Origin of the sequence: Cupriavidus sp. H18C1 (assembly GCF_049311595.1) — a bacterium.
GTDB classification, from domain to species: domain Bacteria; phylum Pseudomonadota; class Gammaproteobacteria; order Burkholderiales; family Burkholderiaceae; genus Cupriavidus; species Cupriavidus cauae.
Window position 1 is genome coordinate 115343 of the sequence record NZ_CP186008.1, and the last position, 56499, is coordinate 171841.

Annotated in this window: 46 protein-coding genes and 12 pseudogenes (2 of these 58 only partly in view); 25 read left to right on the forward strand and 33 right to left on the reverse strand. The window is 67.1% G+C overall.

Features of this window, described 5'->3' with window-relative positions:
* A protein-coding gene (gene guaA / locus OJJOAM_RS00520; RefSeq protein ID WP_422648537.1) for a glutamine-hydrolyzing GMP synthase crosses the window boundary here: on the forward strand, positions 1-1580 show its 3' portion. Its footprint begins 40 nt before the window's first position; 1580 of the gene's 1620 nt are visible here — the last part of the coding sequence; the start codon falls outside the window, past its left edge; it ends in the stop codon at positions 1578-1580.
* A 158-nt stretch (positions 1581-1738) separates the two neighbouring features.
* On the opposite strand, the gene OJJOAM_RS00525 is transcribed toward guaA, so the two are convergent.
* The 6 genes and pseudogenes from OJJOAM_RS00525 to OJJOAM_RS00550 all read right to left on the reverse strand — a co-directional run bounded on the left by OJJOAM_RS00525 (position 1739) and on the right by OJJOAM_RS00550 (position 7370).
* On the reverse strand, positions 1739-2725 hold the full coding sequence (locus OJJOAM_RS00525) for a Bug family tripartite tricarboxylate transporter substrate binding protein (protein ID WP_422648538.1): 987 nt from the start codon (positions 2723-2725) through the stop codon (positions 1739-1741).
* Positions 2726-2815: 90 nt separating this feature from the next.
* Positions 2816-3577: an enoyl-CoA hydratase-related protein gene (locus OJJOAM_RS00530; RefSeq protein ID WP_422648539.1), complete on the reverse strand. Its 762-nt coding sequence runs from the start codon at positions 3575-3577 to the stop codon at positions 2816-2818.
* Positions 3564-3686 carry a hypothetical protein gene (locus OJJOAM_RS00535; protein ID WP_422648540.1) on the reverse strand — a complete coding sequence of 41 codons (123 nt, stop codon included), beginning with the start codon at positions 3684-3686 and terminating at the stop codon, positions 3564-3566. The genes OJJOAM_RS00530 and OJJOAM_RS00535 overlap by 14 nt, the downstream gene beginning before the upstream one ends.
* Positions 3683-4901 (reverse strand): annotated as a pseudogene (locus OJJOAM_RS00540) (CaiB/BaiF CoA transferase family protein). Before OJJOAM_RS00540 ends, OJJOAM_RS00535 begins: the two are co-directional and overlap by 4 nt.
* 142 nt (positions 4902-5043) lie before the next feature.
* Complete coding sequence (locus OJJOAM_RS00545) at positions 5044-5865, reverse strand: LysR substrate-binding domain-containing protein (protein WP_422649632.1); 822 nt, start codon at positions 5863-5865, stop codon at positions 5044-5046.
* 124 nt (positions 5866-5989) lie between these two features.
* Positions 5990-7370, reverse strand: a pseudogene (locus OJJOAM_RS00550) (NAD-dependent succinate-semialdehyde dehydrogenase).
* Positions 7371-7625: 255 nt separating this feature from the next.
* On the opposite strand from OJJOAM_RS00550, the gene OJJOAM_RS00555 reads away from it, so the two are divergent.
* Complete coding sequence (locus OJJOAM_RS00555) at positions 7626-8534, forward strand: AraC family transcriptional regulator N-terminal domain-containing protein (protein ID WP_422648541.1); 909 nt, start codon at positions 7626-7628, stop codon at positions 8532-8534.
* Positions 8535-8692: 158 nt separating this feature from the next.
* Here the strand turns inward: OJJOAM_RS00555 and OJJOAM_RS00560 are convergent, their stop codons facing one another.
* The 3 genes from OJJOAM_RS00560 to OJJOAM_RS00570 all read right to left on the reverse strand — a co-directional run bounded on the left by OJJOAM_RS00560 (position 8693) and on the right by OJJOAM_RS00570 (position 11014).
* On the reverse strand, positions 8693-9196 hold the full coding sequence (locus OJJOAM_RS00560; protein ID WP_422648542.1) for a hypothetical protein: 504 nt from the start codon (positions 9194-9196) through the stop codon (positions 8693-8695).
* A 117-nt stretch (positions 9197-9313) separates the two neighbouring features.
* On the reverse strand, positions 9314-9901 hold the full coding sequence (locus OJJOAM_RS00565) for a TetR/AcrR family transcriptional regulator (RefSeq protein WP_422648543.1): 588 nt from the start codon (positions 9899-9901) through the stop codon (positions 9314-9316).
* A 171-nt stretch (positions 9902-10072) separates the two neighbouring features.
* Positions 10073-11014, reverse strand: a complete 942-nt coding sequence (locus OJJOAM_RS00570) for a LysR family transcriptional regulator (protein WP_422648544.1) — start codon at positions 11012-11014, stop codon at positions 10073-10075.
* A gap of 111 nt (positions 11015-11125) precedes the next feature.
* On the opposite strand from OJJOAM_RS00570, the gene OJJOAM_RS00575 reads away from it, so the two are divergent.
* Positions 11126-11446 (forward strand): nuclear transport factor 2 family protein, encoded by a 321-nt coding sequence (locus OJJOAM_RS00575; protein ID WP_422648545.1) that lies wholly within the window; start codon positions 11126-11128, stop codon positions 11444-11446.
* A gap of 72 nt (positions 11447-11518) precedes the next feature.
* On the opposite strand, the gene OJJOAM_RS00580 is transcribed toward OJJOAM_RS00575, so the two are convergent.
* Genes OJJOAM_RS00580 through OJJOAM_RS00590 form a run of 3 tightly spaced genes read right to left on the reverse strand, consistent with a single transcriptional unit; the run spans position 11519 to position 12716 of the window.
* Positions 11519-11716 carry a hypothetical protein gene (locus tag OJJOAM_RS00580; protein WP_422648546.1) on the reverse strand — a complete coding sequence of 66 codons (198 nt, stop codon included), beginning with the start codon at positions 11714-11716 and terminating at the stop codon, positions 11519-11521.
* Positions 11677-11928 carry a hypothetical protein gene (locus OJJOAM_RS00585; RefSeq protein ID WP_422648547.1) on the reverse strand — a complete coding sequence of 84 codons (252 nt, stop codon included), beginning with the start codon at positions 11926-11928 and terminating at the stop codon, positions 11677-11679. Before OJJOAM_RS00585 ends, OJJOAM_RS00580 begins: the two co-directional genes overlap by 40 nt.
* Positions 11925-12716, reverse strand: a complete 792-nt coding sequence (locus OJJOAM_RS00590; RefSeq protein ID WP_422648548.1) for a winged helix-turn-helix transcriptional regulator — start codon at positions 12714-12716, stop codon at positions 11925-11927. Before OJJOAM_RS00590 ends, OJJOAM_RS00585 begins: the two co-directional genes overlap by 4 nt.
* Before the next feature lie 267 nt (positions 12717-12983).
* Between OJJOAM_RS00590 and OJJOAM_RS00595 the strand changes: the two genes are divergently transcribed.
* Both OJJOAM_RS00595 and OJJOAM_RS00600 read left to right on the forward strand, forming a co-directional pair.
* Positions 12984-14177, forward strand: a complete 1194-nt coding sequence (locus tag OJJOAM_RS00595) for an MFS transporter (RefSeq protein ID WP_422648549.1) — start codon at positions 12984-12986, stop codon at positions 14175-14177.
* A gap of 101 nt (positions 14178-14278) precedes the next feature.
* Positions 14279-14548 carry a hypothetical protein gene (locus tag OJJOAM_RS00600; protein ID WP_422648550.1) on the forward strand — a complete coding sequence of 90 codons (270 nt, stop codon included), beginning with the start codon at positions 14279-14281 and terminating at the stop codon, positions 14546-14548.
* Between the two features lie 31 nt (positions 14549-14579).
* Here the strand turns inward: OJJOAM_RS00600 and OJJOAM_RS00605 are convergent, their stop codons facing one another.
* On the reverse strand, positions 14580-15197 hold the full coding sequence (locus OJJOAM_RS00605; RefSeq protein ID WP_422648551.1) for a LysE family translocator: 618 nt from the start codon (positions 15195-15197) through the stop codon (positions 14580-14582).
* A gap of 79 nt (positions 15198-15276) precedes the next feature.
* Between OJJOAM_RS00605 and OJJOAM_RS00610 the strand changes: the two genes are divergently transcribed.
* Positions 15277-16224 carry a LysR family transcriptional regulator gene (locus OJJOAM_RS00610; RefSeq protein WP_422649633.1) on the forward strand — a complete coding sequence of 316 codons (948 nt, stop codon included), beginning with the start codon at positions 15277-15279 and terminating at the stop codon, positions 16222-16224.
* 21 nt (positions 16225-16245) lie between these two features.
* On the opposite strand, the gene OJJOAM_RS00615 is transcribed toward OJJOAM_RS00610, so the two are convergent.
* The 7 genes and pseudogenes from OJJOAM_RS00615 to OJJOAM_RS00645 form a co-directional block, all read right to left on the reverse strand.
* Complete coding sequence (locus tag OJJOAM_RS00615; RefSeq protein ID WP_422648552.1) at positions 16246-17082, reverse strand: alpha/beta fold hydrolase; 837 nt, start codon at positions 17080-17082, stop codon at positions 16246-16248.
* Positions 17083-17113: 31 nt separating this feature from the next.
* Positions 17114-19261, reverse strand: a complete 2148-nt coding sequence (locus OJJOAM_RS00620) for an acetate--CoA ligase family protein (protein ID WP_422648553.1) — start codon at positions 19259-19261, stop codon at positions 17114-17116.
* A 50-nt stretch (positions 19262-19311) separates the two neighbouring features.
* Positions 19312-19701: an acyl-CoA dehydrogenase family protein gene (locus OJJOAM_RS00625; protein WP_422648554.1), complete on the reverse strand. Its 390-nt coding sequence runs from the start codon at positions 19699-19701 to the stop codon at positions 19312-19314.
* Positions 19702-19714: 13 nt separating this feature from the next.
* Positions 19715-20278, reverse strand: a pseudogene (locus OJJOAM_RS00630) (acyl-CoA dehydrogenase family protein); the annotation flags it as partial.
* Between the two features lie 88 nt (positions 20279-20366).
* Positions 20367-20477: pseudogene (locus OJJOAM_RS00635) on the reverse strand (hypothetical protein); the annotation flags it as partial.
* 152 nt (positions 20478-20629) lie between these two features.
* Positions 20630-21496, reverse strand: a complete 867-nt coding sequence (locus OJJOAM_RS00640) for a LysR substrate-binding domain-containing protein (RefSeq protein WP_422648555.1) — start codon at positions 21494-21496, stop codon at positions 20630-20632.
* Between the two features lie 108 nt (positions 21497-21604).
* The gene (locus tag OJJOAM_RS00645) at positions 21605-22930 is read right to left on the reverse strand and encodes an MmgE/PrpD family protein (protein WP_422648556.1); all 1326 of its coding nucleotides are present in this window, start codon (positions 22928-22930) and stop codon (positions 21605-21607) included.
* 329 nt (positions 22931-23259) lie between these two features.
* Between OJJOAM_RS00645 and OJJOAM_RS00650 the strand changes: the two genes are divergently transcribed.
* Both OJJOAM_RS00650 and OJJOAM_RS00655 read left to right on the forward strand, forming a co-directional pair.
* A complete protein-coding gene (locus tag OJJOAM_RS00650; protein WP_422648557.1) occupies positions 23260-24288 on the forward strand; it encodes a tripartite tricarboxylate transporter substrate binding protein in 1029 nt (342 codons plus the stop codon).
* Between the two features lie 53 nt (positions 24289-24341).
* Positions 24342-24776, forward strand: a complete 435-nt coding sequence (locus tag OJJOAM_RS00655) for a nuclear transport factor 2 family protein (RefSeq protein WP_422648558.1) — start codon at positions 24342-24344, stop codon at positions 24774-24776.
* Here the strand turns inward: OJJOAM_RS00655 and OJJOAM_RS00660 are convergent.
* The 7 genes and pseudogenes from OJJOAM_RS00660 to OJJOAM_RS00690 all read right to left on the reverse strand — a co-directional run.
* On the reverse strand, positions 24771-25469 hold the full coding sequence (locus tag OJJOAM_RS00660) for an FMN-dependent NADH-azoreductase (protein ID WP_422648559.1): 699 nt from the start codon (positions 25467-25469) through the stop codon (positions 24771-24773). The two genes, OJJOAM_RS00655 and OJJOAM_RS00660, sit on opposite strands and share 6 nt — an antisense overlap.
* Positions 25470-25497: 28 nt before the next feature.
* A complete protein-coding gene (locus tag OJJOAM_RS00665; protein ID WP_422648560.1) occupies positions 25498-25821 on the reverse strand; it encodes a DMT family transporter in 324 nt (107 codons plus the stop codon).
* Positions 25822-25824: 3 nt separating this feature from the next.
* Positions 25825-26506, reverse strand: a pseudogene (locus OJJOAM_RS00670) (glutathione S-transferase family protein).
* Positions 26507-26810: 304 nt separating this feature from the next.
* Complete coding sequence (locus OJJOAM_RS00675; RefSeq protein ID WP_422648561.1) at positions 26811-27272, reverse strand: MarR family winged helix-turn-helix transcriptional regulator; 462 nt, start codon at positions 27270-27272, stop codon at positions 26811-26813.
* A gap of 96 nt (positions 27273-27368) precedes the next feature.
* Entirely contained in the window at positions 27369-29597 is a 2229-nt protein-coding gene (locus tag OJJOAM_RS00680) for a TonB-dependent receptor (RefSeq protein ID WP_422648562.1), read from the reverse strand.
* 123 nt (positions 29598-29720) lie between these two features.
* Positions 29721-30390 (reverse strand): annotated as a pseudogene (locus OJJOAM_RS00685) (substrate-binding domain-containing protein).
* Between the two features lie 105 nt (positions 30391-30495).
* Positions 30496-30633: pseudogene (locus OJJOAM_RS00690) on the reverse strand (helix-turn-helix domain-containing protein); the annotation flags it as partial.
* A gap of 446 nt (positions 30634-31079) precedes the next feature.
* On the opposite strand from OJJOAM_RS00690, the pseudogene OJJOAM_RS00695 reads away from it, so the two are divergent.
* Positions 31080-32054, forward strand: a pseudogene (locus OJJOAM_RS00695) (MFS transporter); the annotation flags it as partial.
* Positions 32055-32352: 298 nt separating this feature from the next.
* On the opposite strand, the gene OJJOAM_RS00700 reads toward OJJOAM_RS00695, so the two are convergent.
* The 3 genes and pseudogenes from OJJOAM_RS00700 to OJJOAM_RS00710 all read right to left on the reverse strand — a co-directional run bounded on the left by OJJOAM_RS00700 (position 32353) and on the right by OJJOAM_RS00710 (position 34736).
* Positions 32353-33399 (reverse strand): nucleotidyl transferase AbiEii/AbiGii toxin family protein, encoded by a 1047-nt coding sequence (locus tag OJJOAM_RS00700; protein ID WP_422648563.1) that lies wholly within the window; start codon positions 33397-33399, stop codon positions 32353-32355.
* Between the two features lie 6 nt (positions 33400-33405).
* Positions 33406-34000 (reverse strand): annotated as a pseudogene (locus OJJOAM_RS00705) (DUF6088 family protein).
* Between the two features lie 106 nt (positions 34001-34106).
* Positions 34107-34736, reverse strand: a complete 630-nt coding sequence (locus OJJOAM_RS00710; RefSeq protein ID WP_226108903.1) for a TetR/AcrR family transcriptional regulator — start codon at positions 34734-34736, stop codon at positions 34107-34109.
* A gap of 197 nt (positions 34737-34933) precedes the next feature.
* On the opposite strand from OJJOAM_RS00710, the gene OJJOAM_RS00715 reads away from it, so the two are divergent.
* The 6 genes from OJJOAM_RS00715 to OJJOAM_RS00740 all read left to right on the forward strand — a co-directional run bounded on the left by OJJOAM_RS00715 (position 34934) and on the right by OJJOAM_RS00740 (position 41369).
* Positions 34934-35677, forward strand: a complete 744-nt coding sequence (locus OJJOAM_RS00715) for an SDR family NAD(P)-dependent oxidoreductase (protein WP_422648564.1) — start codon at positions 34934-34936, stop codon at positions 35675-35677.
* Positions 35678-36051: 374 nt separating this feature from the next.
* Entirely contained in the window at positions 36052-36954 is a 903-nt protein-coding gene (locus OJJOAM_RS00720; RefSeq protein WP_006578676.1) for an amidohydrolase family protein, read from the forward strand.
* A 153-nt stretch (positions 36955-37107) separates the two neighbouring features.
* On the forward strand, positions 37108-38022 hold the full coding sequence (locus OJJOAM_RS00725) for an amidohydrolase family protein (RefSeq protein ID WP_006578677.1): 915 nt from the start codon (positions 37108-37110) through the stop codon (positions 38020-38022).
* Between the two features lie 214 nt (positions 38023-38236).
* A complete protein-coding gene (locus OJJOAM_RS00730; protein ID WP_422649634.1) occupies positions 38237-39580 on the forward strand; it encodes a UbiD family decarboxylase in 1344 nt (447 codons plus the stop codon).
* The gene (locus OJJOAM_RS00735; RefSeq protein ID WP_422648565.1) at positions 39577-40200 is read left to right on the forward strand and encodes a UbiX family flavin prenyltransferase; all 624 of its coding nucleotides are present in this window, start codon (positions 39577-39579) and stop codon (positions 40198-40200) included. Before OJJOAM_RS00730 ends, OJJOAM_RS00735 begins: the two co-directional genes overlap by 4 nt.
* Positions 40197-41369, forward strand: a complete 1173-nt coding sequence (locus tag OJJOAM_RS00740; protein ID WP_422648566.1) for a CobW family GTP-binding protein — start codon at positions 40197-40199, stop codon at positions 41367-41369. Before OJJOAM_RS00735 ends, OJJOAM_RS00740 begins: the two co-directional genes overlap by 4 nt.
* A 264-nt stretch (positions 41370-41633) precedes the next feature.
* Here OJJOAM_RS00740 and OJJOAM_RS00745 read toward each other — a convergent pair whose 3' ends face one another.
* Entirely contained in the window at positions 41634-42701 is a 1068-nt protein-coding gene (locus OJJOAM_RS00745) for an AraC family transcriptional regulator (protein WP_422648567.1), read from the reverse strand.
* Positions 42702-43013: 312 nt separating this feature from the next.
* Here OJJOAM_RS00745 and OJJOAM_RS00750 point away from each other — a divergent pair, with 312 nt between their 5' ends.
* Both OJJOAM_RS00750 and OJJOAM_RS00755 read left to right on the forward strand, forming a co-directional pair.
* On the forward strand, positions 43014-44360 hold the full coding sequence (locus tag OJJOAM_RS00750) for a nucleobase:cation symporter-2 family protein (RefSeq protein WP_422648568.1): 1347 nt from the start codon (positions 43014-43016) through the stop codon (positions 44358-44360).
* Between the two features lie 83 nt (positions 44361-44443).
* Positions 44444-45788, forward strand: a pseudogene (locus tag OJJOAM_RS00755) (amidohydrolase family protein).
* 472 nt (positions 45789-46260) lie between these two features.
* Here OJJOAM_RS00755 and OJJOAM_RS00760 read toward each other — a convergent pair.
* Positions 46261-46584: a hypothetical protein gene (locus OJJOAM_RS00760; RefSeq protein WP_422648569.1), complete on the reverse strand. Its 324-nt coding sequence runs from the start codon at positions 46582-46584 to the stop codon at positions 46261-46263.
* 324 nt (positions 46585-46908) lie between these two features.
* A complete protein-coding gene (locus tag OJJOAM_RS00765) occupies positions 46909-48114 on the reverse strand; it encodes an MFS transporter (RefSeq protein ID WP_422648570.1) in 1206 nt (401 codons plus the stop codon).
* 219 nt (positions 48115-48333) lie between these two features.
* Between OJJOAM_RS00765 and OJJOAM_RS00770 the strand changes: the two are divergent.
* The 8 genes and pseudogenes from OJJOAM_RS00770 to OJJOAM_RS00805 form a co-directional block, all read left to right on the forward strand.
* Positions 48334-49272 (forward strand): annotated as a pseudogene (locus OJJOAM_RS00770) (LysR substrate-binding domain-containing protein).
* A gap of 147 nt (positions 49273-49419) precedes the next feature.
* A pseudogene (gene queE, locus OJJOAM_RS00775) lies at positions 49420-50054 on the forward strand (7-carboxy-7-deazaguanine synthase).
* A 33-nt stretch (positions 50055-50087) separates the two neighbouring features.
* Positions 50088-50564, forward strand: coding sequence for a 6-carboxytetrahydropterin synthase QueD (gene queD / locus OJJOAM_RS00780; RefSeq protein ID WP_006578733.1), 477 nt, complete (start codon positions 50088-50090; stop codon positions 50562-50564).
* A 133-nt stretch (positions 50565-50697) separates the two neighbouring features.
* Positions 50698-51420 carry a tRNA adenosine(34) deaminase TadA gene (gene tadA / locus OJJOAM_RS00785; RefSeq protein ID WP_422648571.1) on the forward strand — a complete coding sequence of 241 codons (723 nt, stop codon included), beginning with the start codon at positions 50698-50700 and terminating at the stop codon, positions 51418-51420.
* On the forward strand, positions 51393-52334 hold the full coding sequence (gene ldcA, locus OJJOAM_RS00790; protein ID WP_422648572.1) for a muramoyltetrapeptide carboxypeptidase: 942 nt from the start codon (positions 51393-51395) through the stop codon (positions 52332-52334). The genes tadA and ldcA overlap by 28 nt, the downstream gene beginning before the upstream one ends.
* 346 nt (positions 52335-52680) lie before the next feature.
* Positions 52681-54303, forward strand: a complete 1623-nt coding sequence (locus OJJOAM_RS00795) for an ABC-F family ATPase (RefSeq protein WP_422648573.1) — start codon at positions 52681-52683, stop codon at positions 54301-54303.
* A 337-nt stretch (positions 54304-54640) separates the two neighbouring features.
* On the forward strand, positions 54641-56074 hold the full coding sequence (locus tag OJJOAM_RS00800) for an aldehyde dehydrogenase family protein (RefSeq protein ID WP_422648574.1): 1434 nt from the start codon (positions 54641-54643) through the stop codon (positions 56072-56074).
* 194 nt (positions 56075-56268) lie between these two features.
* Positions 56269-56499, forward strand: partial view of a penicillin acylase family protein gene (locus OJJOAM_RS00805; RefSeq protein WP_422648575.1) — the beginning only. 2259 nt of this gene lie beyond the right edge of the window; only the first 231 of its 2490 coding nucleotides appear in the window; its start codon is at positions 56269-56271; its stop codon lies off the right edge, out of view.

Here is a 56499-nt window from a genome sequence, read left to right on the forward strand (position 1 = left end):
TTACGCAGCTGATCGCGCGACGCGTCCGCGAGGCGCACGTCTATTGCGAGATCCATCCGAACGACGTGTCGGACGAATTCGTGCGCGAGTTCGCGCCGAAGGGCATCATCCTGTCGGGCAGCCACGCCAGCACCTATGAGGACCATCAGCTGCGCGCGCCGCAGGCGGTGTGGGACCTGGGCGTGCCGGTGCTCGGCATCTGCTATGGCATGCAGACCATGGCCGTGCAGCTGGGCGGCAAGGTCGAGTGGAGCGATACGCGCGAGTTCGGCTACGCCGAGGTCCGCGCGCACGGCCATACCGAGCTGCTGAAGGACGTGCAGGACTTCGTCACGCCGGAAGGCCACGGCATGCTGAAGGTCTGGATGAGCCACGGCGACAAGGTTACCGAACTGCCGCCGGGCTTCAAGCTGATGGCGTCGACGCCGAGCTGCCCGATCGCCGGCATGGCCGACGAAGCGCGCGGCTACTACGCCGTGCAGTTCCACCCCGAGGTCACGCACACGGTCAAGGGCCGCGAAATGCTGGAGCGTTTCGTGCTGAAGATCGCCGGTGCCAGCCCCGACTGGGTCATGCGCGACCATATCGCCGAGGCCGTGGCCAAGATCCGCGAGCAGGTGGGCGACGAGGAGGTGATCCTCGGCCTCTCCGGCGGCGTCGATTCGTCGGTCGCCGCGGCGCTGATCCATCGCGCGATCGGCGACCAGCTGACCTGCGTGTTCGTCGACCACGGCCTGCTGCGCCAGGACGAGGGCAAGCTGGTGATGGAAATGTTCGCCGGCCGGCTGCACGCCAAGGTCGTGCACATCGACGCCTCGGAACAGTTCCTCGGCCACCTCGCCGGTGTCACCGATCCCGAGCAGAAGCGCAAGATCATCGGCCGCGAATTCGTCGAGGTGTTCCAGGCCGAGGCGAAGAAGCTGACCCGTGCCAAGTGGTTGGCCCAGGGCACCATCTATCCGGACGTGGTGGAGTCAGGCGGCACCAAGACCAAGAAGCAGACCACGATCAAGAGCCACCACAACGTCGGCGGCCTGCCCGAGACGCTGGGCCTGAAGCTGCTCGAGCCGCTGCGCGACCTGTTCAAGGACGAAGTGCGCGAACTCGGCGTCGAACTCGGCCTGCCGCCCGAAATGGTTTACCGCCACCCGTTCCCGGGCCCCGGCCTGGGCGTGCGGATTCTCGGCGAGGTCAAGCGCGAATACGCCGACCTGCTGCGCCGCGCCGACGCGATCTTCATCGAAGAACTGCGCGGCACCATTGCCACGGCACAGGACGCCGCCGCGGGCCTGTGCACCGAAGACCAGGTCGGCAAGAGCTGGTACGACCTGACCAGCCAGGCCTTCGCCGTCTTCCTGCCGGTCAAGTCGGTCGGCGTGATGGGCGACGGGCGGACCTACGACTACGTCGTCGCGCTGCGCGCGGTGCAGACCACCGACTTCATGACGGCGCATTGGGCGCATCTGCCGTATGCGCTGCTGGGCCGCTGCTCCAATCGGATCATCAATGAAGTGCGGGGGTTGAACCGGGTCGTGTACGACGTTTCGGGGAAGCCGCCGGCGACGATCGAGTGGGAGTGATCTGGTGTCCGGCACCGGCCGGTACCCGGTAGCACCAAAATAAAGCTGAGCCCGCGTAACCGCGGGCTTTTTTTGTTTTTGCTCAACGCCACCAATTGCCCGCAACGCAGTGCCCGCAACGCAGTGCCCGCAACGCAGTGCCCGCAACGCAGCAGCTTTCACTCCGGCTCAATCCCGGCCCCCTTGACGACACGGCCCCATTTCTGGATTTCGGCATTCTGGAACGCCCGCAGCTCGGCGGCCGTCGTGGTCCAGGGCTGTGTCGCGGAATTGCGGAAGAAGGCGCGCGCTCCCGCGCTGCCGACTGCCGTAATCAGTAGCTGTCGCAGCTTCGCGGCGACGGGGGTGGGCGTGCCTGCCGGCACGTAGGCGGCGAACCAGTACCCCATGTCGTAGCCCTTGATGCCGGCCTCATCCAGGGTCGGTATGTCCGGAAGCTCAGGCAGCCTCTCCCGGGTGGACGCGCCCAGTGCGCGGAGCTTGCCCGATCTGATCTGCGACAGACCGGTGACCGTGTCGATCACCATCATGTCGATATGACCGCCGAGCAGATCGTTCAGGGCGTTTGGATTGCTGTTGTATCCGACCCAGACGATGTCCGTACCGGTCAGCTGCTTGAGCATTTCGCCCGCCATTCGGCTGGAGGAATTGCCGCTGCCGAAGCTCAGTTTTCCTCTCGCCTTCCTGGCTGCCTGCGGCAGATCGTCGACGGTGCGGAAAGGCGCGTCGGCGCGCACGACGAGCACCTGACCGCCACGCCCCAATCCCGTCAAGGGCAGGAAATCCGTGATCGGGTCGTAGGGCAGTTTCTTGAAAAGGTGGGGATTGGCGGCTTGCGTCGTGTTCGTCGTAATCAGCACGGTGTAGCCGTCCGCGGCGGCGCGGGCAACATGCTGGGCAGCAATCATGCCGCTGGCGCCGGGCCGATTCTCGACGACGACCGCCTTCCCGGTCTGCTGTGCCGTCGACGCCGACAGGGCGCGCGCGAGCAGATCGGTCGCGCTGCCGGCGCCGAACGGCACGACAAAGGTGATCGGCTTTTCCGGAAAGTCGGCCGCCCGTGCCGATATGGCGCAGGCCAGGCCAATGACCGCCGATGCCATCGCCGCTGCCAGACGGGCGATGCGTGTTGTGGTTGGGATCATGGTGTTTGTCTCCTGTTATATGGGGACGCGGCGTGAGAGCGGCTTCAGCGTTCCATGCACCTGTCCCGAGCGAGCGCCGTAGCTGCGCCTTCAGCGGGATTGCGGGTAGAGGTGGCGTCGTGCGCGGCGCCCCAGGAAATCCCGCACGGCGGCCTTGTGCTCGTCACCGCAAAGCAGGATCGCCTGCATCGCGGCCGCAGTCTCCAGCGCCACGGGCAACGTCGTCTCGGCCGCATCCAATACCAGGCGCTTGGCCATGCGTAGGGCCTGGGGCGGGCTGGATGCGATCCGGCGCGCCATGGTGGTACTGACTTCGTCCAGCGCCTCGGGCGAAACGACACGGGACACCATGCCAAGCTGCAAGGCCGTAGGCGCATCGACAAATTCGCTGGTCAGCGTCAGTTCCAGCGCCTTTGCCGTTCCGACCAGCCGGGTCAGGAACCACGCGCCGCCGATGCCGGACACGAGTCCCAGCCGCAGAAAGCTCTCGGCGAAGGTGGCCCGCTCGCTCGCGACGCGCAGATCGCACATCAGCGCCAGGTCGCAACCCGCCCCGATCGCTGCCCCGTTGACCGCGGCGATCGACGGCACCTGCAGTGCCTGCAGGGCATGGGTGATTCGGTGCAACGTGGCTTTCAGCCGCTCCCGGACCTGCGTCGCGGAACCCTGCATCAGATCCGATCCGCTCTCCATGTCCTTGACGTTGCCGCCGGTGCAGAAATACTCGCCGGTGGAGCGCAGCAGTACGCAATGGACGTATGGCAGGCGATTGGCGGCCTCAAGGGCTTCGGCAAGCGCCTCGGCCATGGCCACCGACATGGCGTTGCCCGTGTCCGGGTCATTGAGGCTCAATGTGAGGACGCGTTTCGGCGATGTCTTGCCGGACCAGCGTGTCGGGCAGGGCAGTGGAGGGGCGCATTGCGCGGGCTTCATTCGATTTCATCGACGTATCCTGGGTCATGTGGATGGGGTGGGGTGAACGACGAGGACGCCGCGCTCGAGCATGGCGTCGATTTCAGGCCGCGTATAACCGCATTCCTCGAGGACATCGGGGCCATGCTGGCCCAGGGTAGGCGCGGGCATATCGCGATCCTCTGCACTGGCCGCGTTGGCAGGCCCCGGCGCGAAGCCGGGCATGCGCGCCTTTCCGGCGAGCGGATGGTCAACCCAGCTGTCGACGCCGCTAGCCGTGTACTGCGGCGATCGGAGAACGTCCTCGTAGTCGGCAACGGGCGCACACAAGATGTCGTGCACGGTCAGTTCCTGGATCCACGCTTCGGTGGAGCGCTGCTGGAACAACGGCGTCAGTGCCTGGCGCAGCGCGTCGCGGTGTGCGACGCGGTCAGCATTGCTGGCGAAGCGCGGATCGTTCTCGAGGTCCGGCGCTCCGAGGACTGCGCATAGTGCTTGCCAACGCTTCGGGTGGTAGGCAGCGACCATGAGCCAGCCATCACGCGTTTGATACGCTTCATTGGGCGCCGCGTACGGGGCTGCGCTGCCCGTCCTGGCAGGCAGCGCGTTCGTCGCGAAGTACGATGCGTACCCGATCTGCTGCAGCATCAGCGTCGCGTTGTACAGGCTGATGTCGAGGTACTCGCCTTGGCCGCCTTGCCGGGCAGCGTTGACCGCGGCAAGGACGGCGATCGTCGCCAGATAGCCCGCCACCATATCCGCGACCGGGATCGCGACCTTCATGGGCTCGCTGTGCGCGGTGCCAAGCGTGCTCATCAGCCCGCTGGCGGCCTGGATGATTCCGTCCACACCGGCGCGATCGCGCATCGGCCCGGTTTGGCCATAGGCGGAGATCGAGCAGTACACCAGTTTGCGATTGCTGCCAGCGAGCGTGTCATAGTCCAGGCCCAATGCCTGCATGACGCCCGGCCTGGAAGTTCTCGACCACTACGTCGGCGCCCTGGATCAGGCGACGAGCAACTTCGCGGCCATCCGCGCATTTCAGGTCCAAGGCGATGCCGCGCTTGTTGCGGTTGACGCTCAGGTACACCGCGCTTTCACCCGCTATCCAGGGTGGGCCGATCTGCCGCCCCAATTCGCCACCGGGCGGTTCGACCTTGATGACATCGGCGCCCATGTCGGCAAGCATCATGGTGCAAATGGGCCCCGCGAGTACATGCGAAAAATCGACGACCCGCAGTCCTCGCAAGCTGCGCTTCAACATATCCTGCCTCCCGGATGACACGGCCTCGCTGGTGGCCGCGATCAGTTGTGATGCGGGGAGAATAGGCAGGGGGACCCGGGCCGGCAATCGACTTTATGGGCCGTACGCTTTGACTTTTTGTAAAGGGGATCGCCTGGGCGGATCAGGTTGCGACGAGAGTGGCCAGCCAATCGCGAAATGCGCGCAATGCGCTGGACTGCGGTTTGCCCGTCGGCCACGCGAAGTAATATGTGTAATCGCCGCGATCGAGCGTCTGACCGAGTGGCGCCACCAGCGTCCGGTCCGCCAGCTCTTTCTCGATCAATGCTTTCTGTGCGATGGCCACGCCATGCCCTTCGATCGCCGCTTGATAGGCAAGCAACGATGTCTCGTATTTCATGCCGTGGGTAGGGCTGACGTTGCGCAAGCCTGCCGCGCGCAGCCATAGCATCCAGTCGTCGGGGCGCGCCATCGAATGGAGCAAGGTTTGCGTGGCCAACTGCTTCTTGTGCGTCAGGCGCACGGCAGGCGAGGCGACGGGAACAAGCTCGTTGCGAACAAGCTGCAGCGTTCGCATTCCCGGCCAACGCCCGTCGCCCAGTTGTATGCCTGCGTCGATGTCCTCGCGCTCGAAGTCCAACGGCGCGAACGAGGTCATGAGCTGAACGTCGATGTCCTTGTGCAGCTGGTGAAAGCTCGCGAGCCGGGGGATCAGCCAGCGCACCGCGAACGTGGCGGGCGATCTGATCCGCAAGGTGTTCCGGCCAGGGCTGCTGTTGGTCACCGCCAGGGTGGCTTCCCGCAATGTCTCGAACAGCGGTATCAGGTCGGAAAGGTAACGCGCGCCGGCCGGCGTCAATTCCAGCCCGCCGTGTACGCGGACGAACAGAGGCGTTCCGAGGTAGCTTTCCAGCGCGCGTACCTGCCTGCTGACCGCGGCGGGCGTGACACACAACTCATCGGCAGCCTTGGAAATGCTGAGCAGCCGCCCGGTGGCTTCGAATGCTCGGGCCGGATTCAGTGGGGGGAAGCAGGGCGCGACGGACCATGGCAGTCACAGGAAGCGTACGCTGAGTGGTCGTCACTATAACGCCCTATGCCCCGTGGAGTCAGGACGCCAAGCCGCTCATCAATACGTATTTGACCTCGACATACTCCTCGATCCCATAGAAGCTGCCTTCGCGCCCGTACCCCGAATGCTTGACCCCGCCGAATGGCACCGAGGCGGTGCCCACAGAGCCGGAATTCAGGATCACCATGCCCGCCTCGATATCGCGGGACAAGCGAAAGGCTCGGCCGAGGTCGCGCGTGTAGGCATAAGCTACGAGTCCGTATGCGGTGTTGTTGGCTCTGCTCACGACTTCGGCTTCATCACGGAAGCGGTAGAAGGGGAAGACCGGTCCGAAGATCTCGGTATGGGCGATCGGCATATCGTCATCGAGATCGGTGAGGACGGTGGGTTCATGGAACAGTCCGCCTTTCTCGTGCGGTTTGCCGCCGAGCAGAACTTTGCCACCGCGCCGCTTCGTGTCTTCGACGAGCTGAACGACCTTGTCGAAGCCCGCTTGATTGATCAGTGGCCCGACGACGAATTCCGGCTGCAATCCCTGGTCCACGCGGAATTGGGAGACTTTTTCCACCACGGCGGCGACGACGCGATCGTAGACGCCATCCTGCACGTAGATGCGGTTGGGCGAAATGCAGACCTGGCCGGAATTTCGCAGCTTGGCGGCGATCAGGCCGCTGACAGCGTCGTCCAAATTGGCGTCGTCGAAGACGATGAAAGGCGCATTGCCGCCCAATTCCAGTGTCATCTTTTTCAACGCGCGCCCGCTGGCCTCGGCCAGCAATTTGCCGACGGCGGTGGAGCCGGTGAACGAGATCTTGCGGATCCGGTCATCGCCGGTAAAGAGCGCACCGATCTCTTGCGGGTTGCCGGTGACCATTTCGAATACGCCCTCCGGAATGCCCGCCTTGCGCGCGTACTCGAGCAGCTTGTAGGCGGTCAGCGGCGTTTCTTCGGAAGGCTTGATGATCATGGTGCAACCGGCCGCCAGTGCCGTGGCGACTTTGCGCGTGATCATCATGAACGGGAAATTCCACGGCGTGATGGCCGCGGTCGGCCCAACCGGCTCTTTGATGACCATCACGGCGGCATCATTGGCGTGGGACGGGATGGTGTCGCCATAGACCCGTTTGGCTTCCTCGGCATACCACTCGATAAAGCCGAGCCCGTAGTCGATTTCGCCCAGTGCTTCGGCAAGGCACTTGCCGTTTTCCTTGACCATCAGTTCGGCAAAGACCTGCTTGTCGTCCCTGACCAGTTCGAACCAGCGGCGAAGCAGCTCGCTGCGTTCCTTGGCGAGTTTGCGCGACCATGCCGGGAATGCGCTGCAGGTTCTGTCTATTGCTGCCTTTACCCCCGCGCCGTTCATGTGGGGCGCGGCCCCCGACGCGCGATCCGTCTGCAGGGTTGAGTACGTCGATCATGAGAGTTCCACCGCTCCAGTTGATAGCAATGCGCGCCGCGTCACCACGACGCGGCCTGGCGCTGCGGATTGAATAATGGAATCAAGCTGCGCATGACTCCATGGCAGCGGGTCTCTGATGTTTGCCTGATCCTATGAGCGGCAAGAATTTCGGCAAGGGTGCTGCTAAGCTACGCCGCAGTGCAGACAAGAGGTTCAGGCCATGGCTCGATCTGGCAAAAGCGAGGCGCCAAGCCAATCGATGTTGGTACAGCGCATGGTGTCCATGCTGGCAGCGCTCGCGCCGCGCGAAGGATATAACTTGTCGGCGTTGCCCGATGTGCGATTCCTGCGTTCCAACCGCCCATTGAAGGCGGTGCCGGTGCTCTACGATCCCGGAATCGTGATCGTTTGCCAGGGCAGGAAACGCGGGTATTTCGGCGATCGGATTTACCTGTACGACGATCGGCATTACCTCGCGGTTTCGGTGCCCGTGCCATTCACCATGGAAACGGACGCCAGCGAATCGGAGCCGCTGCTGGCGATCTACATGCACCTCGATTTCAAGCTCGCCGCGGATCTGATGTTGCAGATCGACCAGCATGGCGGCATGGAGCCGACCGAGCCGCGGGGCATGATGTCTACCCCGATGGACAGCCGGCTATGCGAATCGCTGGTTCGATTTCTTGAGGCGATGAGCCGGCCTCTGGAAGCCCAGATTCTTGGCCCGGCGCTGGTGCGGGAAATCTACTTCCATGTGTTGACCGGAGAGCAAGGGGCATCGATGCGCGCCGCGCTGTCCATGCATGGGCAGTTCGGCAAGATTGCCCGAGCCTTGCGCCGCATCCATGCGTCTTTTCATGTCGACGTCAGTGTCGAGCAGCTGGCGCGCGAAGCCGGGATGAGCGTGCCTACGTTCCACGCCCACTTCAAAGCCGTCACCAAGACCTCGCCGGTGCAGTACCTGAAGTCGATCCGATTGCATCAGGCTCGCCTGCATATGGTCCGCAGTGGCATGACCGCGGCGGCCGCCAGTGCCGAAGTCGGCTATGACAGTCCCTCGCAGTTCAGCAGGGAATTCAAGCGCCTGTTCGGGCGAAGCCCCGTCGAAGAGGTCAAGCGGATGAAGGCGGAATTTGCCGTGCCGCCCGCGCATGCTGGCTCGCCGTTTGTGTCATCGCACTGACGCCACGCATCGCCGCGGTTCGGGCGCGGCCAGGGCCGCGCCGGCATGACGGACAAGGCGGAGCAACCAACCGGTCGACGATTGCGCTGGCCCTGATGAACGATGCCTGGCGTGCAGCGGTCGCGGCCCACGCGACTTCGGAGGGCCGCGTAGCCGGATCAGGCAAGTGGCGCGCGCCGGCGTTGCGAACGCATCCACCAAGCCTGCAACGCGGAGCCGACCACAAAGACGATCAGCCACGCGGCCAGTGTGCCGCGCACCACAGGCGATTGCGGGCCGTCCGCAAGAGGATGAGCGGCGGGCAGTCGCGTCAGCGTCTCGTTGATGCCGGGGACCATCAGCAGGAAGAAGCTGAACGTGAATCCGAACTGGGACAGGTAGGGTTGGGCACGCGGCAAGACGGAAGCCTGCTGCAGCAACAGCGCGACGGAAATGGCCAGCAGCGCCAGGATGCCGAGCGCATGGCCGACGTTGAAGCCGCCGGTGCTGGACAGCGCGAACGATGTCAGCACCGACAGCACCAGCCCGCCGAGGTAGATCCTGCCCGCTTGCGTGGCGCTGTCGATCCTGAAATAGCGCGCGAAGCTATAGAGGCCCGCGATGACGGGGACGATGCTGATGACGGTGTGCCCGGACCCCAGGGCGGAAATCGGATGCGGCATAGGACGATCACTCCTTCAAACCACGCGTTGAAACAACGGACTTCACCTGCATGACAACCAACTAGTTGGTCGGTAGCGCGATGAAAAAATAGCCGGCTCGCGGCCGGTAAAAGGCGGTCAGTTCGACCCGGTCAGCCGTCTGATCGCCGTTTGCGAGATCGAGGCGAATACCTCGGGATTTTCGAAAGCCCGTGCCGTCAACATGGCACCATGTACCGTGGACATGAACGTCTGTGCCTCGACCAGGGCGGTATCGCGCAGATGGAATTGTCCTCTCGCCGCACCGGCTTCAAGGACCGTTGCCAGCCATGCGGTCAGGTCGCCAAAATAGGCTCGCACCTCATGCGCGATCTCTTGCGGGATCATGGGCAATTCGGCGGCAAGCATCGCGCAAATGCATATCGGCAAAGTGCCATCGCCTATGCACCGGGACCAGTAATCGATATAGGCCGTCAGCCGCGCCAGCGGGTCATCGATCTGTTGATCGAGCGCGGCCATCCCTTGCACTGCCTGCGCGCGGTGCAGCCTGACCACAGTCAGAACCAGGTCTGCCTTGCTCGGAAAATGATGATGGATGCTCGGCTTGCCGATATGCACGCGCTCGGACAGATCCGCATAACTGAATCCGTGATAACCGCCGGCGGCGAGCAATTGCTTCGTATGCTCGGCGATTTCGCTCGCGCGGGGGGAAAGTCCCATATTCATCGGCAATAGGGCTGGATGGTGGAATACGCATGCGAGACATCGCTGACCCAGCTGCCGGGATGCTGCGCTCTGCATTCAACGTTTGGACCAATCTACTAGTTGGTCGGTTGTGTTGTCAAGGCTTTTCGCGCACGCGGCATGGGATGACGCTCGCGACAACGGGAAGCCTATTCAGCGGCGTTGGCCGCCTCGCCGAGCCGGGGAGTGCCGGTTCCGCTCCCGATCCGCCACCTCGCGAGCCAACGCCAGGAATGCCTTCATGCCGGCGGAGTGATTGCGCCGGCCAGGGTAATAGAGGCAGAGCCCCGGCAAATGCGGCGTCCAATCTGCCAGCACGCGAACCAGCCGTCCTGCCTCGATATCGGCCAGCACGTCCTGCTCCATGAAGTAGCCCAGGCCGATACTCTCGATCACCGCGGTCCGCGCCAGGCTCGCCTCGTCGAGCGTGATCTGGCCGCGCACGTCCATCTGCACGGTCTCGCCAGCCTTCTCGAATCGCCACCGATACAGCGTTCCGTCAGGCAGGCGTACCCGCACGCATGGGTGCTTCAGCAGATCGGGAGGGACGCGAGGCTTCCGATGATTCTCGAAGTACTCGGGCGAACCCACGACGGCGTAGCGTTGGGGCCGGCCCAGCGACACGGCGATCATGTCGCTCGGGACGAGGTCGGCGACGCGCACGCCGAGATCGAAGCCATCGGCGACGATATCCACCAATCGTCCTTCGGTGACCAGGTCGACGTTCATCTCCGGGTAGCGGCGGAGGAATTCCAGCACCAGCGGGGAAATGATCTCCCGCGCGGCAAAGGCGGCGGCATTGATCCGTAGCGTCCCGGCAGGCGTTTCGCGTTGCGAGCCCACGGCCGCCAACGCGCCGTGAATATCCTGCAGCGCAGGGCCAACGTTGTCGACGAATTGCCGACCGGCATCCGTCAGCGAGACGCTGCGGGTGGTGCGATTGAACAGGCGAACGCCGAGATTCGCCTCGAGCTTGCCAATGGCATGGCTCAGCGCCGTCGTCGACATCCCGAGATCGATCGCGGCTGCGCGGAACGTTCCACGGCGCGCGATCGCGATGACGGCTTCCAGGTCCTGAAGAGAGGTCCGTTCCATTGTCCCGAGTTTTTCATCATGGCATCCGGTTTTATCTTCTTTATCTGCACAATGGTCAAGCCCTAAACTTCATCCCGAACTTTGCCAGCAAGCAGGAACAGGAGCGAAACAATGAATATTCCGGCCGTTGTGAACGCGTATTTCGAGGCGGACAGGGGCAACGATGCCGAGGCCATCGCACGGGCCTTCGCGACCGATGCGGTGCTTGAAGATGAGGGCGCACGGCATCAGGGCGTCGGCGCGATACGCGCGTGGTGGTTGGCGGCCAAGGCGAAGTACCGCCACGTCGCCGAGCCGATCGAGATGTCGCGCAAGGGCGACGAGATCGCTGTCCGCGCCAGGGTGTCCGGCGAATTTCCGAACAGTCCGATTACGCTGGAATTTCTCTTTACCGTGGAGGGCGACAAGATCGTCGGGCTTCGGATTCATTGATGCCCGGGTTGCAGCGTTCACGTAGGAGCTGCGGGCGGAGCAGCGAAGAAACGGCCTCCCGGGAGGCCTTTTTTATCCTCCTGCCGACTCGCTGCTGTCGGCGTACTCAGCCAACGAGAATAGAAGGGTGGCGAAATCGGACAGCCCGAGATCCCTCGTGGTGAGATCCACCATGGCATCTTCGAGGTCATCGTTCTTCTGCACGGTGACGCCATGCAGTTCGAGAAACGTCAGGCATGTGACAAGACCTGTCCGCTTGTTGGCATCCACGAAGCAGTGCCCTTGGCCAATGGCCTCGCATAGTGAGCCGCCAGCTCGAAGAGGTCATCGACGCCTTCATAGAACTGTGCCGCAGCGACGCGATGGAGCGCACCTTCCAGATATCCCGGGTGCTCGCCGGCCAGCCCGATCTCGGTCTCGAGAATCAGGTCATGAATCTCACGTACCTGATCTGCAGTGATCGAGATGAAGCCCTTGTTCATCGCTTGGCCAGGCGCTTGATCACTTCATGATGTTTCTGGATGACCTTGCGAGCGGCTTCCTGAACGGTGGATGAGTCAGCGTTCTCGATCACGACGATCCGCCCATCAAGCGAATGTTCGACCTTCGTGCTCGGCGCGACCTTGTCGGGACTGGGCGCGCTAGTGACCTTGGTTCGTTCCTTGATAGGGACGTTGTATTTGGATAGGGAGACCTTGCTCATTGGAAGCTCCGTGGTATTGGCGGAGTATATCGGCACAAGGCCATCGCGGTGACGACGCTTGCAAAGCCATATCCGTCCGCAACAGAGGAAGTGAAGCATTGGAGCCACTTTCCTCAAATCGCCTTCGGCACCTTTACCACCGTCTCCCAAGCCCCCACCACCTCCCCCGTCCGCCGACCGCGGCTCCATTGGAGCCAGCGGTTTTCCGGTGCCCTTGTCGATCAGTACCGAACGGGCCTCTCGCGATCCGAACAGATGCTGCTCGCCCCATTGCCGCAAGGCCACGATCACCGGAAATAGCCGCTCGCCCTTGGGCGTCAGCACATATTCCTGATACGACGTGCCGTCCGACGCCGGGCTGATCTCGAAGATGCCGGCTTCGACCAGCAGGCGCAGGCGATCGGCCAGGATGCTGCGTGCCACGCCGAGCCGCCGCTGGAATTCGCTGAAGCGGCGCACGCCATCGAAGGCGTCGCGCACGATCAGCAGGCACCAGCGATCGCCGATCAGGTCGAGTGAGCGGGCAACCGGACAGGTTTCCGTCTGGTTGTCGCGACGTTTTGCCATGCGTGCTCCTTCGGTAAAGGCATGAGCCGGAACTCATTTCGTCTTGGTGGTTTTCATTTTAAGACCAGTTTGCCTACAATCAAACCGGTCTTGATTTGAAACCAGCTTGAGCGCACGTGGGAGGCCACCTTCGAGGCCACCTTCGAGGCCACCTTCGAGGCCAGGCTGGAAACCACGTTTGAAACCACCTCGACGAAAGGAGAAACCATGCCGGGGGAACCGCCGACAGGACCTGTACCCAAGCAACAAACGCCGTCCACGAGCCCGATGCCCAGCGCCTTGTTGGCGCTGTTTGCCTGCGCCTGCGGGCTCAGCGTGGCGAACGTCTACTACGCGCAGCCCTTGCTGGACGCGCTGGGCGCGGAGTTTGCGCTGGACCATGCCGCGGTCGGCGGCGTGATCACCGCTACGCAGGTCGGCTGTGCGCTGGCCTTGTTGCTGCTGGTGCCGCTGGGCGATCGCATGGATCGGCGGCGCTTGATGCTGTGGCAAGCCGCTGCGCTGGTGGGCGCGCTGATCGCGGTGGCCGCGGCCGCATCGGCGCCGGCGCTGCTGGCCGGCATGCTGGCCGTCGGCATGTTGGGTACCGCGATGACGCAGGGTTTGATCGCCTATGCGGCGACCGCCGGCGCGCCCTCGGAGCGCGGACGGGTCGTGGGGGCCGCGCAGGGTGGTGTCGTGATCGGCCTGTTGCTGGCGCGCGTGCTCGCCGGCCTGATCGCCGATATGGCCGGATGGCGTGGCGTGTATCTGTTCTCGGCGCTGGCGATGCTGGCTCTGTCGCTGATCCTGTGGCGTCGTCTGCCGGCACAATCGCCTGCGATGGCACAGCTGAGCTATCCGCGGCTGATCCTGTCGATGCTGACCTTGCTGCGGCAGGAACGCGTGCTGCAGATTCGCGGCACGATCGCGATGCTGATGTTCGCCGCGTTCAGCGTGTTCTGGAGCGCGCTGGTCTTGCCGCTGAGCGCGCCGCCTTATGGGCTGTCGCACACGGCGATCGGCGCCTTCGGGCTGGTCGGCGTGGTGGGTGCGCTGGCGGCGGCGCGTGCCGGCCGTCTCGCCGATCGTGGGCTCGGCCAGCAGGTCACCGGCGGCGCTTTGCTGGTGTTGCTGCTCTCATGGCTGCCGCTGTGGTGGTTCGATGCGCACGGCCTGTGGTGGCTGGTGATCGGCATCGTCGCGCTGGACCTCGGCGGGCAGGCCATCCATGTCGCGAACCAGAGCATGATTTTCGCGGCGCAGCGCGACGCGCACAGCCGGCTCGTCGGCTGCTACATGCTGTTCTATTCGGTGGGCAGCGGGTTGGGCGCCATTGCATCGACATGGGTCTATGCGGCGGCCGGGTGGCAAGCGGTTTGCCTGCTCGGCGCCGGCATCAGTGCCGCGGCGCTGGCATTCTGGGCGTTGACGCTGCGCCATATGCCAAAGGGCTCGGCGGCCTGCGCGCAACCGGCCTAAGCTGAAGGTTTCGAAGGGGGGCGCCGCAAACGAAAGCGCAACGCCTGGCGCCATCTCCGGCCCACGAAACGCAGGACACGAACGCCACGCAGGAGGACACCATGGACGACGACATCGAGACGATGAGCCGCGAGCAGCTGATCGAAGAAGTGAAGCGATTGCGAGCCGGCATCCGCCGCCATCGGGATGCCTCGGGCCACGACCTGTGCTGGCATCACCCGGACCTGTGGGCCTTGCTGCCCGATGCCGCCACGCATACGCCCGCGGTACCGGACTGGCCGCAGTTCCTGCGCGGCTGCGTCAAGTACCGCGAGTCGCTGGACCGGCAATGCCCGCAGGCGCCGCGCATCCAGCGGGAGTTCGGCGAGTAGCGCGATTGGCAGGCCCGCGCGGTGACGCACTTCAACGCGCGCCGCGCGCCACCGCCAGCAACACGCCAAACGATACCAGCAGGGTGCCGAAGATCCGATCGATCCAGTGCCGCACGGACAGCAGCCGCTCGCGCACGGTGCCCGTCGACAGGCACACCGCGACCAGGCTGAACCAGCCGATATGGGCAATGGCAATGAAGGCGCCGTAGCCGATCTGCGTCGCCAGCGGCGTATCGGGCCGCACTACCTGCATGAACAGGCTGACGATAAAGACGGTCGTCTTGGGATTCAGCGCATTGGTCAGCAGACCGGTGCGCAAGGCGGCGAGGTCCGACAGCGCCGCGGTGTTGCCATCAGCAATCGCGCCGCCCGGCCTGGCGCGCAGCATGCCGATGCCCAGATAGACCAGATAGATGGCGGCCATCCATTTGGCCGTCTGGAACAGCCATAGCGACTGCTGGATCAGCACGCCGACGCCCAGGATGGTGTAGCTGACATGAATCAGCACGCCAAGCCCGATGCCCAGTGCCGTCAGCACACCGGCGCGGCGCGACAGCACCAGGCTGTTGCGGGTGACCATCGCAAAGTCCGGTCCGGGGCTGATCACGGCGAGCAGCGTAATGGTGATGACAGCTAACAGTTCGGTCATGGTTTACTCTGTCGGTTCCCTTGTGCGAAGTGCCACGGTAGAGCCCTATCTTAGGGATGCCGGCCACCGACGAATAACGATGTTTTCTGACCATCATGGTGAGTCCAGCTCACCATCGAACGACACCCGCCTGCCTTCACTGCTGGCCCTGCGCTGCTTCGAGGCCGCAGCGCGGCTGGAGAATTTCAGCCGCGCCGCCGACGAACTGCATCTGACGCATGGCGCCGTCAGCCGCGCGGTGCGGACGCTGGAGGACGACCTCGGCGTGGCGCTGTTCGAACGACGCAGCCGCCGCGTTTTCCTGACCGACGCCGGGCGCAAGCTCTCGCACGCGGTGCGCGATGGCCTTGGCGTGATCCGGCAGGCCACTCGCGAGCTGCGCGCCAGTGCGAGGCAGGCACGCCAATGGGTGCTGTCATGCGAGCCGACCTTGCTGATGCGCTGGTTGATTCCGCGCTGGCCAGACTTCAAGGCGCGGCATCCCGAACTCGACGTCCATCTCGTGGCCGGCGGCGGGCCGGTCGCGTTCGACAGCGGGATCGACCTTGCGATCCGGCGCGATGACTTCGCCTGGCCCGACAGCATCCACGCGGCGCCCTTGTTCGTCGAACGGGTCGGTCCGGTGTGCCGGCCGGACCAGGTCGGCGCATGGTTTGCCGTGCGCAAGGGCGGCACCGGCCTGCGTCCTTCCGCACCGCGCCTGCATGCGAGGACAAGGCCGCACGCCTGGCGGACCTGGGCCGACATCACAGGACAGACGCTGTCGCGCGCGCCGGAACAGAACTTCGAGCATTTTTACTTCAGCCTGCAGGCCGCGGTGGCGGGCCTTGGCGTTGCTGTCGGGCCCTGGCATCTGGTGCAGGACGATATCGCCAACGGCACGCTGGCTGCGCCGATGGGGTTTGTCGAGGACGGCTCGCGCTATTACCTGTTGTCGCCGGTGCCAATCCGGGCCGGCACTCCCGCTGCCGCGGTGCTCGAGTGGCTGAAAACGACAGCGGCCCTGGACCGTCTGCGTGCGGATTGAGCTGGCTTGGCTACGCCAGCGTCAGCGTGCTGCCGGGCCGAACCAGCGCGCCAGCAGCGTATTGACCTCGCGATGGCGCTCGTACTGGACCCAGTGTCCCGCGCCCGGAACGAGGCACCAGTCACGATGCGTCGCGGTCCCCGCCAGGCGGCTGGCCGCATCGATCGGCGAGGCGGTGACATCGTGCTCGCCCCACATCAGCAGCGTGGGCCCATTGAAAGTGTCCAACGCGGTTTCCAACAGCGCCTGCCGCGAGATTGCCTTGCTGCGAAATCGCGTCGCGCGGCAGGCAAGCTCGTGCACCAGCATGGCGGTCTCGTCGATGCCGCGTTCCTCATGCAGCATCAGCGCGAGCAGATTGTGCCGCAGCGCGACTCGCATGGCGTGGGGATCGTCCTTGCGCCAGTCCATCATCTCCATGCGCTGGCGCCGCGTGCCGCCGTGTCCGGCGGGCCCCAGCAGGGCGAGCCGCGCCGTGCCGCCGCGCCTGGCCGCGACTTGGGCGGCCACCAGTCCGCCGAAGGAAAAGCCGGCGAGCGAGACGATCGCATCCGCACCGACCAGGCGGTCCAGCGTCGCGATGACGGTGCCGACCAGGCGATCGAGCCGATCGGCGGCGTGGGGATCTCCCGGCAGCGCATCGGACTGGCCGAAGCCCGGCAGATCGGGCACCCACAGCGTGTGGGTTGCCGACAAGGGCTCGATATTGCGGACCCAATGCATCCAGTTGCCATGGCCGCCATGGATCAGCACCAGCGGCGGCCCGCCGCCGAACTTGCGCCAGACCATCGCCCGGTCGGCATCGTGCACGACGCAGGTCTCGGCGCGTCGGTCCAGGCGGATCAGTTCTGGGTTCATCGCGGGGGGCGTGGGGAAGGGCGGGGGGAACTCACGATGTCAGCACGAGGGCATCGACGGCGAGCACACCTTGCCCCTCGGGCAGCACCATCATCGGGTTGACTTCCGCTTCGGCAATGCCGAGCTCCGGGCGCACCGCCAGCTGGGACAGCGCGCAGACGGCCCTGGCCAGCGCCTCGAGGTCGCCGCGGGCCTTGCCGCGCAGCCCCGACACCGTCTTCAGGGCCTTCACTTCGGCGACCATGTCGCGCGCGACCTCGACCGTCACCGGCGCCAGCCGGATGCTTCGATCGCGCGCCACTTCGGCCCAGATGCCACCGGCGGCCAGCATGATGATCGGGCCGGCGTCCGGATCGATACGGTAGCCGACCAGCACCTCGGTCAGGCCCTTGGTCATCGGCTGCACCAGGACTTCATCGCATCGCACGGTCGGCGCGCGCTCGGCCACGTTGGTCTGCAGCGCCGCCAATGCGTTTTCCAGTTGACGGGCGTCCTGAATGCCGAGCACCACGCCGCCCACTTCGGTCTTGTGCGGAATCTCCGGCGAGCAGACCTTGGCGACTACCGGATAGCCGAAGGGCAGCGCCGGCACGGGGCCGTCGATCGGCAGCGTGATCGCAGGCGCGTACGGCACGCCGAGCCGTTCCAGCACGGCGTAGGCCTGCGCTTCGCTCAGCGCGCGCGGCGGCCGATTGCGCTTCGGTTGCGCCGCGGGTTGAATGCCGGGAGCGCGTCGTGCCAGTACCGCGGCAATGGCATCGGCACACGGTTCGGGCGAACGGAAGCATGGCACGCCGGCGGCCGTCAGCGCGGCCAGCGCCTCGGGTGCGTCGGGCACCAGCATCGCGGCCAGCGGCTTGGCGCTGTCGGCGCTGTCGATGATCGGCTTGACCGCGAGCTGCGGCTGGAAGCGCGCCGAGGAGCCGACGACGGCCAGCACGATATCGAACTCCGGTGCCTCGAACATGATGTCGAGCGCCGTCTTCATGACCTTGTAGTTGGTGCCCGCCAGCGTCAGGTCGAGCACGCGTCCCGTCGAGACCGCGATACCGGCCGCGGCCAGCTTGTCGAGCGTCGCCGGGGAGGCCGGTTCCACCACCACATCGCGGACACCGAGCTGATCGACGACCATCGCCGCGCCGCCGCCCGTGGTGGTGACCACGCCCACGCGGCGTGGCTGCGGGCGTGGCGTGCTGTGTAGCTGGCTGTGAGGCTCGCCGTGTGACGGCGTACCCGGCTGCGCCAACGGAATGCGCCGTGCCAGCGGGAACGCTTCCAGCAGCGCTTCCAGCACGCCGACGCGCGCAATGCCGAGATCCTTCAGGAAGGCATCGGCGATGTCGTCCTCGCCGGCCAGCGCCCCGGTGTGGGTCGCGGCCATCTCGGCGGCAGCGGCCGATCGCCCGAGCTTGTAGGCGATCACGGGTTTGCCGCGCCGGGCGGCCTCGATCGCGAAGGCACGCAGCTTGTCGCCGTGGCGCAGGCTCTCGAGAAACAGCAGGTAGCCGTCGATGGCGGGATCGTCGAGCGTGGCCGAGCAGATTTCGCCGATGCACAGGTCGGTCTCTCCGCCGACCGACACCAGTCCCGCAAAGCCGACGCCGCGCGCCTTGCCGCGCGAGACCAGCGCGCCGATCATGCTGCCGCTGTGCGAGGCGACGAACACGCGTCCCCGCGGCAGTTCCGGCTCGGCGAAGGCCGCATTGGCGGTCAGCACGACGCCGGCCCGCGGGTGGATGACACCGAGGCTGCTGGGGCCGAGCACGCGGATGCCGGTCTGCCGGCTCAGGGCATGCAGTTCCGCTTCCCTGGCCGCGCCTTCGGGCCCTGACTCGGCAAAGCCGCTGGCGAGGATGGTCACCACCTTGACGCCGAGGCGGGCGCTCTCGTGCACCACATCGAGCACGGTCTCGGTCGGCGTCAGCACGAAGACATGGTCAGGGACCTGCGGCAGCGAAGCCAGGCTCGGATAGGCGGTTTCGCCCTGCACCGTATCGCGGTTCGGATTGATCGGATAGATCGTTCCGCGATAGCCGGCGGCACGCAGGAATTTCAACGGCCGTCCCGCGGTCTTGGCCGGGTCGTCGGACGCGCCGAACAGCGCCACGCTGCGCGGAGACAGCAGCGCCTGCGCGAGGGCGGAGTCGATGTGGCCGGATGCTGGAGAGGTTGAATTCATCGCAACTGGAAACGGGGTATGAGGGAAATCGGAGCGGTCGGCTGGCCTGCTCAGTTTGTGGCCGGCCTGGGCGGGCGCTGCGGGAACGATCGGCCGAACACGCCCTCGGCGATGCGATTTTTGAGCATCTCGATCGAGCCACCGGCGATCATCCATCCGCGGATGCGGCGCAGGCAATATTCGACGATCGATTCCTGGCTGTAGCCCATGCCGCCCATGATCTGCAGCGCCTCGTTGGCGACGTCCCAGCCTGCCTGGTTGCAGGCCAGCTTGGCCATTGCCGTGCTATGCGCCGACGGCAGGCCGTGCTCGCCCTCCATGGCCGCGCGATACAGCAGAAGCTGGGCGGATTCGAGCTTCAAGGCCATCTCCGCGAACTTCCATTGAATCCCCCTGGAATTCGCACAATTCGCGACCGAACTGCTTGCGCACCATCGCATGTTCGCGCGCGACGTTGAAGCAGTGGCGGCCGAGCGCGAGGGCGCGCGACGAGTTGCCCAGCCGCTCGACGTTGAAGCCGGCGATCTGGCGCTTGAAGCCGCCTTCGCCAAGCAGCAGGTTGTCCGCGGGAATGCGGCAGTCCTCGAAATAGAGCTGGCACCATTCCTCGCCGCTCATGAATTTCGACGGCTCGCCGACCTGAAAGCCCGGCGCGCCGCGTTCCACCAGCACCGAACCGATGCCGTTGACGCCCGGGCCAAAGCGTACGTAGATCAGGAACAGCTCGGCCTCGGGGCTGTGCGTGGAGAAGATCTTGCTGCCGTCGATCACGTAGTGGTCGCCGTCGCGGCGCGCGGTGGTGCGCAGTTCGGTGACGGCGGAGCCAGCCTCCGGCTCCGTCATGCCGAGCGCGATCAGTTTGCGGCCGGCGAGCACATCGGGCAGGAAGCGCGCCTTCTGTTCTGGCGTCGCGTATTCGACGAAGGTGCGGATCGGCCCGAAATTGCCGGCCTGCACGATGTCCGCGCTCTTCGGGCAGACCAGCGCGATTTCCTGGATCGCGATGACCGCGTGCATCAGCGTGCCGCCCTGGCCGCCGTCCTCTTCGGGGGAAGGCGATGCCGAGCAATCCCTGCTCGGCCAGCATGCGTGCCGCGTCCCACGGGTACTGGGCGGAATGCGCGCGTCGCAGCGCGCCGGGCGCGAGCTTGTCCTGGGCGAACCGGCGCACCGATTCCGCAAATGCCTGATGCTCTTCGCTGAGTTCAAAGTTCATGTCGATGTCTCGGGATGGGGCAGAAGCCAGGCATCAGCTTCCGCTATCCCGAGACGGTTGTGAACTTCGTGTTTGGAGGGCAGGTAGAACTTATCGTCATACCTGACGCTGCCTGCAGCGTCGGGCGATACGCGGCGCTCGACGCGCGTCGTTCATTTCGCCGCACGCTGTTCGCGCGCCACGGTGTCGAGCAGCCAGTCCCGGAATGCCGTCACCTTGCGGGACTCGCGCTGCACGGCCGGCCGGACCAGATAGTAGGACTTGCTGCGTACCAGCGGCCGCGCGAATGGCCGGATCAGGCGGCCGGAGGCCAGCTCGGCCTGCAGCATGGCCGCCTGTCCGATCGCGATGCCAAGCCCATCGAGGGCGGCCTGCCAGGTCAGCACCGAACTGCCGAAGCTCATGCGTTCGGTGCGCTCGGCCATCTCGGTCAGGCCCGCGAACGCCAGCCAATCATCCCAGTCGTTGCGGCGATAGTGCGACACCAGCAGGCGGTGGCGCAGCAGCGCTTCGGGCTTGCCGCGGCTGCCGCCGCGATGCGTGCGCAGGTATTCGGGCGTGCAGACCGGTTCGATCTCGTCGTGGAACAGGAAGTCGGCGCTGACGCGGGGCCAGCGGCCGTCGCCGAACTGGATGGCAAGATCGGCGGGATCGCGATCGAAGTCGACATCGGGAATCGCGTTGTCGATGCGCACTTCGACGCTGGGATACTGGGCCTGGAAGTCCGGCAGCCGCGGGATCAGCCATTTCGCCGCGAAGGTCGTGTAGGTGCGCACGCGCAGTGCGCCCTGCGAGGTGTTCTTCAGCAGCCGCGCCGTCGCGGTGGCAATGGCATCGAAGGCCGGGACGACCTCCTCGGCATAGGCCTGGCCGACGCGCGTCAGCGAGACGCCGTGGCGTTCTCGCCGAAACAGCTCGACGCCCAGGTAGCCCTCGAGTACCGCGATCTGCCGGCTGACCGCCGACTGGGAAACGTGCAATTCCTGCGCGGCAACGGTCAGGTTCTGACTGCGTGCCACGACTTCGAAGACCCGCAGCGGGTTCAAGGGGGGAATACGCCGAGCCATGTTGTCGCGTCCGAGCAATGACTTTTCATTATATCTATGCCGTCGGACGCACCATCCCCCTCAGGGCAACGAGACCGCGCTGTCGAGCGACCACAGCTGCCGCAGCAGCGTGCGCGTTCGGGCCGGGCCCAGCACCGGCTCCACCAGCTCGACGAACTTGTCGTCGAGGTCGGCATCGCTCAGCGGCTCTTCGGGATCGCCCTTGCGGTTCGGCTGCAGATGGGTCAGTTCGCGCCCATCGCGCAGGCGTACCGTGACGCGCGCCGCGCGTTGTCCCGGGAAGGCGGCATCGAGCTGGCCGTCGACCGACAGTTCGATGCGCGACATCAGGGCGCGGATCGCCGGATCGGCCAGCCGTTCCGCGGAGAAGGCGGCCAGCCGCACGCTGCCATGGATCAGCGCGGAGGCCACGACAAACGGCACGCTGAAGCGGGCCTCGGCCGCGGTGCGCGGGTCGGGGTTGCCGGCAACATCGAGGGCCGGGCGATAGGTGCCGATCCGCACCGCGGCGATATCGTCGACGGAGAACCCATGCGCGCGCTGCAAGACCTGTGCGCCGTCGATCGCGGCGAAGGTGTGGCCGCAGCAGGCGTGGTTCTTGAAGGTGATCTGCGTGATATGGAAATCGCGGCCCAGTGTTGCGGCAGCCGCCTGCCAATCCGGCCCGTCGCTCATCGCGCGTCCCAGGCCCGCTTCGCCGTCGATCACGTCGAGCGAGCCGGTGACCCCGGCCTCGGCCGCCGTCGCGGCCAACAGCCCCGCCTCGGCGGCCCGGCCCGAATGCAGCGGCTTGGACATCGAGTCCATGCGAAACGCCTGCTGCAGGCCCGCGGCGAAGGTGGCGCCGGTGGCAAGCGCATGCGAAAAGCGCGCGGCATCGAGTTGGAACAGGGCCGCGGCGGCCGCGGCGGCGCCAAAGGTGCCGACGGTGCCGGTGTTGTGCCAGTAACGGTAATGCGTGCGGCCAAGCGCCGCGCCGATCCGCGTCGAGATCTCGTAGCCGATCACCACCGCGTGCAGGAATGCCGCGCCGCTTGCCCGGCGTTGCTGGGCGGCGGCAAGCGCGGCCGCGATCGTGGGCGCGCCCGGATGGTAGATCGCGTGCTTGTAGATGTCGTCGACCTCCACCGTATGCGCGGCAGTGCCGTTGATCAGCGCCGCCGTTCGCGCAGTGGCCGGGCGGCCCAGCGCCAGGCGGGCATCGCCGCGATCGAGATCGTCGGCGCAGGCACGCTCCAGCAGCGTGCAAGGCGCGACGACCGCGCCCGGCAGCAATGCCGCATACCAGTCGATCACCGCACGCTTGGCGTGGTGGATCACTTCGCTGGAGCGCGCGCCGGGGCCGGGCTGCTGGGCGAAGGCGGAAAAGGTCTCGATGATGGTCATGGGGTCCGTTCACGTTGGCAGGCTGGCGCCGATGCTCGCGCAGGGCGGTGCGGATGGCAACTTCCAATTGATCGTGCAGGTATGACATACAGGAATGCCAGGGCGGTGCGGGACCAGCGGCGCTGTATTGAGTTTTTCTCATGGCAGCGGGCCGAATCGGAAGTTCTCAGGGGCGAGCGGTTCACACACCATGGCGATGGTTCGACCGGACACGTGTGGTATGTCGCGGTTGCCATGCGGAAAACGGCGGGCAGCAGCCGGTCGTTGCCGACGAACAGAGCGCAGCCATGCGGCAATGCGCCATCCCTGATGCCATGACGGAGACATCCATGAAGACATTCGGTCCGGTCGCCGGCGCTCTCGCCGCCGGTGCGCTGATCCTTTCCTTTGCCAGCGGGGCACATGCCACGCCGTCCGGCTATCCCACCAAGCCGATCCGCATCATCGTCGGCTACCAGGCTGGCGGCCCCACCGATCTGACGGCGCGCTTGCTGGCCGGCAAGCTGCAGGCGGGGCTGGGGCAGCCGGTCATCGTCGAGAACAAGGTGGGCGCGGGCTCCAACATCGCCTCCGACTATGTCGCGTCGGCGCCCCCGGATGGCTACACGCTGCTGCTGGCCGCGGCGCCGATCACGATGACCAAGTACCTTTACAAGGGGCTGAAGTTCGATGTGCTCAAGAGCTTCGAGCCGATCGCCAACGTGATGACGGCGCCGGCCGTGCTGGCGGTATCGACCAGGCTGCCGGCGCACGACCTGCGCTCGCTGATCGCACTGGCGAAGAAAAAGCCGGGCACCTTGACCTTCGGCTCGACCGGCGCCGGCGGATCGCAGCACCTGGCCGGCGAACTGCTGAAGCAGCGCGCGGGCATCGACATGCTGCATGTTCCCTACAAGGGAGCCTCGGCCGCGCTGACGGACCTGATGGCGGGCACGGTCGACATGGTGTTCATGACGTCGATGTCGGCGTTGCCCACGTTGAAGTCCGGCAATCCGCGCGCGATCGCGGTGGCATCGAAGAAGCGCATGCCGCAGATGCCGCAGCTGCCGACGATGGAGGAGGCGGGGCTGCCCGGATTCGAGGCCGATTCGTGGAACGGCCTGCTGGCCCCGGCGGGAACGCCCAGGGAAGTGCTCGACCGCCTGAACGCCGAAGTCAACAAGGCGCTGGCCTCGCCCGACGTGCGCGACACGCTGGTATCGCAGGGGGGCCATTGTCGTCGGCGGCTCGCGCGAGCAGTTCCGGCAGTACCTGGTCGAAGAGGTCGATCGCTGGGGCAAGGTATTCCAGACGGTGCACATCTCGCTGCAATGAACGCGGGCAGACTGCGATGGCCAGGCGGATCGATTGATGTTTGACTATCTTGTCCGAAGGGACCGGGGAGGGGAAACACCCATCGAGGAACAGACCCATGCAGCAAGACATCGAGCAGCTATTCGAGCGATACCAGCAGTGCTTCGTGCAGGGCCTGCGCGGCGAGGCCGACCTGGAAACGGTCGCCGGCTTCTTCGCCGAGCACTTCATCACCGCGTGGCCCGGCGGCGTGATGACCGGCACCAACAACGAGCAACTGCGCAGCGTGATGGGCAAGGGCTTCGAGCACTACCGCGCGATGGGCATGCGGGATATGGCCGTCGACCATGTGGCGGTGCACCAGATCGATCCGATGCATGGCGTCGCCAGCGTGGCGTGGGCGTCCACCTTCGAGCGCCCCGGCGAGGCCCCTCGCGTGGTGCGGTTCAGCGTCCACTACCTGGTCCAGCTGCACGAGGGCGATGCCAGGATCTTCGGCTGGATCGCCGGCGACGAGGAAGCGGAACTGCGAGCGCAGGGGATCACGTCATAGTGCCTCGGGGTTGAGCCGGTCTTGCCGCGGTGCCAACGCCGGCGCCTCGATAGGCGCCGCCGAGCCGCGCGGTGGCGGAGACAGTGCCGCGATCTGCTGCGCGATCCACGCGTCGGCCAGGGCTTGCGCGCGCTCGAGATAGGCGGGGCCGCGCCGCAGATTGTCCAGCCGCAACACCGACAGGTCGTGCAGGCCGGCGGTGGCCAGCGCGTGACGCAGATAGGGCGTCAGGAAGTCCGGCTGCCCCTTGCCGTCATCGCCGAGCGGCCCGCCGCTGCCGACGATCAAGTAGACCGGGCGGTCTGGCAGCATTCCCTTCTTGCCTTCCGGCGTGCGCGCAAAGGTGCGGCCTGGGCGCAGGATCTGGTCGATCCAGGCTTTCAGCGTCGCCGGCACCGTGAAGTTGTGCATCGGCGTGGAGATCACGATGCGATCGGCGGCCCGCAATTCCGCGATCAGCGACGCCGACACGGCAAGCACGCCCGTATCGCCGGCCGCATCGGTCGACTCCGCCGCGAGGCTGGCATGCGCGAATGCGCCGTCGACCAGGGGCGGCGGACGACGCGCCAGGTCACGCTCGACCACGCGCAGCGTTTCCCGCTGCCGCATCCGCTCGATCAACGCGGCGCCCGGGGCGCGGCTGCTCGACGCCTCCCCATTGGGACTGGCGCTGACATGAAGCACGGTCTTCATCGTGGCTCCTGTTGGTCCATGACGCACCTTAACCGACCGCCTCGGAGAACCGCAGCCCGATGATCCCCACCACCGTCAACGTCAGGAACAGCAGCCGCTGCCATTGCATGCCCTCGCCGAAGCTGACGATGCCGATCGCGACCAGCCCCAGCGTGCCGATGCCGGTCCAGATCGCATAGGCGGTGCCCACCGGCAGATTGCGCAGCGCCTTGGCCAGCAGGTAGATGCTGGCCAGCCCCGCCGCCACGCCTACCACGCTCGGCAGCAGCCGTGTCCAGCCCTGGTTCAGCTTCAGCGCGACGCCCATCACGATCTCCAGCGCGGCGGCGGCAAACAGAAAGGTCCACGCCATCGCTCACGCCTCCGCCCGGTCCTGCGCCGCAGCCGCGGGCCGGCGCAACGCCGCGAGGCCGCGCTGTACTGCCGGCCGATCGGCGATGCGCTCGAGCCAGCGGGCCACATGCCGGTATTCGGCGATGTCGAGCCGCAGTTCGTCATGGCTGCGCAACCACGGAAACGCGGCGATATCGGCGATCGTGTAGCGGTCCAGCGCGAGATAGCGCGATTCCGCCAGCCGTCGGTCCACCACCCAATAGAGGCGATGTGCCTCCTTTGTATAGCGCTCGATCGCCTCGCGATTCCCGCTCTTCGAGCCATGCAGGAACCACCACAGCTGTCCCAGCATCGGCCCGATGCCGCCGATCTGGAAATGCTGCCATTGCTGGACCTGCCATTGCTCGTGGCGCTGCGTCGGATGCAGCGGGCCGTATTGGCTCGACAGATAGCTGAGGATCGCCCCGGACTCGAACACGGTGATGCCTTCGCCGTGATCGACCAGCGCCGGAATCTTGCCGTTCGGGTTGATCGCCAGATAGTCGGGGTGGCGCTGTTCGCCCTTGTCCAGGGCGATGTCGACCTGCCGGTAAGGCAATTCGGCCTCCTGCAGGTAGATGCTGACCTTCTGGCCATTGGGGGGTGTTGGCGGTGTAGAAGGTCAGGTCTGGCGTGGTCAGCCTTGACGGGATGACGGATGACATGGTGGTTCCTCCGATGATGTCCTGCGATGTGGTTATGAGTTGCATTTACAATCGTTGCAGATGCAACTGTAGTCGATGGAGACGGCTTCGGCAAGCACGGCCATCGGTGGAGCGATCGAAGGGCGGCCGGCGGATTGCCGGCGGCACCGGCGTGCTGGCACGGCAGCGGTCGACGCGCGCGTGCCGTCGCCGGGCCGGCGACAGTCACGGCGTGGTGCGCGAGTGTGATGGTGGGAGGACGGGTTGGTCCCGGTGGTGGGTCGTCAGCCGGTTCCCACCCGGGACACGGACCGGCGCAGCGGTGTCAGGAAGGGCGCGATACGGCCGCGGCGGCGCGCACGGCCTGCGCGGCGCGCTCGAGCGCGTCGGCGAAGCGCCGTTCGTCGGCGGGATCGAATTGGGACAGGAACAGATCGGCGATCGTGCCCTGGTAGATCTTCCACATTTTCTTGCGCAGGGCGCGGCCTTCGCGCGTGATCGTGAGGAAGGCGGCGCGGCCGTCGTCGGCCGAGCGGGTGCGCGTGACCAGGCCCTCGCTCTCCAGCCGGTCGACCAGGCGGGTCAGGTTGTAGCGTTCGATGACAAGCGCGTCGGCCAGCTCGTGCATGCGGCGCTTGCCGCCCGGACCGCTCTCCAGGCCCCAGAGCACGTCGTACCACGCATAGGTGGGCAGCCCGGCGTCGGCAAGGCGCCGTTCCACCTCGCGGATGATCAGCCGGTGCGCCCGCACGAACGAGAACCACAGGTCGGGCCCGTTTGTCGTCATGATGCTCTCCGGTATCGTTGCAGTTGCAATTATGCCGGCGATCGATGCCGCGGGCCAGAGCCGGGGCAGGGGACCGATCCTGTCCCGGCTCGCCGCCTACCAGCGGTGCTGATACATCGCCGTCAGCGTGATGCCCGCAGCCGGCAGCCGGCTGGTATTGCTGCTGTTGCGCAGCAGCTGGCTGTACAAGGGGTAGTAGTCGCGATTGAGCAGGTTCTCGATGCCGATCGTGATCGTGTCCTTGCGCGTCAGCTGGTAGCGGCTGATCAGGTCGAGCGTCGTATAGCTGCCGGTATCGCGCCGCCCGAAGCTGTTCTGGCCATTGAGCCGATAGTCGCGCCCGGCGTAATAGCTGACCTGCAGCCGGTTCGTCCATTGGCTGATCGGCCGGTATTGCAGATAGCCGGTCAGCTTCAGCGGCGGAATCCGGTAGCCCGTCATGTTCTGGAAGCTGCTGCTGCCTTGCGGCTGCTCGCGGCCGCGCATCCAGGTGAAGGTCCCGCCGACGCCCCATTTCTCGTCGTCGGTCAGGTAGTCGGCCGCGGCCTCGACGCCGAAGATGCGCTCCTTGGTGCGGGTCAGGATCAGCCCGTTGTTGAAGCTCTGCACGTCGCCGAGCTTCGAGGTGGTGTAGAACACCGCCACGTTGGCCAGCGTGTTGCTGCCCAGCGCGCCGCGCCAGCCCAGTTCGTAGTTGTTGGTCTTGACCGGCTCCAGGCTCGACGAGTTGATGTCGAAGCCCGGACGCGCGTTGCGGATCTGCAGACCGATGTCGGGCAGCTGGAAGCCCTGGCTGAAGGCGCCATAGAACTCCTGGCCCTTGACCGGCGCAAAGGCGGCGCCGATGTTGAACAGCCACGCGCCGTAGTCGACGGTGCCGCCCTTGACGCCGACCGGGTTGGCCACCTTCGACTGCGACAGCGGCACGAAGTCGTCGAAGCTGGCGCTGGCGCGCTCGTAGCGCACGCCGCCTTCCATCGACCAGCGCTCGTCGAACTTGTGCTGCAGCTGGCCGAACACGCCGCCGCTGCGCGTGGTCAGCGGCGGCATATAGGTCAGCTCGCCGGTGCGCTGGAACACCAGGCCGCCGCTCGCGTCGTAGCGCGCGGCGTTGAACACGTCGAGCGGCATGTCGCTGCGTTCCTGGTTGTAGTCCGCGCCCCACAGCAGCTTGGTCTGCTTGCTGGCGCCCAGCGGCGTGCCGACCGTCAGCCGGCCGCCGAATACGCTGCTGTTCTGGCTGATCTGGTCGACGTTGCCGCCGCGCGTGGCGACCGCGCGCGCGTCGAACGGGGGAAAGCGCGTGAAATAGTCGCGGTAGTAGAACTGCGTCGACACCGTGCTGCCGAAGAAGTCCTGGTGCTGGTAGTCCAGGTTCAGCACCGTGTTGCGCAGCTCGTTCTGGTTTTCGAGCTGCAGGCCGCGAATCGCGCGCGCCGCCGCCGAACCCGGAGGCAGGCGTCCGACCGAGGGATCCGACGCGTAGTCGGTGTTCTGCTTGGCGTGATAACGGCTCAGGCTCAGCTGCACGCGCTGCTGGCCGTCGATGCGCCAGCCGAGCTTGCCGCTGACGTTGTAGACGTTGGAATCGAACAGATCGCCCTGGCTCGGCTCCGGCGCGATGCGATGGCCGTGCGCGTCGTAGGGGCTGCCGATGCGCTGTGCGCCGATGTGGAAGGCGTAGTCGATCGGCCCCTGGCTGCCGGAGAAGTGCTGCTGCACGTTGGCGCTGAGGCCTTCCTTGCTGAGCCGCGTCAGCGGCGTGCCCAGCGTCACGGTGGTGTCGGCGCTGGGCGGGCCGCCCGCGGTGCGGGTCGTGATCGAGATGATGCCGCCGCTCGCTCCGGCGCCGTAGAGCGCGCTGCTGCCGCGCAGCACCTCGATCCGCTCGATGTTGCTCGGATCGATCGTGGCGAGATTGCGGGCGGAATCGCGGTTGGTATTAAGCGGAATGCCGTCGACCAGCACCAGCGCGCTGCGTCCGCGCAGCGTCTGGCCGAAGTCCGTCACGGTGCGGCTCGAATCGGCCATGCCTGGAATCAGCTTGCTCAGCATCGTCGCCAGATTGGTCGAGCCGGTCTTCAGCTCCTCGATCTGCTCGCGCTCGATCACGGTGACCTGTCGCGTCGGATTGACCAGGTCGCTCTTGATCCGGTCGACCCGTACCTCGACGGTGCTCAGCTCATGCGCGGGCGCGCTGCCCGGGCTGGCGGAGGACGCCTGCTGCGCCAGCGTGGAAAGCGGGGCGCCGCCGGCGATGGCCGCGGCGATCAGGGCCGACGGCGTCAGCCGCGACGGTTGCAAACAGGCCAGTTTCTGTCTCATGGCGCGTGGTCCGGGCTCTCTCGTAATCTACGGTTACAAAAAGCCGTCAATCATATTGATAAGCATTCCTGTTTGCAACATATCTCGGCACCTCATCGGCACTCCAGGACATAAACGAGGCGGTCAGCCCTGCGCGGCGATGCGGCCCAGCGCTTCGCGAAACGCCCGCGCGGCCGGTCCGAGCGGCTGGTCGACACGATGGGCCAGGTACGCTTCGTAGAGGACGCGCGCATCGCGGCCCAGCGAGGTGGTCGCGACGCGCACCAGCCGGCCTTCGCGCAGGTCGCGTTCGACCAGCCACCGCGGCAGCCGGCCCCAGCCGAGGCCGGACAGGATCAGCGCGTATTTGGTGTCCTGCGTGTTGACGCGGCAGGTCTGCGGCGACAGCACGCCGAAGTCGCGGCCGGCGGACAGGGGGCGTGGGATCGGACTGCACGATCTGCAGGTGATCGGCCAGGTCCGCGAGTTCGAGCGGCGGGCCGCGCCGCCGCGACGCCAGCGGGTGATGCGCGGACACGACCGCCACCACCTCGGTCGAGGACAGCGCCTGCAGCGCGACGCGTGGATCGCGAAAGCCCTCGCCGACCATCACCGCCAGCGTGGCGCGCTGCTCCAGCAGGGCGGCCAGCGGCCCGCCGAGCGGCTCGACTGCGAGCCGGATCGCCACCGAGGGATAGCGGCTGCGCATCGCTTCCAGCGCGGCACTGATCTGCACCAGCGGGAACAGCGTATCGACGACCACCGACAGTTCCAGCTCCAGCTGCTGGCCGAGGCCGCGGGCACGCGCCCGCATCGCATCGACGCGCAGCAGGATGTCGCGCGCGTTGACCAGCAGCGCCTGGCCCTCCGCGGTCAATGCCGGGCGCCGCGCGCTGCGGTCGAACAGCGCGACGCCGAGCTGCGCCTCCAGATTGGCGATCGCGTGGCTGACCGCCGATTGCACGCGGCCGAGCTTGGCGGCTCCCGCGCGGAAACTGCCGGCCTCCGCAACGGTGGCGAAGGTGCGCAACTGGTCGAGGGTCAGGGCATCGAGCATGGTGCGGAGCGGGGGGGAGTCGGTGGCTCGGCTGGGCTTGATTGATCTATCTGATCGATCGTTTGGATCGAACTTATATCACTTCCGTCGATGTACCGCCGATGCGATGCTGTGCGACATCGCGAGGTTCGGTGCAGGGGAACGAGATGACGGATTGTGTGAACGATCGGGCGAGCGATCGTGCGGACGGAGGGCGGGCATGGGCCGCCGGCGAAGGGCGGGGACAGGCGGCGCCGGTAGCCGCCGCGCCGTCCGGCAAGACGGCGCAGAGAGCGCCCGCGCCGTCAGGCAAGGCAGCCCAGATACCCGCGGCACCTTCCGGCGAGGCAGCACCGATGCCCGCCGCGCCGTCCAGCCAGGCGGCGATGTGGCTGACCGTGGTGGTGGTGGTCGGCGCCGGGGTCGTCGCGGCGTTGCAGGTCGGCAAGGCCGCGATCGCGATGCCGATGCTGCGGGCGGACCTTGGCGCGACCCTGGCGCAGGCCGGCTGGTTGATGGCCATCGTCGCGGTGCTCGGCTCGCTGGGCGGGATTCCGGCCGGCGCGTTGGTGCCCGCCTTCGGCGACCGGCGGGTCTTGCTGGGCGGTCTGCTCGCGGTGGTGCTCGGCGCCTGCGTCGGCGCACTGGCACCGACGCTGCCGGCGCTGATGGCGTCGCGCTTCGTCGAAGGACTGGGCTTCCTGCTGATCGCGGTCGCCGGGCCCGCGGTGCTGCAACGCGTGGTGCCGTTGCAGCGCCGCGATATCGCTTTTGCGCTGTGGAGTTGCTTCATGCCGGCCGGCATGGCGCTGGCGATGGTCGCCGGTCCGCTGTTCGGCAACTGGCGCGGACTATGGTGGGGGAGCGCGGCGCTCGCCGTGGTCGCGATGGCGGCGGCGCGGCTGGCGATACCGGCCTGCGCGCGGTGGCAGGCATTGACGCAGCGATCATCGCCATCGCAATCGCAGTCCCGGTCGCCGTCGCCGTCGCCGTCGCAGTCGCTGTCGCTGTCGCCGTCACAGTCCCAGTCCCAGTCCCAGTCCCAGTCCCAGTCGCAGTCGCAGTCGCAGTTGCCAACGTCAACGCCATCGCCATCGCGCGGCGTTGCCGGCATGCGCGCCGATATGGCGGCCGTGCTGCGCGCCGCGCAGCCGCTGCGGCTGGCCGCCTGCTTCGCGCTCTACAGCCTGATGTTCTTCGCGTTGTTCAGCTTCCTGCCGGTGCTGCTGATCGAGCGGATCGGCGCCTCGCACCGCATGGTGGGGCTGCTGACCGCGCTCGCGATCGGCGCCAACATGATCGGCAATCTGGCGGCCGGCTATCTGCTGGCGCGCGGCGTGTCGCGGCCCGTGCTGGTTGGCGGCACCTGCCTGACGATGGGGCTGGCCGCGCTCGGCATCTTCCTGCCGGTGTTCGGCGACGTGCCGACCTTCCTGCTGTGCCTACTGTTCTCGGCGGTGGGCGGCCTGATTCCCGCCACCTTGCTGTCGAGCGCCCCCCGTGGTGGCACCGACCGCCGCGCTGGTCCCGGTGGTGGTCGGCCTGCTGATGCAGGGCAGCAACCTGGGGCAGGTGGTGGGGCCGGTCACGGTAGGCGCGGCCATCGAGGCCTGGGGCTGGCACGCCGCCGTGGCCGTCGTGGCGCTGTCGGCATTGGCCGCCATGCTGCTGGCGCGCGGCATGCGTTTTCCGCGCGATGCTGTGTTCTGATCCGCTGCGCCGAGGCGCGCGGAGCCCGGATCAGAGCGCCTTTTCCGCCAGTGTGTCTGTGTTGCGCGCCAGTTCGTTCGCTTTGCGCTCGATGGTGGCGCAGCGCTCCAGCAGTCGCTCGAAGGGCTCACCTTCGTCGAGCAGCAGGCCGTCGTCGACCATGCGTTGATAGTCGGACGCCAATGCAGTGAGCGCCTTGTCGCCGGGCACCAGCTGCAATCCTCCTGACACCGCCAAGCCATAGTCGATGGGGGCGCCATCGGGGAACTTCTCGGCGAAGAAGATCCCTTTGTGCTGTGCGACGGCGTGCGCAAGACCGCGATCGGCAATGGCGGCATCGGCCAGGCCGGCATCGTCGAGACGCACCAGATCATGCCAATGCCTGGCGAATCGGGCGCTGCCACGGAACTGGCCCTGAGCACAGAAAACGTGGATCGCCGTGGCCTTTTCCCAGAACGTGCGCTCGGCACGCATTACGCGCGCGGTAGTCGCGGGAAATGCGATCTCGGGAAGATGCATGGCCGCATCGCATTGAATCGGGCGTGAGTGACTAGGCTCGCCGGTACATCGCGCACCGAACTCGAGCATGACGATCGGCAAAACGTAACCCGTTCCACCGGACAGCCGCTCGTAGGCAATGAAGACCTTGTCGCCTTCCGCGCTGGCGCGCGCCGGCAGCCGCTGCCTGGCCAATTCGCGCTGCATCGACGGAAGGACCTCTGCCGCGACCCAGGTCGACAGGCGCGCACGAATTGCCTTGCTCCATCGCTTTTCCTGACTCCGGTTTGGGGGCAGCGGTTCGCCGGCTTCTCCGATCAGGTCGCTGGCAATCGCCCGGATGTCATAGGTCAGATCGATGTCTTCGGAGAAGCGCCGGATCGCGCCATATGCCTTCGACAGCGAGGTGCCGCCCTTGAAGACCAGATGATCGGAATAAGGGCTCGCAAAAAGATGCCGCAGCGACCAAACCACCCACAGATCTTTTTCAAGCAGGTGCGGTGGCCTGCCGGAGCGCGTCGCGACCACTTCGAGAGCGTCCCGTTGCTCCGCCCGGGACAGGCTGAAGAATTCCGTCACGTTGGATCAATGCTGCAGCAGGGTACTGACTTCCTTGGCCATCCACGTCGGCAGCTGGCCGCGCGACGATGCGACTTCGGCAAGGTCCGATGCCGACAGCAGCGGCCGCAGTTTCCGGATCGCTTCATTGGCGTGCTGCGGCCCGAGCCAGGTCAAGGCACGCAAGATCTTGCCCGCCGGACGTCCCGCGAGGACCAGTTGCCATCGCGGCGCATGCCGGAACTCGATGGTTTGGGCCCCGAGCTTAAGCGTGCGGCTGCGGCCTGAAGTCAAATACACGGCCCGCACGGGGACCTGCGTGGTCAATCCCAGTTCATTTGCCGCTGCGGCACCGTGCGGCACCACGGTTTCCCCCGCGCTGTTGAGCCAAGCCTTCCACTACGGCCGAGGCTGCAGGGGCGCGCGTACCGAATCGGGTGGACACCGGCACGGCGTAGATCCCACGTTCGACTCGCAGCAGGGCACCCCGGCGCGTCAGGCGGCAAAGGGCTTGGTCGAGCGCCGCCCGATTGCCAAGGTGCAGCAAGCCCTTGGCGACCAGCGGTGCGCCTTCCGGCAAGCCGGCTGCGTATTCGAGGATGCGTTGGGCAAGAGTCTGCATGGTGGTGTCCTTTAGGGGTGTCAGAAGTATATATCCGTTTCTGACAAACGGCAAACAGAACGATGAGACGGCCGATAGCCACGGCCGCGAAGACACCGGTCAGGGATTACGTTTGACGGCCCGTCGACCGCTTCTTCGGCTCCGGCGAGAAGCTGTCCCACACCCGCATCGCACAATCCACCACGCGATGCAGCCGCTGGCGTGACGCGCCGGTGCGGGCCTGGATCGACAGGCCTTGCAGCACCGTTTCGAAATACGCGGCAAGGGCGCCCACGTCGGTGTCGGCCGGCAATTCGCCTGCCTCGACGCCTTGCTTCAGGCGCTGGCGTACCGATTCGCCGACCGTGCGCAGCTTGCTTGACAGCATGGTCTTCATCTCGCTGTCGTCGTCCGGGCACGCGGCGGCCACCGATACCACCAGGCAGCCGCGCGGCGTCGTCGGGTCGCAATAGGCATCGACGTTGTCGCGCAGCATCGCCTCGACCGCCGCGCGCGCGGTGGGGCGCGCCAGGGCCGGGGTGGTGAAGTTCATGGTGCGCTGGTACAGCGCCGTGGCCTCGCGGAACAGCTGCGCCTTGTCGCCGAAGGCGGCATAGAGGCTGGGGCGGTTGATCCCCATCGCGGCCGTCAGCTCGCTCAGGGACGCCTGTTCGTAGCCGCGCTCCCAGAACACGCGCATGGCCGCCTGCAGGGCGGTGTCGCGGTCGAAGGCGCGGGGTCTTCCTCGTTGGCTCATGGATGGAACGGTGAATTCTGTACTGACCGGATAGTAAATCCCTTGACCGTCGGCGACAACGTGCCAATAATTCGCTTTAAATTTGTACCGACAAGTACAGATTGTAAGTGGAACGCACGATGCCGGTCAGGCAGCCCGTCGGGCGACGGACCGGCGAACCGAAAGACACGTTGAGCATCACGTTCAAGGAGCAAGACATGGCATCCCTGCAAGGAAAAACGGCATTGGTCACCGGCGGCAGCCGGGGCATTGGCGCGGCGATCGCGCGCCGGCTGGCGGCCGACGGCGCGGACGTTGCGCTGACCTACGCCAGCTCGGAGCAGCAGGCCGAACAGGTCGCCGCCCAGGTGCGCGCGCACGGACGGCAGGCGCTGGCGATTCGCGCCGACAACACCGATCCGAAGGCCGTGGCCGACGCGGTGGCGCGCGCGGCCGCCCAGTTCGGCAAGATCGATATCCTGGTGAACAACGCCGGGATCTTCCGCGCGGGCTCGCCGGCCGAACTGACCCTCGACGACTTCGACGCCACGATGGCCGTGAACGTGCGCGCCGCCTTCGTCGCGATCAAGGCGGCGGCGCAGGTGATGCCCGATGGCGGTCGCATCATCTCGATCGGCAGCAGCCTGGCGGTGCGCGTGCCGGGGCAGGGGATGTCGATCTACAGTGCCAGCAAGGCCGCGCTGGTCGGCATGACGCAGGGTCTCGCGCGCGATTTCGGCCCGCGCGGCATCACCGTCAATGTGGTGCACCCCGGTTCGACGGCCACCGACATGAACCCGCCCGATGGCCCGCATGCGGACTGGCAGCGCTCGCTGATGGCGGGGCAGCAGCGTTATGCCTCGCCCGACGAGGTCGCCGCGGTCGTGGCGCTGCTGGCCTCGCCGGAGGCGCAGGCTGTGACCGGCGCGGCCTGGACGATCGATAACGGCGCCAACGCCTGATCGATCGAACGACCGGACCGATCGAACGACAGATCGATCGATTGACCGACTCGATCAAGCGAGCGCGATCGAGCGCGATCGACCGGTCGGGGGAAGGTGGGCGCGGCAACGTCGCGTCCACGCTTCCTGCTTGACATCCGAATTTCCGCGGCGGTATAAAGGCGCCGTGGGTAGAAGCGGTCGATTGAACAAGCAGCGGCGCAATGCCGCGATCGTTCAACTGGAGATTGCTCACTGACGGAGTACCGTCGGTGGCGCATTCTTCCAACGCTCCCCTCGACAGTGCTCCGAACGCAACGCGCGTCCGGCCCGTCCGCAAGGACCGGCCCGGTCCCGCATGCCTTCAACCTGCAGCATTGCGAGGAGACTCCCGCATGATCATCGACACCAGTTGCTATCCGACCAATCTGGTCGATCTGGCATGGCGGCACGATGGCGAGCCCTTCACCGGCGAGCGCCTGATCCAGATGATGGATGGCCCATTCCTGATCAACGGCAAGCCGCGCCGCATCGATCGCGCCTTCATCCAGCCGCCGCAAGGCAACACCATCTACACCTGGACCGACGGCACCAGGTCGGGCAGCGAATCGATCGACGCCTATATGGCCTACACGGTCGAGATGGTGCGCAAATATCCCGACCGCTTCATCGGCTGCTTCGTCTACAACCCGCGCTGCGGCGTCGAGAACGGCGTCAATGCGATCGACCATTACGTGCGCAAGCTCGGCTTCAAGATGGTCCAGTTCCAGGCCAATATGCACGCCTACCGGCCCGACCGGGCGCTCGACTGGCTGCGTCCGGCGCTGCAGAAATGCGCGGAACTGGGCGTGCTGGTCAAGCTGCATACCGGCGACGGTCCCTACAGCATCCCGACCGAATGGGTGCCGATGATCAAGGAATTCCCGACGGTCAATTTCATCATGGCCCACTTCGGCGTGCAGACCGGCGGCGTCTATTGCTTCGAGCCGTTCCAGATGGCGATGGACATGCCCAACGTCTATTGCGAATCGGGCTGGTGCCTGCAGTCGCGCATCGTCGAGTTCGCCAAGGTGTTGCCCAGGCACAAGATCCTGTTCGGCTCCGATACGCCGCCGAACGAGCCCGGCATGTGGCTGCGCCTGCTGGAGGTGCTGTGTTTCGAGCCGCCGCAGGGGCTCAATCTGGACGAGGACACGCTCGAGGACTACCTCGGCAACAACGTGGCGCGGATGATCGGGCTCGAACCGACGCCGGTGCCGCGCACGGTCGAAGAGGCCCGCGCCAGGCTCGCCGCCTGATGACGACCTGATGGCGCCACGATGGCGCGCCGATGGCGAGTCGATGGCGAGTCGATGGCGGCCCGCATGCCGCTCTCATCGCCGCTCCCATCGCCGTCCCGATCGCCGCCCACGACCGCTTCCAGACAACGCAGCCCGCACGGAGCCACTGCAATGATCATCGACACCCATCTGCATCCCACCAACCTCGTCGACGAGGCCTGGCGCCATACCGGCGAACCGTTCACCGGCGAACGCCTGCTCAAGATGATGGACGGCCCCTACATCATCAACGGCAAGCCGCGCCGCATCGATATGGGCTTTATCCAGCCGCCGCCCGGCAATACCGGCTATCGCGACGGCAATCGCCGCGGCCGCGAAGGCGTGCGCGACTACATGGCCTATGTGGCCGAGCTGTGCCAGAAATATCCGGACCGCTTCATCGGCAATTTCACCTTCAATCCGCGCTGGGGCCCGGAAGAGGGCGCGCTCGAGCTCGAATACCACGTCAAGGAATACGGCTTCAAGATGATGAAGCTGCATGCCAACATGCACGGCTATCGTCCCGACCGCGCGCTTGATTGGCTGCGGCCCGCCTTGAAGATGTGTGCCAAGTACAACGTCGTGGTACTGATCCATACCGGCGACGGGCCGTACACGATTCCGACGATGTTCTATCCGATCATCCGCGAATTCCCGATGGTCAATTTCATCATCGGCCATTTCGGCATCCAGACCGGCGGCAATTATTCGTTCGAGGCGTTCTGGATGGCGATGGACACGCCCAATGTCTATTGCGAATCGGGCTGGTGCTTCCAGTCGCGCATCGTCGAATTCGCCCGCCAATTGCCGCGCAACAAGATCGTGTTCGGCACCGACACGCCGCCGAACGAGCCCGGCATGTGGCTGCGCGAGCTGGAGATGCTGTGCGGCCCCGCGCCGCAGGGCATGGACCTGGACGAGGACGGGCTGGAGGACTACATGGGCAACAACATCGCCCGCCTGATCGGCCTGGAGACCACGCCGCCGCCGCGCACGATGGAGGAGGCGCAGGCCCGCCTGACCGACACCTACGCCGGTCTTCGCTGAACGGGCCGCTGATCGGGCCGACAACGCGTCCGGGCCGGGCGGCGCCAGCGTGCGCGGCCCGGCCGGCGTGACAAGGAGAGATCGATGACATCGCGGCTCAATTCGGGGGATCAATTCGGGGCCCGGTTCCGGGCTCCATCCCGGGCTCCATCCCGGGCTCCATCCCGGGCTCCATCCCGGGCGCCATTCGTCGTCGCAGGACTTTCGCGACTTTCTGGCGGCCTATCGGGCCGCGCATCCTGACGATGTACTGGTGATCGGCGAGGAGATCGGCGCGGACCAGGATGCGACCGCCGTGGTCTGGCAACTGGCCGCGCAGGGACGCCATCCGATGCTGGTGTTCGAGCGCGTGCGCGGACTCGACGCGCCGCTGGTGACCAATGTGTTCGCCTCGCGCGAGCGCGTCGGCCGGCTGCTCGGCGTCGGCGCGGACGGCATCCATGCCGAATACCAGGCGCGCAGCCGCCGCCTGGTGCCGCCGCGCGAGGTCGACAGTGGGCCGGTGCTGGAGGTCGTGCAGACCGACGGCATCGACCTGCGCACGATCCCGGCGATCCGGCATTTCGCCACCGACCGCGGGCCCTATATCACCAATGCGATCCTGATCGCGCAGGACCCCGAGACCGGCATCGGTAACGCCAGCTATCACCGCTCGATGGTGCATTCGACCACCGGCATCGCCACCAGCCTGCATTCGCGCGGCCATCTGTGGCGCATGCAGCAGCAGGCCGCCGCGCGCGGCCAGCCGCTGCCGGTGGCGATGGTGATCGGCGCGCATCCGCTGTTCATGCTGGCCGGCGCGGCGCGCCTGCCGTATGGCGTCGACGAGCGCCACGTTGCCGGCGGCCTGTTCGGCGCGCCGCTGGAGGTCGTGCGCACGCCGCGCCATGGCATCGCGGTGCCCGCCAGCGCGGAGATCGTGCTGGAGGGCGTGATCGATCCGGAGGCGCGCGTCGACGAGGGACCGTTCGGCGAGTTCACCGGCTATTCGTCGGACCGCTCGACCAACAACCTGCTGCGCGTCGAGACGATCCTGCGCCGGCGCGACGCGATGCTGATCGACGTTGTAGGCGGCAATTCCGCTGAGCACCTCAACCTCGGGCGGATTCCGCGCGAGTCCGAGATGGTCGAGAAGCTGAAGGAGCGTTTTCCAAGCGTCACCGCGGTGCACTACCCAAGTTCGGGCACGCATTTCCATGCCTATGTCGCGCTCAAGCCGATGCGCGCCGGCGAGGCGCGCCAGGTCATGCTGGGGCTGCTGGGCTGGGATCCGTACCTGAAGACGGTGATCGCGGTCGACGAGGATGTCGACATCACGCGCGACGAGGAGGTGCTGTGGGCGGTTGCCACGCATCTGCAGCCGCATCTGGACGTGGTGGTCGTCGACGGCCTGCCGGGCAGCGCGCTCGATCCCTCGGCCTCCGGCGCCGGCACCACCTCGCGCATGGGGCTCGATGCGACGCGCGGCCCGCAGTTCGACGGCATCCGCGCGCGCATCGGCGACGATGCGATGGCGAGGGCGGCGCGGCTGCTCGGCGAAGCGATGGGGCGCCCATGAGCCGGCGTCTCGTGGTCGCCATCACCGGCGCCAGCGGCGCGATCTACGGCGTGCGCCTGCTGCAGTGGCTGGCGCAGCAGCCGGACTGGCGCACCGATCTGGTGGTGACGCCATCGGGCTGGCTGACGATCCAGCATGAGCTCGGCCTGCGCCGCGCCGAGATCGAGGCGCTGGCCGACGTCGCGCACAACGTGCGCGATATCGGCGCCACCATCGCCAGCGGCTCCTACCGGTGCGCCGGCATGGTGGTGGCGCCGTGTTCGATGCGCACGCTGGCGGCGATCGCGCATGGGCTCGCGGACAACCTCGTCACGCGCGCCGCCGACGTGATGCTGAAGGAAAGGCGCCGGCTGGTGCTGCTGCCGCGCGAGACGCCGCTGCATCTGGGCCATCTGCGCAATCTGACCGCGGTGACCGAGATGGGCGCGATCGTGCTGCCGCCGGTGCCGGCGTTCTATCACCGGCCCAGCACCATCGACGATCTGGTCAACCATACCGTCGGGCGCACGCTCGACCTGTTCGATATCGACCATGCCGGTTTGGTCGCGCGTTGGCAGGGGATGCGTCCCGCGCCCGCCGAAGCGATGCCAGCGGCAATGGCGGAGGAGGAGACACGATGAATGCGTTTACGCCAGAAGCGGTTCGCCCGGGCACCGTCGAGCAAGCCGCCGCAGATCCTGCCAAGCGCGCCGCCGTGCCGGTGCCGGTGACGATCCTGACCGGCTTTCTCGGCGCGGGAAAGACCACGCTGCTGAACCATATCCTGACCGAGCGGCACGGCCACCGCATCGCGGTGATCGAGAACGAGTTCGGCGAGGTCGATGTCGATTCGGACCTGGTGCTCAGCTCCGACGAGGAGATCTACCAGATGACCAACGGCTGCATCTGCTGCGTGGTCGACGTGCGCACCGATCTGGTCCGCATCCTGCAGAAGCTGCTGACGCAGCCCGAACGCTTCGACCATATCATCGTCGAGACCAGTGGCCTGGCCGACCCGACCCCGGTCGCGGCGACCTTCTTCATGGATCACGAGGTCGCGCGCGAGGTCGCGCTCGACGGCGTGGTGACGCTGGTGGACGCGCTGCATATCGAAAGCCATCTGGACGATCCGCGGCTGCGCGGCTTCGACAACCAGGCGGTCGACCAGATCGTCGCGGCGGACCGCATCGTCATCAACAAGACCGACCTGGCCGATCCGGCGGCGGTCGACGCGCTGGAGGCGCGCCTGCGCCGGCTCAACGAGGGCGCGCGGATCCTGCGGTCGAACTATGCGCGCGTCGATCTGCGGCAGATCCTGGGGATCGGCGGGTTTACGCCGGGGATGGCGGTGCTCGACGACAGCGAGGACGAGTACGGGCATGACCACGACCACGCCCCCCACGGTGCCGACCATGGCCACGTCTGCGATCAGCATTGCGGCCATGACTATGGCGACGGCTACGATCATGACCACGATCATGGCCACCCTCATGACCACGCGCACCGCCACGACCCCTCGGTGTCCTCGGTTTCGTTGGTGTTCGACCGGCCGTTCGACGGAGACCGTCTCGCCAGCGCGATCCGCGCCTTGCTGGCGGCGCAAGGGGACGACCTGTTCCGCATCAAGGGCATCGTCGCCGTCGCCGGCAGCGAGCGGCGCCACGTCCTGCAGGCCGTGCACCGGCAGCTCGACCTGCATGCGGGCGACCCGTGGCTGGACGCGCCGCGCGACAGCAAGCTGGTCTTTATCGGCCGCAACCTGGATCGCGGTCGGCTGCAGACGATGCTGGGGATCTGCCTGACACGTTGAGGCGAGGGGTGTAGCGGCGCATCGACGCCGTGGCGGCGGGCGTAGGCGTAGGCGTAGGGCGTAGGGCGTAGGGCGTAGGGCGTAGGGCGTAGGGCGGAGGGCGGAGGGCGGAGGGCGGAGGGCGGAGGGCGGAGGGCGGAGGGCGGAGGGCGGAGGGCGGAGGGCGGAGGGCGGAGGGCGGAGGGCGGAGGGCGCCCTGGACCACGGTCATTTCGCTCCCCCGCATAAGCGCCGCTATCCGTCGCCCCGCCATTCTCCGCGCCGCTATTCTTCGCGCCGCTGCGCCCGGCGCAAGGTATCCGACGGCAACTCGCCAAATTCGCGCCGGTATTCGCGCGAGAACATGCTGAGGTGCGCGAAGCCGTGCCGCAGCGCGATCGCGGTCACCGCGCCGGGCTGCTGCGGCGCCCGCAGCAGGCTGTCGCGCGCGCCCTGCAGGCGCAGCAGCCGCAGATATTCCATCGGCGTCGCGTTCTTGCTGCGCCGAAAGCCCACCTGCAGCGAGCGCTCCGACACGCCGCAATGGTCGGCGAGTTCGCGCATCGTGATCGGGCGATCGAGATTGCGGCGCAGATACTGGATCGCGCGCCGCACATAGGCAGGCAGCGTCGGCTGGAAGCGCCGCGGCAGCGTGGCGCCGTCGCCCGAGAACTGGTCGAACAGCAGCGTCGACACCACCATATGTTCGATGCTGGCGTCGATGGTCGGATTGGCGGTGCCGGCCCGGCGCGTGCGCATCTCCGCGCGCAGATATCCCACCAACGCCTGCCAGCGCTCGGCCAGGCCATTCCCTCCATTGCCATTCGGTCCATCATCGCTGGCCAGCCGCGGCGCGAACGCGATCGGCGCCGGCGGTTCGAAACCGAAATGCTCGCGGAACGCATGCTCGATCGCGCGCCGGCGCAGCACCACGCAGAAGCGTTCGCAATCCTCATCGAGCAGCAGCCGCGTGCGCAGCGTCGGCGAGGCGACCAGCGTGCTGCCGTGCGGGTAATGCTGCGACTGGCCGTCGGTGAACGCCTCGCAATGGCCGGCCAGCGTGGTCTGAATCACGTATTCGTCCTTGCCGGGCTGCGGCTCGATCTCCGTTGCCGTGCTGTAGCGAATGTCGATCAGCGACAGCTGTCCGATATGGCATTGCTCGATCTCGACATGCAGCGGGCGCGCGCGTCGAGCGGTCGCACCCGCGTGGGTCCGAACAGCCGCGCGCAGAGGGCTTCCACATGCGGCAGTTCGCTGGCATGGAATCGATGGACGGCGCCGAGGCCAGGCGTGGGAACGTCGGAAGGCGGCTGCATGGAAGGGCGGAGCAGAGGATGCGATGGCAGGCACCCGCAACAGCGGTGCGCGCTATCGTAAGGGCCGCCCTTGCCGACGGCAAAGCCGGGACAAACCCGCAGCGCTCGGCGGCATCGCGGTCGTCTTCGGGCAGCCATCGCATGGCCACCGCATGTCCATCGCACCACCACCGCATCACCGTCGCACCGCACGCACCAGCACCGCACGCACCAGCACCGCGTGCCTCACATCGCTGCGCTTTGCGCCTATCGCCTTCGCAATTGCGCTATGACCGCCCACCCGCGGCCGCTACTGTGGCTGCAGGCGCCGCTTCGAGCGCCTTCAGCCACTACCAAGGAGACGACGATGGCTTCGCCCCAACACCCGGTCGACGCGGTGCTGCCGCCGCGCGCCATGCTCACGCTGGGCTTCCAGCACATGCTGGTCAGTTATCTGGGCGCGATCACGGTGCCGATGATCGTCGCCGCCGCGTTGAAGATGACGCCGGCGCAGACCACGCTGCTGATCAGCACCGCGCTGTTCACCTCGGGCATCGCCACGTTGCTGCAGACCGTGGGCTTCTGGAAGTTCGGCGTGCGGCTGCCGATCATGCAGGGCGTCGCGTTCAGCTCGGTCGGACCCGTGATCGCGATCGGCACCGATCCTTCGCTGGGCTTTCAGGGCGTCTGCGGCGCGATCATCGGCGCGGGCGTCATCACGCTGCTGCTGGCGCCGGTGATCGGGCGGCTGCGGCAGTTCTTCCCGCCGGTGGTGACGGGGTGCATCGTCACCGCGATCGGCCTGTCGCTGTTTCCCGTCGCCTATCAATGGCTGGGCGGCGGACGCGGTGCGCCGCAGTTCGGCGCGCCGGTGTTCTTTGCGGTGGCGATCGGCGTGGTCGCGCTGATCCTGGCGATCAATCGCTACGGCAGCGAGTTCCTGCGCAATCTGTCTGTGCTGATCGGCCTGCTGGCCGGCGCGGCGGTGGCAACGGCGCTCGGCATGGGCGACTTCACCGAGGTGCGGCGCGCGCCGTGGTTCACGATGGTGCAGCCGTTCGCCTTCGGCCTGCCGGTGTTCGATATCGGCGCGATCGTCACGATGACAATCGTGATGCTGGTGCAGATGGTCGAGTCGATGGGGCTGTTCATCGCGATCGGCGACCTGGTCAAGCGCCCGGTCAGCGAACGCGAGGCAACCAACGGCCTGCGCGCCAACGGCCTGGCTAGCGCGATCGGCGGCATGTTCGCGGCCTTTCCGTATATCGCCTTCATGGAGAACGTGGGGCTGGTGATCGTGACCGGCGTGCGCAGCCGCTGGGTCGTGGCCACCTGCGGTGTGTTGCTGTGCGCAGTCGCGCTGGTGCCGAAGATCGGCGCGCTGTTCGCGTCGATTCCGGCCGCCGCATTGGGCGGCGCCGCGCTGGTGATGTTCGGCGTGGTCGGCGCGGCGGGCATCAAGACGCTGGGCCAGGTCGACTACGAGAACAACCGCTCGAACCTGACCATCGTCGCCATCACGCTGGCCTGCGCGCTGATGCCGGTGATCATGCCGTCGGTGCTCGAGAAGCTGCCCGAAGCGCTGCAGCCGTTCGTGCACAGCAGCGTGATCATCGCCTGCGTGGTGTCCGTCTTCCTGAACCTGCTGCTCAACGGCCTGCCCGGCCGTGACGCACCGCTGGCCCATGCCGGCGAACATGCCCCGGAGATCTGATCTTGACTGAAGTCCAATGCATCAACGAAAACCCGTGCGAGAACCTGCGCGACAACCTGCTGATCCGCGGCGCCGCTGCGGTGATGACCGGCCAGGCGGGCCCGGCGGCGCGCGCCGGCGCGGCCGATATCCGCATCCGCGACGGCCGCATCGCCGAGATCGCGGCGGGGCTCGCGCCGCTGCCGGGCGAACGCGTGCTGGACGCCACGGGCTGCGTGGTCTATCCGGGCTGGATCAATACGCACCACCATCTGTTCCAGAACCTGCTCAAGGCCGTGCCCGCCGGTATCAACGCCGATCTGCAGGCCTGGCTGGCGGCAGTGCCGTATCCGCGCCTGGCGGCCTTCACGGCCGAGGTGCTGCGTGCCGCGGTGCGGCTCGGCATGGCGGAGCTGCTGCTGTCGGGCACCACCACCTGCGCCGATCATCATTACCTCTATCACCACGGCCATGGCGCCGAGACCGGCGACCTGCTGTTCGAGGTGGCCGACGAAATGGGGCTGCGGCTGGTGCTGTGCCGCGGTGGTGCGATCCAGTCGGCGGCCGACCATCCCGGCATGTCGAAGACCGCGCTGGTGCCGGAGACGCTCGACGAGATGGTGGCCGATATCGAGCGGCTGAAGGCGCGTTATCACGACCCCGCCGGCGATGCGATGCGGCGCGTCGCGGTGGCGCCGACCACGCCGACGTTCTCGCTGCCGCCGGCGATGCTGCGCGAGCTGGCCGAGTTCGGCCGCGGGCTCGGCCTGCGCCTGCACACGCATCTGTCGGAGACGGACAACTACGTGCGCTTCTGCCGCGAGAAATATCGCTGCACGCCGGTCGAGTTCGTCGGCGAGCATGGGTGGCTCGGCCCGGACGTCTGGTTCGCGCATCTGGTCACCTTGTCTCCCGACGAGATCCGCATGCTGGCCGCAACCGGTACCGGCATGGCGCACTGTCCGGTCAGCAACGCGCGGCTGGGCAGCGGCGTGGCACCGGTGCGCGCGCTGGCCGATGCCGGCGTGCGGATCTCGCTCGGGGTGGACGGCGTCGCCTCCAATGAATCGGGCAGCATGGTCAACGAGGCCAACTTCGCCTGGCTGGTGCACCGCGCGGTCGGCGGCGCCGCGCAGACCACGGTGGAGGAGGTGATTCACTGGGGCACCCGCCGGCGGCGCCGCGGTATTGGACCTGCCGCGGATCGGCACGCTGGCGCCGGGGCAGTCGGCCGATCTGGCGATCTACGACCTCAAAGGCCTGCGCTTTCACGGCTTTCACGATCTCGGCGCCGCGCCGGTGGCGGCGGGCGAACCGACGCCGGTGCGCCACGTGTTCGTGCGCGGACGCCAGGTCGTGCAGGAGGGCGCGATCGTGGGACTGGATCTGGAGCAACTGCGCCGCGAGGCGTACGACGCGATGCAGGTGCTGCAGCGGATCGCGGCTTGAATGTCGGGCGTGCGTGCGGCCCGAGCAGGGACCGGGCGGGGCGCCAGTAGCGCGTCAGTAGGGTGCGCGCAGAGCCCGAGTAGGGCTCGAGTAGGGCTCGAGTAGGGCTCGAGTAGGGCTCGAGTAGGGCTCGAGTGGGGCTCGAGTAGGGCGTGAGTGGGGCGAGAGCAGGGCGCGAAGTACGTCCCAAGTACGGCCTCGGTACGGGTCTGGAGGCGCGCCGTCGCCGGCGCGCCTCAAACGGGCTTAGCGACCGCTGGAGCCGCCGGCCCCTCCCGAACCGCCGGAGCCGCCACTGGTCCCGCCTGAGCCACCGGCGCCGCCGGAACCCATGCCCCCGGTACCGAGGCCGCCGGATCCCGTTCCGGTGCCGCCCGAGCCAGAGGTGCCCGTGCTGCCCGAACTGCCGGGGCTTCCGGGGCTGCCCGAACCGGTGCCGGTCGAACCGCTGCCGGAGCCGCTGGTGCCGCCGCTACCCGAGGTACCACCGGTGCCGCTGCCCGAGGTCCCGCCGCCGCCGCTGCCCGAGCGTCCGCGGGGGAGCACTGGCGCCGCTCTTGCTGCCCGAGCCGCCGGACTGATAGCCCGAGGTGCTGCCGCTGCCGCTGGTGCTGCCGCTGCCGGACCCGGTCGCGCTGGTGCCGCTGCCCGTTCCCGTGCCGGCGCTGCCGCCACCGCTGCCGCTACCGCTTCCGGTCCCACCGCCGCTGCCGCTGCCGCCGCTTTGCGCCAGCGCCGCACCGGCGGCCAGCGCCAGGCAGGAGGCGAGCGCCGCTGCCAAAGTCGTTGCTTTCATGTTGTCTCTCCGAGATGTGTGATATCGCCGGGCGTCGCCGGGCGTTCTGTCTTTGCGCGCAGACGGGCTAGCGGGACGCAAGTTGCATGCCGTGGTGGCATGGGTCACATGCGCGGGGCGGGGGTGGAGACAGGCTTGAAGCCTTGGTCGGCAAGCCCGGGAAGCGGTGCAGATTTCGCGCTTGGCGGCGGGCTTGCCCACGCCGCCACGCAGTAAGGATGGCCGATCGCCGGATGGCGATCGGCCCGGATGGCGATCGGCCCGGATGGGCAATCGGTGAGGATCGCTGATCAGCCCGGATGGCTGACCAGCGCCGATGACCGATCAGTGCGACATCGCGCCGGCAGTGCCGCCGCCGCGATGGACCACGCCGTCGGCGCGATCGAGGCGGCCGCTCCAGACCGTCAGCGCCAGCGCGACCAGCACCACCGCCGCGCCGATCCACGGCGTATGCATCAGGCCAAGGTGCGTCACGATCAGGCCGCCCGCCCACGCCGCGCCGGCGATGCCGAGATTGAACGCGGCGATATTGAGGCCGGAGGCGACATCGACCGCCTGCGGCGTGAAGCGCTCGGCCTGCTTGACGACATAGACCTGCAGGCCCGGCACGTTGCCGAAGGCGACCGCGCCCCAGGCCAGCACCGTCGCCACCACCAGCCAGCGGTGCGGCGCGGTGAAGTTCAGCACCAGCAGCACCGCGGCCAGCAGCACGAACATCGTCTTGAGCGCCGGGATCGGGCCGTGGCGGTCGGCCAGGCGGCCGCCCCAGATATTGCCCGCGGCGACCGACAGGCCGTACACCAGCATCACCAGGCTGACGGCGCCCGCGTCGAAGCCGGACACGTCCTGCAGGATCGGCGCGAGGAAGGTGAAGGGGATGAACGAGCCGCCGTAGCCGATCGCGGTCTTGGCATAGACCAGCAGCAGGCGCGGTTCGGCCAGCACGCGGGCCTGCTGCATCAGCGAGGCCCGCGGCGTATGGCGGATCCCCGAGGGGACGAACAGCAGGCTGCCGACGAAGGCGACCAGACCCAGCGCGGAGACGGTAAGGAAGGTCTCGCGCCAGCCGAAATGCTGGCCGATGAAGGTGCCCAGCGGCACGCCGGTGACCAGCGCGACGGTCAGGCCGGTGAACATGATGGCGATCGCGCTGGCGGCTTTCTCCCGCGGCACCAGCCCGGTCGCGATCGTCGAACCGATCGAGAAGAACACGCCGTGGGCGAGGCCGGTCAGCACGCGGGCCAGCACCAGCGAGCCGTAGCCGGGCGCCTGCCAGGCCAGCAGGTTGCCGAGCGTAAACAGCGCCATCAGCGACAGCAGCAGGGTCTTGCGCGGCAGCCGGCCGGTCAGCGCGGTCAGCAGCGGGGCGCCGACGGCGACGCCGAGCGCGTACAGGCTGACCAGCAGGCCGGCCGAGGGGAGCGACACGTGCAGATCGGCCGCGACGGTGGGAATCAGGCCGACGATGACGAACTCCGTCGTGCCGATGGCGAATGCGCTGATCGTCAGCGCGAGTAAGGCGAGGGGCATGATGGCCTCCAGGTTTCAAGTAGCGGAATGGCACGCATTGTGATCCTGGCCGGCTTGCCGATTAATCCGTTAATATGCAGAAAATATTTGATCCACAGTCAACAATCTCGCATCCCGCCTCGCTATGCCGGGTCGCCCGGCTCCCCGCCTGGAGCCTCGGCCGGCCGGAGCGGGCGCGATCGGCACCGCAGGAAACCCCGCACCGCAGGAAAACCCGCCATGAAAATGACCCTGGAAGAATTGCTGGCCTTCGTCACCGTGGTCGACAGCGGCTCGATCACCGCCGCGGCCGACCAGCTTGGCCAGACTGTCTCCGGCGTCAGCCGGCGCTGGCGCGGCTCGAGGACAAGCTCGCCACCGCGCTGCTGCGGCGGACCACGCGCCGGCTCGAGCTGACCGAGGAGGGCGCCGCGCTGCTGGCGCACGCCCGCGCGATCCTGGGCGCGGTCGACCAGGCCGAGGACCAGATCGCGCTGCGGCGGCAGAAGCCGGCCGGCAAGCTGCGCATCAACGCGGCTTCGCCGTTCATGCTCCATGTGGTGGTGCCGCTGGTCGACGACTTTCGCCGCGCCTATCCCGAGATCGAGCTGGAGCTGCACAGCAGCGACCAGATCATCGACCTGCTGGAGCACCGCACCGATGTCGCGATCCGCATCGGCGCGCTGCGCGATTCGACGCTGCATGCCCGGCCGTTGTGCCACAGCCGCCTGCGGGTGCTGGCCAGCCCCGCCTACCTGAAGGCGCACGGGCGGCCGCGCTCGGTCGGGGAGCTGGCCCGCCACAGCCTGCTCGGCTTCACGCAGCCCGACAGCCTGAACCGCTGGCCCCTGCGCGACGAGGCCGGCAACGAGTTCGAGATCACGCCGGCGGTGTCCGCCTCCAGCGGCGAGACGCTGCGCCAGCTGGCGCTGGCGGGCCAGGGCGTGGTGTGCCTGGCCGACTTCATGACCGCGCAGGACCGGGCCCGCGGCGACCTGGTGCAGCTGTTTCCCCCGCGAGACGCTCGACGTGCGCCAGCCCATCCACGCGGTCTACTATCTGAATACCCAGCTGTCGGCGCGCATTGCCTGCTTTCTGGACTTCCTGGCGGCGCGGATGCAGGACGACGCGCCGCGCCAGGCCTCGGACCGGCCGCCGGCCATGCGCCTGCGGCATTGAGGCGTCTTTGGTATACTGTCGCGTTTCCCCCGCGCGACCGGGAGCGCCTCCGCCAGGGTCAGCCGCACCGGCATCCGCCCCCTGCACGGCAGGGATAGCCAGGGCATCATCCCGTCGCCAATCTTCCAGGTCGAACCGACCGCAAGCATGACTTACGCCGTCAAGGAAATCTTCTACACGCTGCAGGGCGAGGGCGCCAACGCGGGCCGCGCCGCCGTGTTCTGCCGCTTCGCGGGCTGCAATCTGTGGACCGGCCGCGAGCAGGATCGCGAGCAGGCGATCTGCCGTTTCTGCGATACGGATTTCGTCGGCACCGACGGCACGCTGGGCGGCAAATACCGCAGCGCCGAGGAACTGGCCGCGCAGGTGGCCTCGCAATGGCCGCAAGGCGCGGGCGGCCGCCCGCTGGTGGTCTGCACCGGCGGCGAGCCGCTGCTGCAGCTCGATGCGCCGCTGATCGATGCGCTGCACGCGCAGGGCTTCGAGATCGCGATCGAGACCAACGGCACGATCGCGGTGCCGGACGGCATCGACTGGGTTTGCGTCAGCCCCAAGATGGGCGCCGAACTCGTGGTCACGCGCGGCGACGAGCTCAAGGTCGTGATCCCGCAGCCCGGCCAGGACTTCGCGGCATACGAGGCGCTGGATTTCCGCTATTTCCTCGTGCAGCCGATGGACGGCCCGCTGGCGCGCGAGAATACCGCCCTCGCGGTCGACTTCTGCCAGCGCCATCCGCGCTGGCGCCTTCGCTGCAAACCCACAAGCTGCTGGGCATCCGCTAGGCGTCTGCCGCACGGATCCCGGCACCGGTCTTCATGAACAAGCAAGTCTCGATCACGCGCCGCCTCGAATTCGACGCCGGCCACCGCATCCCCAACCATGGCGGCCAATGCCGCAATATCCATGGCCACCGATATCGGCTCGACCTGACGCTGTCGGGCGAGGTGCTGCATCGCGAGGGCGCGGCGGACGAGGGCATGATCCTGGACTTCAGCGACATCAAGGCGCTGGCGAACCAGCATCTGGTCGACAAGTGGGACCACGCCTTCCTGATCCATCGCGGCGACACCGCGCTGCTGGAATTCCTGCGCGGCATGGAGGGGCACAAGACGGTGGTGCTCGACGCGATTCCGACCGTCGAGAACCTGGCGCAGATCGCCTTCGACATGCTTGCGCCGGTGTTCAAGGACTGCTTCGGGCATCATCTGCAATTGACCCGGCTGGTGCTGTTCGAGACGCCGAACTGCTGGGCCGAGGTGACCGCGCCCGCCGTGGCGCCGGCGCAGGACTGAGGGCGTTCCGGCGTCTCGCGGAATTGATTGGCGCAAACTTGCCGCAAACTTGCCGCCAGTCAGCACCAAATCAACGCCGATTCAACGCAACCCGCTGCCTCAACTCACCACCAAATTCGCCACCGACGCGCCGATGACCGACACGCCGCCGCCATCGCCCACCGCCGCCGCCACGCCGCCGTTCGAGGGTCCGCTGGCCGACGAGCGCGACCAGCGCTTCATGCGCGCCGCGCTCGAGGAGGCCCGGCTGGCGGAAGCCGCGGGCGAGGTGCCGGTGGGCGCGGTGGTGGTATGGAACGACGCGATCATTGCGCGCGGCCACAACCTGCCGATCCGCTCGCGCGATCCGTCGGCGCATGCCGAAATGCAGGCGCTGCGCGCGGCCGCGCAGGTGGTCGGCAACTACCGCATGCCCGAGTGCGAGCTGTACGTGACGCTGGAACCGTGCGCGATGTGCAGCGGGGCGATGCTGCACGCGCGGCTGCGCCACGTGGTATTCGGCGCGACCGATCCCAAGACCGGTGCCGCCGGCAGCGTGCTGGACCTGTTCGCCGAGGCGCGGCTCAATCACCAGACCACGATACGCGGGGGCGTGCTGGCCGACGAATGCGGCCAGCTGCTGCGCGACTTCTTCCGGGCGCGGCGACGCGCGCAGAAGGCGGACCGTGCCGCCGCGCCGTTGGGCATCGAGCGTGGCGTTGGCCCCGGCGCCGAGCCCAGCATCGAGCCTAGCAGCATCGGGCCCACCAGCACCGAGCTCATCAGGGCTGAGCCCAGCACCGCGCCCGGCGCCGAACCGTCATCCGACTCGCAGGGAAAGACCGACGCATGCATGCGCCCATCGAAGTCCGCCTGATCGCTCCGTCCGGCTATCCGCACGACATGGCCGTCGCCACGCGCGGCTGCGACTGGCTGCGGGCGCATGGCTACCGCGTCCTCAACCCCGAGGTGCTGGCCCGCCGCCATCAGCGCTTCGGCGGTACCGACGACGAGCGGCTGGCGGACCTGCATGGCATCGGCACCGGCGCGCCCGGCGGGCTGACGCTGGCGGTGCGTGGCGGCTACGGCATGGCGCGGCTGCTGCCGCGCATCGACTTCGACCGCATCGCCGAGCAGGCCCGCCGCGCGGCCACGCCGATCGTCGGCCACAGCGATTTCACGGCATTCCAGCTGGCGTACCTGGCCAAGGCCGGCGGCATCAGCCTGGCCGGCCCGATGCTGCTGGCCGACTTCGGCGCCGAGCCGGTCGACGACTTCATGTGGCGGCATTTCGAGGGCCTGCTGCGCGCGTCGTCCTATACCGTTGACATCGACGCGCCGCAGGACGGCGGCCAGCCGTTCTCGGGCGAGGTGGCGGGCACGCTGTGGGGCGGCAATCTGGCGATACTGTGCAGCCTGCTGGGCACGCCGTACCTGCCGCAGGTCGAGGGCGGCATCCTGTTCCTCGAGGACGTCAACGAGCCGCCTTACCGCGTCGAGCGCATGCTGCTGCAGCTCGAGCAGGCCGGCGTGCTGGGCGCCCAGCGCGCGATCCTGCTGGGCGACTTCTCCAGCTACCGCGTCAGCGACTACGACAACGGCTACGATCTTCCGGCCGTGGTGGCCTATCTGCGCGAGCGCCTGCCGGTGCCGATCGTCACCGGGCTGCCGTTCGGCCACTGCGCGCGCAAGCTGACGCTGCCGGTGGGCGGGCAGGGCGTGCTGCGGGCCACGGCGGACGGCTTCACGCTGACGATGTCGGGGCATCCGCTGCTTGCCGGGGCGGCCTGAGCGCGCGGTGTGGGCGCCCCGCTGAGCGCCCGGCGCATCGCACCCGGCCCGGATCGGAGCATCTGATTGAAGGACCCGCCGCAGGATCCCACCGCAGGATCCGATCGCAGGCCGGCATCCCTACCCGCCGCCATCCTCGCGCCCGATTGCGCCAGGAATGGTAAAATCTCCGATTCTTCGCGAGGTGAAGGGCTCAGGCCTGTACGGCCACGCCACGGTCGCTCCGTTGGCCCAGCCCGCCGCGCCATGCGGCACGCCGTCGGCAGCTTCGCCGATCTGCCGCGTACATCGGCCCCCTTCACCGGCCGCCATCACCGCTACACCGCATTCCAAAAGGTTCTTCGACGTGCTATCTACCGCAAACATCACCATGCAGTTCGGCCCCAAGCCCTTGTTCGAGAATATCTCGGTCAAGTTCGGCGAGGGCAACCGCTACGGCCTGATCGGCGCGAACGGCTGCGGCAAGTCCACCTTCATGAAGATCCTCGGCGGCGACCTGGAGCCGAGCGCCGGCAACGTGATGCTGGAACCGGGCGTGCGCCTGGGCAAGCTGCGCCAGGACCAGTTCGCCTATGAGGACATGCGCGTGCTCGACGTGGTGATGATGGGCCATACCGAGATGTGGGCGGCGGCGCAGGAGCGCGACGCGATCTACGCGAACCCGGAAGCGACCGACGAAGACTACATGAAGGCCGCGGAGCTCGAGGCCAAGTACGCCGAGTACGACGGCTACACCGCCGAGGCGCGCGCCGGCGAGCTGCTGCTGGGCGTGGGCATCCCGACCGACCAGCACCAGGGCACGATGAGCAATATCGCCCCGGGCTGGAAGCTGCGCGTGCTGCTGGCGCAGGCGCTGTTCTCGAATCCGGACGTGCTGCTGCTGGACGAGCCGACCAACAACCTGGACATCAACACGATCCGCTGGCTGGAACATGTGCTCAACGAGCGCAATTCCACCATGATCATCATTTCTCACGATCGCCACTTCCTGAACTCGGTCTGTACGCACATGGCCGACATGGACTACGGCACGCTGAAGGTCTACCCGGGCAACTACGACGACTACATGGAAGCGTCGATGCAGGCTCGCGAGCGCCAGATGGCCGCCAATGCGCGCGCCAAGGAGCGGATCACCGAACTGCAGGACTTCGTGCGCCGCTTCTCGGCCAACAAGTCCAAGGCCCGCCAGGCCACCTCGCGCCTGAAGCAGATCGACAAGATCAAGGTCGAGGACATCAAGCCGTCGTCGCGCCAGAACCCGTTCATCCGCTTCGAGTTCGAGAAGAAGCTGCACAACCTGGCGGTGACCGCCGAGAACATCAGCAAGTCCTACGATCGCCAGATCCTGAACAACCTGTCGCTGTCGATCCAGGCCGGCGAGCGCGTCGCCATCATCGGCGAGAACGGCGCGGGCAAGACCACGCTGCTGCGCTGCCTGCTGGACGGCGCGGTGCAGACGGGCGTGCAGCGCGGCATCGAGGTCGACCACGGCACCGTCAAGTGGGCCGAGAACGCCAACGTCGGCTACATGCCCCAGGACACCTACGAGGAGTTCCCGGAAGAGAGCAACCTGATGGACTGGATGACCCAGTGGACGCAGGCCGGCGACGACGACCAGTCGCTGCGCGGCACGCTGGGCCGGCTGCTGTTCTCGGCCGACGACATCAAGAAGTCCGTCAAGGTGCTGTCCGGCGGCGAGAAGGGCCGCATGATCTGGGGCAAGCTGATGCTGGGCCGCCATAATGTGCTGGCGCTGGACGAGCCGACCAACCACATGGACATGGAGTCGATCGAGTCGCTGCAGATCGCGCTGGACAAGTTCACCGGCACGCTGATCTTCGTCTCGCACGACCGGGAATTCGTCAGCGCGCTGGCCACCCGGATCATCGAAATCCGCACCGACGGCACGGTGACCGATTATCTGGGTACCTACGACGAATATCTGGAATCGCAGGGTATCGCCGGCTGACGGGTTTCTGTCACGCCTGCTGCTCACCGCCCGCCCCCGTCGCCTGCCGCCCGCCACCACGGGCAGGCTGGCGAACGAAAGGCCGCAAGAAGGCCGCAACGCATCGACGCGTTGCGGCCTTTTTCATGGCCGGCGAGCGGTACCGCGCGATTATCGGCGGGATATTGGCAAGCGCAGGCCGTGCGCCGGGCGGCGAAGCGATATCGCCGGACAAAATCGGCTCTACAATGTCGGCACGGAAAACATTGATAACAACGGCAAACGCCCTGAAACACCTGAATCAGGTTGGAAACGCTGAAAGGCTGTACGCCTGACGGCTCACCGAGGAATTGTGGCTATGCAACAGCGAGACAAACTCTTTATCAACGGCAAATGGGTCGCCCCGCACGGCACCGGCCAGATCGACGTCATCCATTCCACCACCGAGGAGGTGATGGGGCGGATTCCCGAGGGCCATGCCCGCGACGCCGAGGACGCCATCCAGGCCGCCCGCGCCGCCTTCGACGGCTGGGCCGCCACGCCGCCGCAGCAGCGCGCCGACTATATCCGCAAGATCGCCGAGGGCCTGAAGGCGCGCACCGAGGAGCTGGCGCAGCTGATCGCCGCCGAGGTGGGCATGCCGATCAAGCTGGCCCGCGCGATCCAGGTCGGCGGCCCGGTCTTCAACTGGAGCCAGGCGGCCAAGCTGGTCGAGTCCTTCACCTTCGAGGAAGAGGTCGGCAATTCGCTGGTGGTGCGCGAACCGGTCGGCGTGGTCGCCGCCATCACGCCGTGGAACTACCCGCTGAACCAGATCACGCTGAAGGTCGCGCCGGCGCTGGCCGCGGGCTGCACGGTGGTGCTCAAGCCGTCCGAGGTGGCGCCGCTGAACGCCTTCGTGCTGGCCGAGGTGATCGAGGCCGCCGGCCTGCCGCCGGGCGTGTTCAACCTGGTGACGGGCTATGGTCCGGTGGTCGGCGAGGTGCTGGCCAGCCACCGCGAGGTCGACATGGTGTCGTTCACCGGCTCGACCCGCGCCGGCAAGCGCGTCTCCGAGCTGGCCGCGCAGACCGTCAAGCGCGTCGCGCTGGAACTGGGCGGCAAGTCCGCCTCGGTGATCCTGGACGACGCCGACCTGCCGGCCGCGGTCAAGGGCACCATCAACGCCTGCTTCCTGAACTCCGGCCAGACCTGCTCGGCGCATACGCGGATGCTGGTGCCGCGCGCCCGATATGACGAGGTCAAGGAGATCGTCAAGAAGGTGGTGGCGGGTTTCACCGTCGGCGATCCGCTGCAGGAGACCACCAAGCTGGGACCGCTGATCTCGGCCGCGCAGAAGGACCGCGTGACGGGGTACATCCAGCGCGGGCTCAACGAGGGCGCCGAACTGGTGGCGGGCGGGACCGAGCCGCCGGCGGGCCTGGACAAGGGCTTCTTCGTGCAGCCGACCGTGCTGGGCAACGTCGACCCCAAGGCGACCGTCGCGCAGGAAGAGATCTTCGGCCCGGTGCTGTCGATCATCTGCTACGACACCGAGGAAGACGCGGTGCGCATCGCCAACGACAGCGTCTATGGCCTCGGCGGCGGCGTATGGTCCGGCGACGAGGCGCGGGCGGTGCGCGTGGCGCGTCGCATCCGCACCGGCCAGGTCGATATCAACGGTGGCCCGTTCAACATGCTGGCGCCGTTCGGCGGCTACAAGCAGTCCGGCAATGGACGCGAGGCCGGCAAGTACGGCCTGGAGGAGTTCCTCGAGTACAAGGCGCTGCAGCTGAAGAAGCCCGCGGCCTGAGCGCCGACCGCTTTGAAGATGCCCGGCCTGTCCGGGCATTTTTACGTCGGCGATAATGGCGCGACCGCGCCGAGGTGGCGACCACCCGGCGCGGCCGGTGATGGAGACGGCCGTGCGGCCCGCGGTGCGCCGCACGACCTCCGCAACAACAGCACGACACCGCAACGAACGGTTGGACGGGGGAGGGGAAGGCGATGCATTGGCTCAAGCGGCTGGCATGGCTGACGGTGATCCTGGCGGGGCTGGCACTGGCCGCGGCGATCGGCGGCTATGCCTGGTATCGGCAGGCGTCGCAGCCGGCGGTGGCGGGCACCGTCGCGCTGGCGGGTTTGCATGGACGCGTCACCATCGTGCGCGACCGCCATGCGATCCCGCGCATCGAGGCCGGCGATCCGCGCGATGCGTATTTCGGGCTGGGCTTCGTC

What these genes read in the sequence shown, in the direction of transcription:
- OJJOAM_RS00760 (WP_422648569.1), bottom strand. Translation starts at nt 46,584, where the DNA reads ATGAAAGCAACGACTTTGGCAGCGGCGCTCGCCTCCTGCCTGGCGCTG.
- OJJOAM_RS00765 (WP_422648570.1), bottom strand. Translation starts at nt 48,114, where the DNA reads ATGCCCCTCGCCTTACTCGCGCTGACGATCAGCGCATTCGCCATCGGC.
- ldcA (WP_422648572.1), top strand. Translation starts at nt 51,393, where the DNA reads ATGCATGCGCCCATCGAAGTCCGCCTGATCGCTCCGTCCGGCTATCCG.
- OJJOAM_RS00600 (WP_422648550.1), top strand. Translation starts at nt 14,279, where the DNA reads ATGGACGACGACATCGAGACGATGAGCCGCGAGCAGCTGATCGAAGAA.
- OJJOAM_RS00720 (WP_006578676.1), top strand. Translation starts at nt 36,052, where the DNA reads ATGATCATCGACACCAGTTGCTATCCGACCAATCTGGTCGATCTGGCA.
- OJJOAM_RS00655 (WP_422648558.1), top strand. Translation starts at nt 24,342, where the DNA reads ATGCAGCAAGACATCGAGCAGCTATTCGAGCGATACCAGCAGTGCTTC.
- OJJOAM_RS00645 (WP_422648556.1), bottom strand. Translation starts at nt 22,930, where the DNA reads ATGACCATCATCGAGACCTTTTCCGCCTTCGCCCAGCAGCCCGGCCCC.
- OJJOAM_RS00735 (WP_422648565.1), top strand. Translation starts at nt 39,577, where the DNA reads ATGAGCCGGCGTCTCGTGGTCGCCATCACCGGCGCCAGCGGCGCGATC.
- OJJOAM_RS00605 (WP_422648551.1), bottom strand. Translation starts at nt 15,197, where the DNA reads ATGACCGAACTGTTAGCTGTCATCACCATTACGCTGCTCGCCGTGATC.
- OJJOAM_RS00660 (WP_422648559.1), bottom strand. Translation starts at nt 25,469, where the DNA reads ATGAAGACCGTGCTTCATGTCAGCGCCAGTCCCAATGGGGAGGCGTCG.
- OJJOAM_RS00565 (WP_422648543.1), bottom strand. Translation starts at nt 9,901, where the DNA reads ATGAATATGGGACTTTCCCCCCGCGCGAGCGAAATCGCCGAGCATACG.
- queD (WP_006578733.1), top strand. Translation starts at nt 50,088, where the DNA reads ATGAACAAGCAAGTCTCGATCACGCGCCGCCTCGAATTCGACGCCGGC.
- OJJOAM_RS00680 (WP_422648562.1), bottom strand. Translation starts at nt 29,597, where the DNA reads ATGAGACAGAAACTGGCCTGTTTGCAACCGTCGCGGCTGACGCCGTCG.
- OJJOAM_RS00650 (WP_422648557.1), top strand. Translation starts at nt 23,260, where the DNA reads ATGAAGACATTCGGTCCGGTCGCCGGCGCTCTCGCCGCCGGTGCGCTG.
- OJJOAM_RS00675 (WP_422648561.1), bottom strand. Translation starts at nt 27,272, where the DNA reads ATGACGACAAACGGGCCCGACCTGTGGTTCTCGTTCGTGCGGGCGCAC.
- OJJOAM_RS00610 (WP_422649633.1), top strand. Translation starts at nt 15,277, where the DNA reads ATGTTTTCTGACCATCATGGTGAGTCCAGCTCACCATCGAACGACACC.
- tadA (WP_422648571.1), top strand. Translation starts at nt 50,698, where the DNA reads ATGACCGACACGCCGCCGCCATCGCCCACCGCCGCCGCCACGCCGCCG.
- OJJOAM_RS00570 (WP_422648544.1), bottom strand. Translation starts at nt 11,014, where the DNA reads ATGGAACGGACCTCTCTTCAGGACCTGGAAGCCGTCATCGCGATCGCG.
- OJJOAM_RS00560 (WP_422648542.1), bottom strand. Translation starts at nt 9,196, where the DNA reads ATGCCGCATCCGATTTCCGCCCTGGGGTCCGGGCACACCGTCATCAGC.
- OJJOAM_RS00575 (WP_422648545.1), top strand. Translation starts at nt 11,126, where the DNA reads ATGAATATTCCGGCCGTTGTGAACGCGTATTTCGAGGCGGACAGGGGC.
- OJJOAM_RS00595 (WP_422648549.1), top strand. Translation starts at nt 12,984, where the DNA reads ATGCCCAGCGCCTTGTTGGCGCTGTTTGCCTGCGCCTGCGGGCTCAGC.
- OJJOAM_RS00620 (WP_422648553.1), bottom strand. Translation starts at nt 19,261, where the DNA reads ATGAATTCAACCTCTCCAGCATCCGGCCACATCGACTCCGCCCTCGCG.
- OJJOAM_RS00715 (WP_422648564.1), top strand. Translation starts at nt 34,934, where the DNA reads ATGGCATCCCTGCAAGGAAAAACGGCATTGGTCACCGGCGGCAGCCGG.
- OJJOAM_RS00535 (WP_422648540.1), bottom strand. Translation starts at nt 3,686, where the DNA reads ATGACCCAGGATACGTCGATGAAATCGAATGAAGCCCGCGCAATGCGC.
- OJJOAM_RS00625 (WP_422648554.1), bottom strand. Translation starts at nt 19,701, where the DNA reads ATGCGATGGTGCGCAAGCAGTTCGGTCGCGAATTGTGCGAATTCCAGG.
- OJJOAM_RS00590 (WP_422648548.1), bottom strand. Translation starts at nt 12,716, where the DNA reads ATGGCAAAACGTCGCGACAACCAGACGGAAACCTGTCCGGTTGCCCGC.
- OJJOAM_RS00615 (WP_422648552.1), bottom strand. Translation starts at nt 17,082, where the DNA reads ATGAACCCAGAACTGATCCGCCTGGACCGACGCGCCGAGACCTGCGTC.
- OJJOAM_RS00585 (WP_422648547.1), bottom strand. Translation starts at nt 11,928, where the DNA reads ATGAACAAGGGCTTCATCTCGATCACTGCAGATCAGGTACGTGAGATT.
- OJJOAM_RS00555 (WP_422648541.1), top strand. Translation starts at nt 7,626, where the DNA reads ATGGTGTCCATGCTGGCAGCGCTCGCGCCGCGCGAAGGATATAACTTG.
- OJJOAM_RS00525 (WP_422648538.1), bottom strand. Translation starts at nt 2,725, where the DNA reads ATGATCCCAACCACAACACGCATCGCCCGTCTGGCAGCGGCGATGGCA.
- OJJOAM_RS00710 (WP_226108903.1), bottom strand. Translation starts at nt 34,736, where the DNA reads ATGAGCCAACGAGGAAGACCCCGCGCCTTCGACCGCGACACCGCCCTG.
- OJJOAM_RS00800 (WP_422648574.1), top strand. Translation starts at nt 54,641, where the DNA reads ATGCAACAGCGAGACAAACTCTTTATCAACGGCAAATGGGTCGCCCCG.
- OJJOAM_RS00725 (WP_006578677.1), top strand. Translation starts at nt 37,108, where the DNA reads ATGATCATCGACACCCATCTGCATCCCACCAACCTCGTCGACGAGGCC.
- OJJOAM_RS00665 (WP_422648560.1), bottom strand. Translation starts at nt 25,821, where the DNA reads ATGGCGTGGACCTTTCTGTTTGCCGCCGCCGCGCTGGAGATCGTGATG.
- OJJOAM_RS00750 (WP_422648568.1), top strand. Translation starts at nt 43,014, where the DNA reads ATGGCTTCGCCCCAACACCCGGTCGACGCGGTGCTGCCGCCGCGCGCC.
- OJJOAM_RS00740 (WP_422648566.1), top strand. Translation starts at nt 40,197, where the DNA reads ATGAATGCGTTTACGCCAGAAGCGGTTCGCCCGGGCACCGTCGAGCAA.